A 57,671-nucleotide genomic window follows, 5' to 3' on the forward strand; every position below is an offset into this window, starting at 1 on the left:
AGAACTCTGACAAAGTGGTGTCCATCAATCGAAAGTGATGGACATCATTGTGCTGCGTACTGAGGTCACCCCCTACAACGGTCGAGACGAGCCGCTTACCTCAGCACTGGCCATGCTGTTGGAAAACCTTCTATGCGGGTCATCCGGGCAGGAGGAGCAAAGGCTGATCTGAGGAATCAAGCGACACTGAGACCAAAACGACGCGCGGAGCGGACGGCTACACCGAATCGCGTCCGAGCATCGCGTCAGAGAAGCTGATTCGCGCGCTGCTGTTGCAAGTGCTGTATTCGATTCGAAGCGAACGCATTCTGATGGAGCAAATCTTCTATGACATGCTGTTTCGCTGGTTCATGGCAAAGCATCGCTCCGGTGCCGCGACTCTACAGTTTCGCCTGAGCGTCGGTGCTGATTCATGCGTATCGTTGCTACGTTTCTTGCAATACCAGTTCTCTTGAGAACTGCCGCCACCATCAGCCGACGAGTCGTTATCCGATCCGCTCCGATCCGGTCCTGGGCACCAAGCTCTTGTGCCCAACCCAAGCCTGAACGAGTGTGTCATCGACACCGAAATGCTCTCCCGACAGATGACCGCGCACGCGTGTGGTCTCCACCGTCACGTTAAGCAGACTGGCCGTATCGAGGTCTGAAGCGCGTCGACCAATGCTTTGTGTTGACTCAGGCACCCTACAACCTGACGCGTATGCGAACGCTGGCTGCTCGGGCGGTATGAAAGCAGACTCGGAGAGCAATGCGAGATCAGCAGCACCTGAATCAACAAAGTTCGGCGTCGTTTTCAGTTGGGGCTCTACGTCGCTGCCTCGTTCGAATGAGCGGGCGCGCGTTCAAAAAAAGAGATCTTTGAACAGCCCGCCCAGCCTTTCAGTTTTGCCTGTACCAAGCTTGTTCGTTATCTGAATACCGCCTTTGCGCAGGCGGCGCAAGACGGCTGAAGGGATAGTCCCGCACAAGCCGCAAAAACAAACACGCCGGGCGATCGGCTCGAAAGCCAATCGCCCGGCGCGCCATTTCAAAGCTTGCCGCGTCTTAATGAAACAGCTTGACGGCCTGCGTCAGGGTATTCGTCACGCCCCATGCAAGCGGGATCAGTACATAAGCCCAGAACAGCACCAGCAGTCCCGTGTTCGACGAACTGCCTTGCTGGATATCGTTACGCGAATTCATTGCGAATCTCCTTTCTTCAGTCAGTTCGCGGTCTGCGCCGACGTGTTCATGTGATGCTTTTCGTGCACGCGCGTCACGAGCAGGTTGCAGACGAAACCGATCACGAGCAGGACGGCCATGATGTGCAGCGTCATCGTGTAGGCATCCGCGCCGGTGACGCCGTGGGCGACCTGATAGGCACGGACATAGTTGACCAGCACCGGACCGGCGATGCCCGCCGCCGCCCACGCAGTGAGCAAACGTCCATGAATGCCGCCGACGAACGCTGTACCGAACATGTCCGCGAGATAAGCGGGGATGGTCGCGAAGCCGCCGCCGTACATCGACAGGATGATGCCGTAGGCGAGCACGAACAGGGCGATGTTGCCGGCGGTGGCGAACCGCGGCACGAGGAAGTACAGCACGGCGCCCAGCACGAAGAACACGAAGTAGGTGTTCTTGCGGCCGATCCAGTCGGACGCCGACGCCCACACGAAGCGCCCGCCCATGTTGAACAGCGACAGCAGCCCGACGAAGCCGGCCGCCGCGCCTGCGGTGATCGACGTCTTGAAGCTCTCCTGGATCATCACCGAAGCCTGGCCGAGCACGCCAATACCCGCCGTGACGTTGAGGAACAGCACGAGCCACAGCAGATAGAACTGCGGCGTCTTGAGCGCCTGGTCGATATGCACGTGGTTCTTCGTGATCATCTTGCTGGCGGTGACGGGCGGCGTCCAGCCGGCCGGCTTCCAGTCCGCCGGCGGAATGCGGATGGCGAGCGCGCCGATCGTCATCGAGATGAAATAGAGCACGCCGAGCACGAGGAAGGTTTCCGCCACGCCCGCGCTGGTGGCGCTCTTGAAGTAGTTCATCAGCGCGACGGAGCCGGGGGCGGCGATCATCGCGCCGCCGCCGAAGCCCATGATCGCCATGCCCGTGGCCATGCCGCGGCGGTCCGGAAACCAGCGGATCAAGGTGGAGACCGGCGACACATAACCGAGCCCCAGTCCGATGCCGCCAATCACGCCATAGCCGAGATACAGCAGCGCGATCTGATGCAGATAGACGCCGAGCGCCGAGACGAGGAAGCCGCCGCCAAAGCAGCAGGCCGCCGTGAACATGGTGCGGCGCGGGCCGACCTTTTCGAGCCACTTGCCGGCGAAGGCCGCCGAGAGGCCGAGGAACACGATGGCGAGCGAGAAGATCCAGCCGAGCGTGGTCAGCGTCCAGTCATCCGGCGCCGACTTGGTGATGCCGATGATCTTCGTGAGCGGGGCGTTGAACACTGAGAATGCATAGGCCTGACCGATGCACAAGTGAACAGCGAGCGCGGCGGGCGGCACCATCCAGCGCGAGAATCCGGGCCGGGCGATGGTCGCCTCCTTGGAGAAGAAAGGTGTCGGGCCGTGGGCGGCCCCTTGATTGATTGTGCTGTTCATGGTGGTCTCCGTGGCGCGTCATGCAAGCACGTGCGCGCGCATCGTTACTGAGGTGCGTGCGCCGGGGTCGCCGGTGCAGCAGCCCGCCGTGGTTCATGCAGGCGCGCGATGCGGTTTGCATCCTGCGGCTGCAAGGCCATTTCGCGTCACAAACATGCTGCAAGAGCACATATGCATGCGGCGCTTTGCCACGGCTGGGCATGAACATAGACAACTGTGAAAGGCTTTGCAATATGAACACTCGTGCCATAAGCGTTTGCCCTCAGCGCAGGACACTTTTTGCATGGGCCGATCAGCACCGGCCGGTGTGGCGCATCGCTACAGCCGGGCGCAGCTGTTCTGAATGTGAACAACGCCCGATCTCCCGTACAAACCCTGAGCACATCGTGCTGAGCCGCATGCCGATGCGGTCGGCGAACCCGCCATGCGTGCGGCGGGCTCATGGCACGGAACTCGCAAACCAGAGCGACCGGCGCCGGCCAAGGGCTGTGCCGGCTCGTTCACGTCGACATGCGAGGAGCACACAGAATGAATCACGCGGAGATGCAGTTCCTGAGCACGGAGTACCCGTACAAGAAGCAATACGGCAACTTCATCGGCGGCAAGTGGGTTGCGCCAGCGGGTGGCGAGTACTTCGACAACATCTCGCCGATCACAGGCGAGCCGTTCACGTCGATCCCGCGCTCGCGCGAGGCCGACATCGAAGCCGCGCTGGACGCGGCGCACGCCGCCAAGGTGGCATGGGGCAGGACGTCGGTCACGGACCGCTCGAACGTGCTGCTGAAGATCGCGGAACGCATGGAGCAGAACCTGCAGCGCCTCGCGGTGGCGGAATCCATCGACAACGGCAAGCCGCTGCGCGAGACCATGGCCGCCGACATTCCGCTGGCCATCGACCATTTGCGTTACTTCGCGGCGGCGGCGCGCGCGCAGGAAGGGGGCATTTCGGAGATCGATCACGATACGGTCGCGTATCACTTTCATGAGCCGCTGGGCGTCGTCGGACAGATCATTCCGTGGAACTTCCCGATCCTGATGGCGATCTGGAAACTTGCGCCCGCGCTGGCCGCAGGCAATTGCGTGGTGCTCAAGCCCGCCGAGCAAACGCCGGCTTCCATCCTCGTGCTGATGGAAACCATCCACGACCTGCTGCCGCCGGGCGTTCTCAATGTGGTCAACGGCTTCGGTCTGGAGGCCGGCAAGCCGCTCGCATCGAACAAGCGCATTGCGAAGATTGCCTTCACCGGTGAGACCACGACGGGCCGTCTCATCATGCAGTACGCGAGCCAGAACCTGATTCCGGTCACGCTGGAGCTGGGCGGCAAGAGCCCGAATATCTTCTTCGAGGACGTGCTGAACGCCGACGACAGTTTCTTCGACAAGGCGCTCGAGGGCTTCACGATGTTCGCGCTGAATCAGGGCGAGGTGTGTACGTGTCCGTCGCGCGCGCTGATTCAGGAGTCGGTTTATGAGCGCTTCATGGAACGCGCGCTGAAGCGTGTTGAGGCGATCTCGCAAGGCCATCCGCTCGATACGAAGACGATGATCGGCGCGCAGGCTTCGCAGGAGCAGCTGGAGAAGATTCTTTCGTATATCGATCTCGGCAAACAGGAAGGCGCCGAGTGCCTCTCCGGCGGCGAGCGCAGGAGCTTCGACGGCGAGCTGAAGAACGGCTACTACATCAAGCCGACCGTCTTCAAAGGCCATAACAAGATGCGCATCTTCCAGGAAGAGATCTTCGGACCGGTGTTGTCCGTGACGACCTTCAAGACCGAGGAAGAGGCGCTCGACATTGCCAACGACACGCTCTATGGACTGGGCGCCGGTGTATGGACGCGCGACGGTACGCGGGCCTATCGCTTCGGCCGTGCGATTCAGGCGGGACGCGTGTGGACCAATTGCTATCACGCCTATCCGGCGCATGCGGCGTTCGGCGGTTACAAGCAGTCGGGCATCGGGCGGGAAAATCACAAGATGATGCTCGATCACTATCAACAGACGAAGAACATGCTCGTCAGTTATAGCGACAAGCCGCTCGGCTTCTTCTAAAGCCTTTCCAGCAGTCTGTGAGGCCGCCGCTGATTCCAGCGGCGGCCGTTTTCAAGAACGGGGACATCATGAGCGAACAGGACGTGCAGCGCGTGACGGCGACAGCGGCCGCGATCGAGCTGATCGAGAGGCTCAAGGCCGAACATGGCGAGGTATTGTTTCATCAATCTGGCGGCTGCTGCGACGGCAGTGCGCCGATGTGCTTTCCGGTCAACGAATTCATGGTCGGAGGATCCGACGTGAAGCTCGGGGCGATCGGCGGCGTGCCGTTTTACATGACCGAATCGCAGTATGAGTACTGGCAGCATACGCAGCTCATCATCGATGCCGTGCCGGGGAATGGCGGGATGTTCTCGCTGGAGCGGCCTTCGGGATTGCGGTTTCTGACGCGCTCGCGCTTGTATAGCGATGACGAGAATGCGTGGCTCGAGAGACATCCGGTAGAAAAAGTGGAATAGACACGACGATGCGTATCGTCGTTTGTGCTTCAGCGCCGGAAGCGACTCCTCACAAAACGAACGCGCACGAAACAATTCCGCTTGCCAGCGATGCCTCGTCCGATTGAAAACTATCGGCTCGGGTTATCGCTTCCTGTTTGATGACTTCGCACTCAATGCTCTGCATCAATAAAGTCATATTCTGATGCAGGCTAACGGCATATAACTTCCCGACTTCACTATGGGCGTCAGGCGAACTCAGGCCCGCCAGGCGCGTGAAGCATCGCGCTTCTGGTGACGAAGTTCGCGTGCGAGGCTCCGCATTGCAGGCATGAACTTGCTCCCGGTGAGGTTCTTCTCGGGTCGAGACCTGTTTCATCTTCTACATCAAAGAACGAGATGTCGCAGGCGGTGCCGTCAAGGCTGGGCGTGTTGCGCCGAGCCTGCATTTCCCGAACAGGAGAGGGTTCATGGCTGTGACTACAAGCTTTCCCGGTGTCTATGTAACGGAAGATCAATCCCCGGCATTATCGGTCGGGACCGCTTCGACCACGGTTCCGCTGTTCAGCATGCACTATCAGTTTTCCGGCACGGCGGTAAGGTTCGAATACTGGCTCGATGTCGTCAATTATCTCGGAACCGGTATGGATCTTGAGGATGCCGCAACAGCGGGACTTCGGGCTTACTTCGATGCAGGCGGCGGGCCTTGTTATGCTGTCTCACACGACTACCTCGAAAGAGAGGCTGGCAAACTGTCCTCAACAGTCAATCTGATCGTCGAGAACAGTTTCGACATTCCCCCTGAATTCCAGGATCTGAAGCCAGACGATGGGATCTTCCTGATCCTGGATGGACCCAAGGACGAACTCACCACCGCAGACCGCCCGACGCGCTATGGCAAGAATGCACTGGCGGCCGTCTACTATCCCTGGATCAGAGCGAAGTGGACCAAGGCTGACATAGCGCCAAGTGCGGTCATGGCAGCGCTTTACTGCAAGAATGACAAGAACCGCGGAGTATGGAAAGCGCCCGCCAATATGCCATTGCCCGCAGGTTTCACACCGAAGTACAAAGTATCCGATGATCTCCAGGGGCAGTACATGTCAGCGCCGGCGATCAACATGATTCGTACATTTCATGATCAGAACCCGGTTGTCTGGGGCGCACGTACGCTGGATGAGACCGACGAATGGCGATATGTGCCGGTACGGCGTCTGTTCATCAGTGCCGAGCGCGATATTAGAGCCGCGATGAACGCCCTGATGTTCGAACCCAATATGCCTAACACCTGGGAGAAGGTGAGATCGGCTGTCACCAGTTATCTCCGCAGCCTCTGGCAGCAGGGTGGTTTGACGGGCGTCTCCGAGGAAGAAGCGTTTTTCGTGCAGATCGGCAAGAACGTCACGATGTCGCAGGACGAAATCGAGCAGGGAAAGATGATCGTCCGTGTCGGCATGGCAGCGACACGGCCTGCGGAATTCATCATCCTTGAGGTTACGCAGAACGTGCAAAGCGCTTAAGGCCTGCGTACAAAGCAGCTGTTCATTGCTTGCGGGCGGGCACGTACATGGAATGACGTCCCTTGGCACGCATGACGCTCGCCATTGACCGATGTGGAAAATGAAAGATGAATGAGACGACAACTTATCCCGGCATCTATGTCTGTGAGAGTGCTTCATCGACGGTCAGCGTGACTCGCTCGTCATCGACCATACCTCTGTTCTGCATGGGCAGCGACTTCTCGACTGAACCAGTTCGATTCGATAACTGGTTCGATGTCGTCAATTACCATGGCGGAAACATCAAGACGAACGATCAGAAATCATGGGCGCTTCGTGGCTATTTCGAATGCGGCGGCGGCCCTTGCTACGCGATCGAGCCTTTTCATGTGCTGGACGGAGTAAAAGCACTGAAAAGGAGAATCACCCTGATCGTTGCACTTGCCAATGACCTCACTTCGCAGATTCAAAGCATCCTCGATATCGATCCCACCCTCTTCATCATCCTTGACGGGCCCTATGAGGAGATCACTGCGGCAGGCTTTGACGCCGGCTATGCAGCCACGTCCCATGCCGCGATGTACTACCCTTATCTGCGCGCAAGCTGGACGACGAGCGATATTCCAGCGAGCGCGCTGGTTGCTGGTCTCTATTGCCGGAACGACGCTACCCGAGGAATTTGGAAATCACCTTCCAACCTCCCTCTGCCTCGGGGCTATACGCCAAAGTTCAAAGTCTCGGACGACATCCAGGGGCTATACAACCAGGGAAAGGCCATCAACATGATTCGTTCGTTCGGCGACGAGACGCCCCTCGTCTGGGGCGCGCGTACGCTCGACGATACGGACGCCTGGCGCTATGTGGCCGTACGCAGGCTGTTCAGCAGCGTCGAGCGCGACCTGCAGAATGCAATGGAGCAGATGCTGTTCGAGCCAAACACACCTCTGACCTGGGAGAAGGTCCGCTCGGCAGCCGTCAGTTATCTGCACGGATTGTGGAAACAAGGCGCACTGGCTGGCGCGTCGGAGGATGAAGCCTACTTCGTACAGATCGGCAAGGAGGTGACGATGCTGGATCCCGACATCGCGCAGGGCAAGATGATCATGAAAATCGGCCTGGCCGCCGTGCGGCCCGCCGAGTTCATCGTTATCCAGTTCACGCAGAGCATGCCGGGCGGCTGACACTCACTCCCAACACGGCGGCCGCTTTTCAATGAACGCCTGCATGCCTTCGAGCGTGACGTCGTCCATCATGTTGCACGCCCTCGTTTCCGATGCAAGCGCAGAGGCGTCCTCGATGTGCCGCTCGATCCGGTGGTGCGAACAATACGCCGCCCCGCCGTTTCGTGCTCGATTCTGTTCCTAACATAGTCATATTTTGATGTGGGCCGAAGGCACATATCGGCTTGCTGTCACTATAAGCGTCAGGCGAGTTGAAGCATGACAGTACTGCGGAGCGTGTTCTCCGTGCAAGAGCCCGTTTCATTTTTCACCTCAAGCTGCGAGAGGTGGCGGGTGGGACGTCGGTGCTCAGCGTACCGCGCTGAGCATACATTCACCAAGCAGGAGAGAGTCCAATGAGCGTCACTACAAGCTTTCCCGGTGTCTATATAGCAGAGAGCGATTCCCCGACATTTTCGGTCAGCACCGCTCCGACCGCGATTCCGCTATTCAGCATGAACGCTGATTTCTCAAGCACTGCGGTCAGGTTCGAATCCTATATGGAGGTCGCGAGATATTTCGGAGCGGACCTGGATGTTAAAAGACCCGCCATCGCGGGACTTCGCGCTTATTTCGAAGCCGGTGGTGGACCTTGCTATGCCGTCTCACACGACTACCTGGAACAGGAGGCAAGTTCTCTGGGTTCGACAATCAGTCTTGTAGTCGCGAATGCCTTCGACATTATTCCGGAATTCTCTAGCCTGGATGTGGCCGATGGACTCTTTTTCATTCTGGACGGTCCAGAGGAAGAACTCACCATTCAAAGCCGCCCGACCAATCTTGGCTCGAGCGCGCTGGCGGCAGCTTACTATCCTTGGCTCAAGGCGCGATGGACCGATGCTGATATTGCGCCAAGCGCGGTCGTTGCAGCACTCTACGGTCAGAACGATCGAACCCGGGGTGTATGGAAAGCACCCGCCAACATCGCGTTGCCTGCAAGTCTCAAACCCAAGTACCAGGTTACCGATGATCTCCAAGCCGAGTACATGTCAGCACCGGCGATCAACATGATCCGCACATTCCGGGATCAGAATCCGGTCATCTGGGGCGCGCGGACGCTGGATGAGAGTGACGACTGGCGCTATGTGTCGGTACGGCGTCTGTTCCTCAGCGTCGAGCGGGACATCCGGAAAGCAATGAACACGCTGATGTTTGAGTCAAACGTCCCACATACGTGGGAGAAAGCAAGATCCGCTGTGACGAGCTACTTGCGGAGCATATGGCAGCAGGGTGGTTTGATGGGCATCTCCGAGGAAGAAGCGTTTTTCGTGCAGATCGGCAAAGGTGTGACGATGTCGGACACGGACATTGCGCAAGGCAAGATGATCATGAAGATCGGACTGGCCGCTTCACGACCGGCGGAATTCATCATCCTGCAATTCACGCAGAACCTCGAAGGCGCATGAGTCCCCGCCTGGTGATTCAACCGCTCACTCCCAACGCGGCGGCCGCTTTTCAATGAACGCCTGCGTGCCTTCGAGGGTGACGTCTTCCATCATGTTGCACACCATCGTTTCCGATGCAAGCGCATACGCGTCCTCGATGCCGTTCTCGAGTTGCCGGTAGAACAAGCCCTTGCCGGCCGCAACCGCTTCACGCGGTTTCGCCGCGATGTTCGCGGCCAGCTTGCGGACGGCATCATCGAGATCGCCCGGCGGGGCCACGCGGTTCACGAGACCGCGTTCCCGCGCCGTGGCGGCATCGATGAAATCGCCGGTCACCAGCATCTCGAACGCTGCCTTGCGCGACAGGTTGCGCGACAGCGGCACGCTGGGCGTCGCGCAGAACAGCCCGAGGTTCACGCCCGATACCGCGAAACGCGCATCGCTCGACGCCACCGCCAGGTCGCACATGGCGACCAATTGACATCCCGCTGCCGTCGCAATGCCGTGCACGCGCGCGATGACCGGCTGCGGCATCTGCTGAATAGTCAGCATCATCCTGGTGCAGCGTGCGAAGAGGGCGCGGTAATACTCGCGCGAAGGCTCGGCACGCATCTCCTTCAAGTCATGCCCCGCGCAGAACGCGCGGCCTTCGCCGGCCAGCACGAGCACGCGCGCCTCCGACGAAGCCACTTCCCGCAACGCGTGTTCGAGCGCTTCGAGCATGGCCTCGGACAGCGCGTTGAAGGCTTCCGGCCGATTCATCGTGAGTGTGACGACGCCCTTGACGCCGTACGCGTCCTGTTCGATTCGCACCAGTTCGCTCATTGATCCGCTCCTTCAGAGATTGAGCGCCGCAACTGATCCGGCGCGCTTGCGCAGTTCGAACTTCTGGATCTTGCCGGTCGAAGTCTTCGGCAGCTCGCAGAATTCGATCGCGCGCGGCACCTTGAAGCTCGCAAGTTTCGACTTGCAATACGCAATCAGTTCCTCGGCACTGACCTGCGTGTCCGCCTTGAGCTCTACGAACGCGCAGGGCGTTTCGCCCCAGCGCTCGTCCGGTTTCGCGACGACGGCCACCGCCAGCACGGCCGGATGCCCGTACAGCGCGTCCTCCACCTCGATGCTCGAAATGTTCTCGCCGCCCGAGATGATAATGTCCTTGCTGCGATCCTTGATGCGCACATAGCCGTCCGGACAGGCGACTGCGAGATCGCCGGTGTGGAACCAGCCGCCCCGGAACGCTTCTTCGGTAGCGGCCGGGTTCTTCAGATAGCCCTTCATCGCGATGTTTCCGCGAAACATGATCTCGCCGATGGTCTCGCCGTCAGCGGGCACCTGTTCCATCGTGTGTGGATCGCGCACGGTCACGGCGTCCTGCAAGTGATAGCGCACGCCTTGCCGGGCATTGAGATGCGCGCGCTCGTGAACATCGAGCGCGCTCCACTCGGCTTGCTGCGCGCATACAGTGGCGGGGCCGTAGACCTCCGTGAGCCCATACACATGCGTCAGCTCGAAGCCCATGCGCTCCATGCCTTCAATCATCGCGGCAGGCGGCGCGGCGCCCGCAACCATCGCGTGCACGGTCTGGTCGATGCCGGCCTTCCATTCATCCGGCGCGTTAACGAGCAGGTTCTGCACGATCGGCGCGCCGCAGTAATGCGTGACGCCTTCGCTGCGGATCAGGTCGAGCACGCCTTTCGCATCGACGCGCCGCAGGCACACGTTCACGCCCGCGCGGGCGGCCACGGTCCATGGGAAGCACCAGCCGTTGCAATGGAACATCGGCAGGGTCCACAAATACACGGCGTGTTTCGGCATGTCCCATTCGAGGATGTTGCTGAGGGCATTCGTATACGCGCCCCGATGGTGATACACGACGCCCTTGGGGTTGCCGGTCGTGCCCGACGTGTAGTTCAGGCAGATGGCGTTCCATTCGTCCGGGGGCGGCGACCATTCGTATGCGGGATCGCCGCTATCGAGCAACGCCTCGTATTCAATTTCGCCGATGCGTTCGCCCGCGCCGGTGTACTGCGGATCGTCGACGTCGATGACGAGCACGCTCTGCGGCACGTCCTCGAGCGCACGGCGCATGACGTCGGAGAACTCGCGGTCGACGAGTACCGCCTTTGCTTCGCCATGCGTCAGCATGTAGCCCAGCGTGGCGGCGTCAAGGCGCGTATTGAGTGTGTTAAGCACGGCGCCCGACATCGGCACGCCGAAATGCGCTTCGACCATTTCGGGCGTGTTCGGCAGCAGCGCGGCCACGGTATCCCCGAAGCCGATGCCACCTGCCGCAAGCGCGGAGGCGAGCCTTCGCGTGCGCGCATAGGTCTCGGCCCAGGTGCGCCTGAGGTTGCCATGCACAACGGCGGGGCGTGCCGGATAGACCGACGCAGCGCGCTCGATGAACGAGAGCGGCGTGAGCGCCGCGAAGTTGGCGGCGGTTTTGGGCAAATGGTCTTCGTACATGCCGGTGGACATTGTCTTCTCCCTGTGCGCAATGGTGCGGGTGAGTCAGTGTCACCCTTCTTGATTAGCTGGTTGTTATCATGCCCGCGAGTGGCATTTTCCTGATGACCAGGTCGCTCATGGTTTGCCCTGATCAGGCGAGGTCATCCAGCTTCACGGCGAAGCCGCGCTGCACGCCCGGGCGCGCGAACAGGGCGTCGTACCAGCGCTTCACGTTGGGAAAGTCGCCGAGAGAAACCTCATGGCGCTCATGGCGCCAGGCCCAGCCGAGGATCGCGAAATCCGCGACGGACAAGGCGCCCGCGACGAACTCCACCTGGCCGAGACGGGTATCGAGCACACGATAGAGGCGGCGGGTTTCATCCGAATAGCGCTTCAGCCCGTAACGACGATCACTTTCCGGCTCGACGGCGCGAAAATGGTGCACTTGCCCAGGCATCGGGCCGAAGCCGCCCATCTGCCACATCAGCCATTCGAGCACCGGCACGCGATGGCGCAGGCTTGACGGAAGAAACTTGCCGGTCTTCTCGCCGAGATAGAGCAGGATGGCGCCGGATTCGAAGACGCTGATTGGCTTCTCTTCCGGACCGTCGGGATCGACGATCGCCGGGATGCGGTTGTTCGGGCTGATGCGCAGGAAGTCGGGCGCATGTTGTTCGCCCTTGCCGATGTTCACCGGCCTGACGACATACGGCAGCTCCATTTCTTCCAGTGCGACGCTGATCTTGCGTCCGTTCGGCGTGTTCCAGGTATGCAGTTCGATTGTCATGGCGTTAGTCCCGGGACAGGTTCAACTGAGGGCAGGCGCGACGTAACGCTGGAACCCCGCGCGCTGCGTGACGCCGATGTACCAGCGTTCGAGATCGGGTAGCGCCGGACGCACCAGTTCGGCGATACCGAACCAGCGGCGCGCATACGCGCCGATGACGATGTCCGCGAGTGTAAATGTGCCGCCTTCGAGATAGTCGCGACCCTTCAGATGGGTGTTGATCACCCGCCAGAGCTTCTCCACGTCGCTGGCCGTGACGGCGAGTTGCGCGGCGTTGCGCTCAGCGGCGGACGTGCGGATGTAACCCCAGAAGAGCGGGCGTTCGGCGGGCTGCAACGTCGAGAGCGTCCAGTCCAGCCAGCGGTCCGCGCTCGCGCGAGTCTTCGGATCGGCCGGACAGAGTGTGCTGTCCGGCCCGTATTGCATCGCCAGGTAGCGCAGGATCGAGTTGGATTCCCACAGCACGAAGTCACCGTCCACCAGCGTGGGCACGCGGCCGGTCGGATTCATCGCGAGATACGCGGCTTCGTCGTTGCGGCCGAACTGCATGCCGGCGTCGATGCGGTCAAACGGAATCTTCAGTTCCTCGCAACACCACAAGACCTTCTGCACGTTGACTGAATTGGCTCGGCCCCAGAGTGTGATCATCGGATGGATCTCTTTGAGTGGAGAAGTGTCGTTATCTTAGCTGCGTTCGGTTCCGGGCGTTTTATCAGCGCGGAAAGGGCGTTTTGACGATCGGTCCACCCCCGCAGCAGCGACCGGGCGATCGCATTCTTCATACGCGGTCTCCTCGCAAAAAGTTAGCCTTGTCTCTTTCATTTCCCGTGCTCTGAGCACGCCAGAAGCAATATGGGATGAGCGAAAGTGACACTTTCCTTTGCAGTGGAACCTTTAAGGAAACGATGCCTTTCTCCATCGGTTTATATCTATCTGAGCGCACCGGATAATCAATGTCATAACCCCTTGAAATTCAATTGGCTACCCCTTGGAAGTCACATTGTAATGAGCGTTAAGAACCTGCTGCGCCTGGATTCATTATTTGCCCGGTACCAACGATCACTCAGCAGAGTGTGAGGCGCGTCACGAAAACAGGAGCTTGAGCAAATGGCGACAACTTCGGCACAAATGGCTTCGTCGTATCCCATCCCGACTTATCGATTCATCGTGTCGGTCGGAAGCGAGGATATTCCCTTCAATAACGTATCCGGTCTCAACATCACGTACGAGACGATCGAATACAAAGACGGTCTCGGCAACTGGTACCGGATGCCTGGCCAGCTCCAGACGGTGGATATCACGTTAAGGAAAGGCGTGTTCCCCGGCGATTCGAGGCTGTACGAATGGATTAATCAGATCGCGCAGAACAAACTCGAAAAGATGGATCTGACGATCAGCTTGACCGACACGAGCGGCACGACTCCCCTCATGACATGGACGGTCGACAACGCTTTCCCGAAGTCGATGACGTCGCCTTCGCTGGACGCCACGAGCAACGAGATCGCGGTTGAGGAATTGTCTCTGATGGCGGATCGCGTGACGCTGAAGATGGCGTCCTGAGCAAGGAGCTTCCCATGACAGTTGTTACGAGTTATCCCGGCATCTATATCCAAGAAGACGCGTCGCCGGCGCTGTCGGTCAGTCAGCTTGCCACTGCGGTGCCGCTTTTCTGCATGAACGAGGACTTTGGCACAAGCGTCATCCGCTTCAGCAGTTATCTCGACATGGCGCAATTTTTCGACGGCAAGCCGAATTTCGAGGACGTGAGTGTCTCGGGCCTTCGCGCTTACTTCGAATCGGGAGGCGGCCCCTGCTATGCGGTGTCATTCGAGAGCGTTGTGCAAGCCGCGAACCTCTGGCGGGATTCCATTACGCTGGTCGTGGCCAATGGCCATGACATCAGCACTTCGGTGGGCAGTCTCACGGATCCTGCTGCTTCGCTGTTCGTGGTTCTGGACGGGCCGAGGACGGAGATCACCGATGAAAAGCAGGCCGACGGTTACACGGCCACGTCATACGCTGCCGTGTACTACCCTTGGCTGACCGTGGCATGGAGCAAGACGGACATTCCGCCAAGCGCGGTCATGGCCGGCCTCTATTGCAAGAACGACCGGTCCCGCGGCGTGTGGAAGGCGCCTGCCAATCTGGCCTTGCCAGGGGGCTACACGCCAAAGTTCATGGTGAATGATGATCTGCAAGGCATGTACAACACGGGCCGCGCGATCAACATGATCCGCACCTTCAACGATACGGAGTCGCTCGTCTGGGGCGCCCGAACGCTGGAGGATTCGGACTACTGGCGCTATGTGTCGGTGCGCCGGCTGTTCAACAGCGTCGAGCGGGACGTCAGAAGCTCGATGAACTCGATGGTCTTCGAGCCCAACACGCCGCCCACGTGGGAGAAGGTGCGTTCCGCCATCAACAGCTATCTGCATGGTCTGTGGCAGCAGGGCGGCCTTGCCGGTGCCTCGGATGAAGAAGCCTATGTGGTGCAGATTGGCGAGGGCGTCACGATGTCGAAGGACGAAATCAAGCAAGGAAAAATGAAGGTTCTCGTAGGACTGGCTGCGGCCAGGCCGGCGGAATTCATCATCCTGCAATTCACGCAGAACATGGCTTGAGCGCTGGGCATTCGCTGTAGCCGGATTCACGTTCATCGAGGGAAAGATTCCAATGACCGAAGTTGTCTCTTATCCAGGCGTATATATATCGGAGGATTCTTTCCCTTCGATCTCCGTGAATCATTCGGCTACTGCAGTGCCGGTTTTTGCCGGCAACGTGAAGAAGGCTGACGGCACCAATTTCAAGGAATTCGAATGCGTTCGCGTGAGCGCGTGGCTCGATTTCAGCTCCATCGCCAAGGTCAACGCCAGCACGAACGTGGCCTTGACCTCCACAGCCGACGCGACGCTCGCCGGCGCCGACTCGAATGACGACACCAGCCGGCGCTGCATCCCCGTGCGCCGCCTGTTCAACAGCGGCGAGGCGGACATCAGAAAGTCGATGCAGGCCATGATGTTCAGCCGAACACCGCGCCGACTTGAAAGAAGGTGCGCGGCGCCATCGACAGCTATCTGTTCTCGCTCTAGAGCAGCGGCGCACTGGCCGGCACCGCGCCGGAGGAGGCGTATTTCGTACAGACCGGCAAGGACGTCACGATGAGCGACGCCGATATCGCCGCCGGCAAGATGATTGTGAACGTCGGCATGGCAGCGGCCCGCCCGGCTAAATTCATCATCCTGCAGTTCACACAGGACATGCCGGCCTGAGCCACTGCAACGACGTGCGCGCATCTGAGGAGAGTGTTTCCATGAATGGCATCGAACAGCCCGGCGTGAGCTACAGCGCGGAAGTCCTGACCGGTGAGCCTCCGCCGGAGGACACCGCCGTCCCCGTCTTCATCGGGTACACCGAAAGCGGCCCGCAATGGTCGCTCACGGCGATCGATTCGCTCGCCGATTTTGAGGCGGCATACGGCGGCCCCACGCCCGAAGGCTTTGCGCTTTGTCACGCGGTCCGGCATTACTTCGACAATGGCGGAAGGACGGGCTACGCGCTCTCGCTCGGTCTGTACTCCAGCCTGACCGATTTGGGTCGCGACGCATTGCTCAACGCATTGTCGGATGAGCGCATTGTCCAGTGTGTCCTCAAGGAAAAGCGCATTACGCTGGTGTGCATGCCGGAAATGATGCGCCTGTCCGAAACCGACACGGATGGCTGGGCAGCGGCGTGGTCCGCGGTATCGGAGATCGTCCGGGTGCGTCGCGGCGTGTTCGGCATTCTGGACACACCGGAAGATCCGGCTGTGGCGCGTGCGTGCCTCGACCGCTTCGTCACGCAACAGGCGGATGCGGCGCAATGGACTGGCGCGTACTGGCCGCGCTTGCTGACAGACTACGTGGACGATGCGGGCGCCGCCATCACCGTTCCGGCCTCGGCCGCTGTCGCAGCAGTCATGGCGGCAGTGGACCAGGAATACGGCATCTGGTGTGCACCGGCCAACATCGCGCTGTCGCGTGTGGTGAAGCCGACGCGTCCGTGGCTGCAATCCTCTGGCTTGTTCCAGACGAACGGTGCGTCGATCAACCTGATTCGTAGCTTTCCCGGCGGCAGCGTCCGCATCTGGGGCTGCCGCACGCTGATCCAGGACGCCGGCCCGGCCTGGCTGTACGTTCACATCAGGCGAACCCTCTCATGGATCGAAGCGCAGGTCGCGCAGATCGTCAAACCGTTCGTGTTCGAACCGAACATCCTGCTCACCTGGATCCGCATGCGCGGCATGGTGCATATCTGGTTGCGGGAGTTGTGGCTCGACGGCGGACTGTATGGCGAAGAGGAGAGCGAGGCCTTCTTCATCCAGATCGGACTTGGGGAGACCATGAGTCAGGAAGATATCGACCAGGGGCGGATCGTCATGAATATCGGCGTGGCCGCCGCCTATCCGGCCGAGTTCATCGAGGTGAGCATCACGCTCGATACCCAGTCGTCGCTCGTTTCCTCACTGGAGAGCAACTGATGGAACAGCGCTATTTCGAACCGTCAACGGCGCATCATTTCTCGGTTCTTTTCGCACTCAACCGGATACCGATACCCGACGTCCTCGACATGAGGTTTCAGAAGGTCCATGGCCTGTCGCGCGAACTGAACGTCATGACGCACAACGAAGGCGGTGAAAATCTGCGCAACCAGTATTTCACCGAAAAGCTGTCGCACGGCTCGCTGGTGCTCGAGCGTGGCGTCATGGCGCTGACGCCCCTCACCGCCTTGCTGAGCGCTCAGTTCGCGAGCGGCAAGATCATGCATCTGAGCGCCGTCATCACGCTGTTGCATCCCGGCCTGATGCCGCTCACGAACTGGCTGGTGACCAAGGCAGTGCCGGTGCGCTGGCAGACTGGCGACCTCAACGCGCACGGCAACGAAGTGCTCATCAATACGTTCGAGCTGCGTTACCGCGACATGATTCCTCTGGGAGTGAAACTCTGATGCTCGAAATTCGCGAGTTGATCATTCAGGCCCGGGTCACGGCCGAGGAGCCTGGCAAGCCAGGCAGTGAGCAGTCGTGGCGCGATCCGAGCGAGCGCATGATCGAGGTCATTGCGCGCCGGGTCGTGGAATTGATGCGGGAACGTGAATTGGAGCGGCTGCAATGAGTTTTCTGTCGAGACGACCCGTCAAGCTCAAGCTCGAATCCTACGACAACCGGGACGCGCAGGGTCTGCCGCTGCAGTTTCAGGCGATGTACAACCCCGATTCAGTCAGCCTCGGCTATCACACGGACTTTGCAACGGACACCTTCATCAACACGAACTGGAAAAGCAACCGGTTCGTCCAGACCAAGCCCGGCGGGCTGTCCATCGAACTGCTGTTCGACGCGAAGATGCCCGGTAACCGGCAGGACATCGACGGGAAACTGCACAAGCTGCGCAAGCTTTGCTATGACGTCGATGAGACGCGTTGTGAACCGCGCTATATCAAGGTGATCTGGGGCAAGATGAAGTGGAGCGGCTCCGGCTATTTCTTCGGGCGCCTGCAAAGCCTCTCGGTGCGCTACACGCTCTTCGAAAAAGACGGCACGCCGCTGAGAGCCACGGCGACGCTGCAACTCGCCGAGGATCAGAGCCTGAGGAATCAGGCTGCGGAGGCACTGAAGAAGTCGCCTTCGAAAGCGGTCGCCATCGCGAAGGCTGCGTCCTCCCTGGCCTCGATAGCGAAGAACTTGAAGGGCAAGATGAAGAAGAGTCCCGGCTATCTGAAGATCGCCAAGGACAACAACCTCGACAGCATCGATGGCTTCAAGGCCGGCGACAAGTTGAAGGTCGAGTCAGGCAAGGGGAGCCACTGATGCGCGCGAGCCCTTCCGTTAGCGTTCTGGTCGGCACAGCGCGCCTGCCGCTCAACGGGCTCAGTCCCGAGCGCGTTGAGGTCCTGCATCGCATCAATAGCGTGCCCAGCGCGCGCGTGGTGCTGACGGTACAAGGCAATCCGCTCAGGGACATCTTCGAGGACGTCGAGGCGGAGGTTGCCCGGTGCGCGGCGGGTGAACCTGTCTCCCTGATGTTGCTGGACGCCCAGGAGCGCGAGCATCTGATCTTCAAGGGCGTGATCGAACAGCAGACCATGAAGGCTGACCGGGAGCGCACCGAATTGACGCTGAGGCTTCGGCACGACCTGGAGAAGCTGCGCAATTCCCACCGGTCGCAGGTCTTCCAGAACATGTCGGAGGCTACCGTGGTCGGCAGCCTGCTGGCCGCGCAGCAGATTCCCGCGACCATCGCCGATATGGACCTGCGGTGCGAGCAACTGGTTCAGTTCGGCTGCTCGGACTGGCGCTTCATCCGTGAGCGTCTGAGCGCCAGCGGCGTATGGGCATTTCCGTCGCCGGAGCGCGTCGTGATCGCAGCGCCGGGTATTGCCTTTCCCACGCTCATCATCCGGCAGCATGCCTTGTTCGACTCTGATCACGTGCTGATGGAGGACGCAAGCTGGAGTTTCAGTGAACGAGCCCAACCGGAGAAACTGAAGACGTCCACTTGGGACGATCACGAACAGCGTCTCGACACCGTCAGCGCCAAAGACGTGTCGCTCGGCACTGGCGCCTTCGACAGCGCGCGCGGCAACACCATCAACCGCGAGCCCTGGCAGTTCAGCCGTAGCGCGCCGCTCGGGCTGCAACGGACGACGGCGCTTTCGCACGGCCTGATGTTGAGCCTGCAAGCAGGACGGGCGAGCGGCGAGTTCAGGATCAACGGCACGGCTGAAGTAGACCTTGGCGATACGGTTTCAATCGAGGGATACGGCAAAGCTTTCGACGGCGATGGAATCGTCACCGCGGTCCGGCATCACATCGACAGAGAGGCAGGCTGGCGCACTACGCTGACGCTCGGATGCGACGACATGAGCAGCGAGGACGTGCCGCCCGCGCAGATCAATGGATTGCACATTGGCGTCGTCAGGAGCTTCAAGAAGGACACGGGCGGCATGAACCGGTTGCAGGTTCATCTTCCCGTCCTGGGCGACAACAGCGACCCCTTGTGGGCGCGCCTCGCCAAACCCTATGCAAGCGACATGAGCGGCTTCTGCTTCTATCCGGAACCAGGCGATGAAGTGATCGTTGGCTTTCTCGATGGCGATCCGAGTTTCCCTGTGATTATCGGCTCGATGCATAACCCGAAGAACCGTGCGCCGATCGATCTGGACGCGAAGAACGACGTTAAGGCGCTTATCGTCGGCAAGCAGGGCATGTCGTCGCAGCTGCTTTTCGATTCCGGCGAACAACGCGTTGACTTGAGTTCTCCGCAAGAGCAGCTTGTCTTCAAGAAAGGTTGCAAGCTGATGTCGGGAAGCGGGCTTGCACTGACGAGCAATCAGCTGAAGCTTTCGGGGGCGAGTTCAGTGTCCGTCGAGAGCATGTCCGTCAACTTCGACCAGAAGTCGACGCCGCCCAAGAAGTCCTAGTTATCCAGAGGTGATTTGCATGATTGACGACTCTGTACTGACCAGCATCTATGGTCGTGGCTGGGCGTTTCCGCCGGCGTTTTCGCTCGAGGAGGGCGTGGTCATGTCGGAAGGCGTCGAGGACGTCAGGCAAAGCCTGCGCATCCTTTTCGCCACGGAACCCGGCGAACGGATCATGCGGGAGGAATATGGATGCGCGCTGTATGACGTCATGTTCAGGAACATCGACAGCGAGCTGACCAGCGAGATCGAGCGGCGAGTAGCGGATGCCGTCCTGAGTTACGAGCCGCGCGCGAACCTCACGGACATTCTTGTCGTGCAGGCAGAGAGCAATCGAAGCGCCGTGGAAGTGGGCGTGACGTATCGGCTGCGCGGTAGCGAGATCGATGAAACCATGTCTGGAACGCTCGACCTGAATCAGGCCATGCGGGGAGACTTCCTGTGACGACGCCAATCGTTTGTGATGGAGATCAGCTGATGTTCGAGCCGATGTTCGGCCCGCGCCAGGTGGTGCTGTCGGCGCCGGCCTCGATTACGGGGACGGGCGTGGCCATGATCGGCAAGCGGCGCATCTGCGTAACCGGTGATGAAACGCGTGCGCAATGGACTGCGCAGTATTTCATGCCTGGCTATGCGCCCGGCACGGGCACGGTGCGGATCCTGATGCTGGATTCCAGCCAGAGCGCGCCGTTTATCAAAGGCCGCGCGCCCGTCATCCTCAAAGGGATGCAATTCACGGCGCAGTTCACGCCGACCGTGCCGGCCGTTCTCTCGTCGCCGCCCGGGACGCCGGATTCGACCGCGCCCAGCACTGGGCGTGGCGTTTTCATGCCGCGTCAATGGTTCGCGTGCGCGTGATGCAAACAGGGTGAAGCGGTAAAGAGCAAGGAGGATGTCATGGATAAGACGACGGTGAACGGGCTAAGGACAGGACATGTCGGACATTAGTCATCTGATGAACAAGCTTGTTCCATTTGGAGCAAGCGAACGCTTCCGTCTCGATGGACGAAGCGACGAGCGTGTGCTGCAGCAGTTGAAGGACTATGCGTCCCTGATTCCCTTCGATGCATCGCATAGCTGGGCGGATGTGCTGTTCACAGCAGGCGTGACGCCGGCATCGCTGGCTGAAATATTCAGCCAGCCAAAGAAAGCTGATGGCGAGTTGGGCCCGCAGCAGGCGTTTATCCTGGCGTTCATGCAGATGCTCAAGACGCCGCGCGCGCTGCTCAATGCATTGCCTTATGCGCATCGCGAGATGTACTACCGGGACTTGCTGGGTCTGACGGAAGCGTCGGCACGCGCCGATAGCGTGGCGCTCGGTTTCGCGCTCGCCAAGTCGGCTCGCGAATGTTTTCTGTCGGCGGGCACGCTGTTCGACGCCGGGGAGATCGATGGCGTGAAGCTGAGCTATGCCCTCGATCGCTCCTTGCTGGTCAATCCAGGCGTCTGGACGGACCTGCGCTGGAAGATTCCCGGCGACGGCAGCGCGGCGTTGACGTGCATTGCCTTCGACCAGACGCAGGGCGAATGGAACGCTGATGGCGTGCGGCTGTTCGACCCGGAAGCCACCCAGACGCCGATGTTCGAGGGCCGCCTCGTGGCGTCGGGCGCGCTGGCCGCGCCTGCGGGAAAGCGCACCTTCAAGGTTACGTTTGAGAAAGCCGTGGACGAGAAGGTTGTCGCGTCCGCCGAGGTCAGCGGCGAGAATGGATGGTTGCCCTTGAGCTTTTCCTCGCTCTCGTCCGACAAGCTGACGATGACATGGTGGCTGGGCGACGATCAACCGGCCATCGTCGCGCCGGAAGATCTCGATGGCCTGACCTTCGACACAGCGGTCCTCCGGCTCGGCAATGAGAGCGGCGCCCAGGTGCCGGCCGTGACGAAGCTGAGTTTGGTCGTGGAAGGCGACAGCGCGCTGGCTTACGGCACCGACAACGGCGCCGCTCCGCTCGATGGCGCGAGCTATCCGTTCGGTACGCTGCCGGTCACGGGCGCGGGTTTCAATCTTATTGCGCCGGACTGGTGCGGGCAGGCCGCGGCCGCGACGCTCACCGTCACGCCTCGGTGGGTGGGTTTGCCGGCGGCGGGTTTTGCTACGTGGTACACGGGCTACGATTCCCCGCCTGCAAGCAATACCGACTTCAAAGTGCAGGCTCTTCTGATGTCAGGCGTGCAGCGTGTCTTGCTCTCATCGAGTCCGAGCGATGCGACCAAGACCGCGCCGCAGTCATTGTTCACCGGTGCGGGCAATGTATTGCCGGTTGCGGCCGCGCTGACGGTCGCGGTGCCGGCAGAGCTGGCCGCGCTGAGTGAGGCTACATCCAATCCCACCGACTGGCCGCGCTGGATCCGCTTCGAATTGACCGGGCGCGATTTCGGTCATCAGGTCTATCAGAAGCTCGCGGGCAGCAAGACGCTCAACCCGCCTTACACGCCGCAGATGAACGGCGTCGCAATCGAGTGGAAGATGGACGTCACGGACTTTGCGCAGTACGTGCTGACGCCCTTCGGCTATGACGGTTCGCCGGACGCGGGCTCCAGGGAAGCGTCGCAGGCGTGTCTTTATCTCGGCTTCACGGACGGAACGCCCGGCGAGACCATTACCCTGTATTGGGAACTGGACAGTCCGCAGGCAGTCGAGCCGGAATGGCATTACCTGAATCAGCAGAACGACTGGGTGAGTCTGGCCGATACGCTCGTGGACGGCACGAACGGTCTGCGCGACAGCGGCATCATGAATGTGATCCTGCCGCACGATGCGTCGGATTCCGCCGCCCAGATGCCTCCGGGACGGTACTGGCTGCGTGCGCTGGTGGCTAAGCCGATGCTGGATATGAGCGGGGCGAAAGTCGAGGGGGATGCTGATCCCCTGACGGAGCCTGCTGTTCAAGCCTCAACGGACGCGGATACCGACTCAACTCCGAAGCACGAACCCGATTACGCCTACGTGTGGCTCAAAGGCATTCTGGCAAATGGCATGACCGCGTCGCTCCATTCGCCGGAGAGCGTACCCGCGAGCCACTTCCTTGCCCCGCTCGCGGCATCGACGATCACCCGGCCGGTGGAGCCTGTCGCTGAGCTGTCGCCGGTGGTGCAGCCTTGGCCTTCGAGCGGCGGCAAGGCAGCGGAGACGCCGGTGCAGTTCATGTCGCGCAGCGCGGAACGTCTGTTTCATCGCTCGCGCGCGCTGACGTGGCACGACATGGGTTCGCTCATCAAGGCCCGGTTCGACAACGTGTTCGAAGTCGCAATCCCGCCAGTGGACAACATCACCGACCTTCCCGCACCCGATCCCCTGAACCTGCTCATCGTGCCCATCACGGAGCGAAAGGATAACGACGATCCCTTGCGGCCGCGCCTGAGTCAGTCACATCTCAACGCGATTCAGGCCTATGTGCAAGGCATGGCTTCGACGTGGGCCAGGATCGCAGTCGTGAACCCGACTTACCGCGATGTGCTGATCACCTACGACATCTCTTTCAACGTCAATCCGGACTACGGCTATTGCCAGATCCAGGAGCAGCTCGAACGCCGTTACATGCCGTGGATGCAGGGCGGTCAATCCGGCCTCACGCTTGGCACGACGCTGGACTTCTACGGCATGGTTGCCTTTATCGAGGCGCAGCCGTTCGTGACGGAAGTGGTGAACATGACGCTCGACGGCGGCTGGGCGTCAATTCATGCCGCGACCAACGAAGTGCTGATCCTGACCTGGAAGAGCGCAACGCAAACCATGCCGGCGGTGGCGAACCATGGCAGGAGGAATAATGCAGTCGAAGCCTGATGTGTTTGAACTGGTGCAGGACGACATTCATTTTGATGCGCTCTGGGAGCAGGCGCAGCAGACCGTCGAGCAGTTCGGTGGTCAGGTCTGGACCGATACGGGCGATCATGACCCTGGTGTGACCTTCCTGCAGGGTTATGCCTACGGCGCGTCCGACCTCGGTTACCGGCATACCTTGCCGCTGGTTGATCTGCTTACGCCGCCGCTGGCCGAGCAGACCGAGGGCGGGGGCGTATTTCCGCTGGAGTTTGGTCCTCACCAGGCGCTGACCTGCGGGCCGATCACGCCGGAAGACTACCGCCGCGCGCTGCTGGATCTGACGGACAGCACCGGAAGCTACTTTCTGTTTCGCAACGTGCAGTTGCTTCCGCTCGATTCGGATGGTACTGATGCCCGGCAGCAGGACTATCGCTATTACTATTCGCCGCAAACGCTCGAGTTCAGCTTCAAGCAGCCGCAAGACAAGGCAGCCGTCAGGTACTGGCTTCGCGGAAATTATTCCTTGCGTTTTGAGCGGACACGCGAAGGGCTGCGCAATCCGAGTGAACCGAATAACCAGTTGAACGCGTTTTTGACTGACAACCGGAACTTGTGCGAAGCGGTTACGCACACCGTTGATCAAACATGGCAGAAAATCAATCCGGTAGCCGAGATAGAGCTTCAGAAACATGTGCAGGACTACGCGGCTGTCTTCGCGGAACTCTACCGCACGGGTGAAGATTATATTTCGCCGTGCGTGTCACATGAAACCGCCGAGACGCTGGAAGGCCGGGGCGCTTCAGCGGCTGAAATCTACAACGGTCCCGCTCTGTCCCATGGCTGGCAGAGCCGGCTGCCTCCGGCAACGGATTACACCGTCCCGATTTCAGTGAACCTTAGCGGTCTCGCAGCGCGCTGGACCCAGGTCGCGGGGGTCAAGAGCGTTCTGTCGATAAGAGAGGGGGCACACAGTGATCCCGGCTGGGGGTGGACGTCTAATGCAGGATCCTATCCGCTGCTCTGGGGCGACGACCCGCTGAGCGAGATCACGAGTTCCATCAAGCTGATCACCGCCGACGGCAAATACGTGACGGCAACGAAAGCCGAGATCGAGGCGAAGCTGACACCGACGCCGGTGGAAGACAACCCGCCGAAGGTGCTGCCCTACGGAAAGCCGCGCGACGTCGCGCAGTATCACCCCGTCACCGACAAGATGCCTGCCTGCTACAACCTGCAATTGCCGCCTGGCCTGGGCGGCCCTCAGGCGCTGTACCAGTTTCTGCTGCCCTTCGAGCAAGCGATGTCGGACAGTTGCCGCCTATTGGCCATGCTGCCGAACTTGCTCTCGTTTGTCCGAGAAGGCGAAACGACGTGGGGTGCGCAATGGCCCTACGCCGAGGGCAGCGCGGCCGATGTGGCGCACGCGTCATACAAGGCCGGCTTGGTCGAGCACAGCGCATCCATGGCGGTGGACGGTGCCCAGGAGCGAAAGCTGACCGATCATCTGCTTGGCTACTTCGGCACTGAAGCGGCATCGCGGATGCTCGACACGACCGAGAGCGAGTCTCTGACGATTCAGCAGTCCGCGTTGAGTCAGATCACCACGCTGGCCTATCAACGGGCGAACATACGAGTCGATCAGGTGTCCGCGTTGCAGAAGCGAATCGCCGCGCGCATGGGATGGGGGCAGGCACTGTTCGACGATGATGTCGACATGGGCGAACTGCCGTTCTATCTGGTCGAGCATCGCGCGCTTATGCCGCAGCTTCCACGGCCCATCTACGACAGTCCCATGAAGCCGAAGAAGCTCACGCTCTCCGCAGACAACCGGAAGCTGACTGTCGATTGTGGCAACGCCAAGCCTATTGATCAAATGGTGGTCGGACAACTGGTCGATTTCGCCTACCCCGACGCGAGCGGTACACACACGGTGCAGGGTGTGATCGTGGATAGCTACGATTGGCACGCTTATACCTTCACAGTGGATCTTGTGGATAACCCGCATCTGCGGGTCGTGCTCGAGCCTGTCCTGGCGGCACAGGACAAGCAGCAACTAACGTGGAAAAACGCGGCGTCGTGGCTGAAGGAGATCGTCTATCCGCTGCAATACGAACCCGGGACACCAGAGACTCCGGGCCAGGAAGTCCAGTTGACGATCCCGCCGGACTTCCCGTTTCCTGCCTGCCTCCAAAAGGGCAGCGCGTTCTCGATCGATTCGATTACCCAGTTAGGTCTGGAACCGTGGTCGATGAAAGCCGAGGTCGTGAGTGTGGACCGAATTGCCCGAACGCTGTCGATCAAGCCCGCAGCAGGCGAGAAACAAGTGCTGCCGGCTGTATCGAAGCAACAGGGCTATGCCTGGCATGCGCTCGACATCGGCGACCGCTTCTCGATGATCGTGAGCCTGGTGCTCAACCGCAACATGCTGCCGGAGAACGGCGATGTCCAGGCGACCGAAGCGTGGATCAAGCGCTGCGTCCAGGCTGAATTGCAGGCGCATATCAGACTCATGATTCACTGGCTCGATTCGGACGAGAGCAACCCGCAATCGTTCGGCAGCTTCGCGTTGAGCTATGCCGCGTGGCAGAACGGGAAAACCGTGGCCAGTACGTCCACTTTTCAACTTCTCTGGAAACTGGGCTTGGGACGGCCGCCTGCCAGCCTGAGCACCGGCATCGGCGCTGTGCGCATTGCTACCCCCGAGCAGAGAACTGCTGTGCTGGGACCCGATGGGGATCAATGGAATCTGGACGTGCTCTTGAGGCAAGCGCTGTTTTTTGTTCCAGACGACGTCTACCGCAAACGCAGTCAACTCAATTGAGGCTTAACGCACCATGGAAAACGAAACGAATCAATTGCCAGGCGATTCAGTCTCCGACAGCAACGGGACGACCACTGCCGAGCTGAAGGCCCGGTTTTCAGCCGGATCGGTACCCCTGGACACGGATTTCGCTGCACTGATAGACATGGCCGAGTGCGGGCGCAGGGCTATCGGTAAAAGTGCTGATCAGACGAACAATACGATTGGAGCAGGCTTGCAGATCGCCGCGGATAGCGATGCAGCCAACAAGGGCAAGCTGTCCGTGAAGCTTGGCGGAGGCCTTCAGTTCGACGCCGGCAGCATCAGAGTAGGCGCTGGAAGTGCGCTTTACCTCGGAGGCAACGAAGTCAACGTCAAGGTGGGTGTGGGTGCCGAAATTGTCAACGACTCCGTGAGCGTGAAGGCCGACAAGTACATCAAGGTCAGTTCGTCCGGCGTGAGGGTCGATACCGACGCATTGCTTCCGCGCGGCATGATCATGATGTTCTGTGGAAGCACGGCGCCAGAAGGATGGCACTTCTGCGACGGCTCCAAGGTAACTGCCGCCGATGGCACCCAGGTTCAGTTGCCGGACCTGCGGAAGCGCTTCGTGCTGGGGTCCCAGACGCTCGGTGATTCCGCTGGTTCGCATAAGGGTGGTGCAAGCTGGTCGGATTCAGGCTTTCAGGCGACAACGACCACTGATGCCTGCAACGTGGGCGTGAAAGATCATTTGCTCACGCAACATGAAATGCCTGTCCATAAACATGAGTTTATTGATAGCAATAAAATGCTTATGAGCGTAGTCAGATCCAACTCGGCGTGGGGTGGAGACAAGGAAGCGACGAGTCACGATTATGTCTATGCCTCCTATGACACCAGTAAAGGCGATTTCACAATGTCGACCGCAGGATGGAGTGAACCCATCAAGTTCGATGTCACCGACCCCAAGCACGGCCACACCGTCACGGTCAATCCGCCGTACTACCAACTCGCCTACATCATGAAGGTGTAGCGAACGAGCCATCAGCGGCCGATTAAACGGGGACATCATGCGTACCATCATCCAGAGCGTCTCGCTAATCGTGGACACACGCCACGATATCCACGCCACGGTGACGGACCATTGCGCGAAGCTGTTTCGCGGCTCGTTAAAAGAGGATATTTCCAACCTCGTGAATGAGTACTTTCATCGCGAGGCCGATATCCAGATCGCCGAGTTGCATCTGGATATCGGAACCATGCGGCGCGACGAGATTGACACGGTCATGCCGAAGCGGATTCTTGCGGAATTGCAGCGAGCGCTTGCGGAACATGTTATTGCGGAACAATCTCCTGCGGCCGAGTCCGTGGAATTTGACGAAATGACCATTGCCCCGGATGACGTCTTCGCTCGCGAAGGAGAGCAGCCTTCGCTAACCGAAGCCGAGCCAAGCGCGATCGATTCGCCACGGCCCGATGTCCTTGGGCAAAAGCGCACGTTGCAATCCCACTCGGTCACTTTGGCTTTGCTCGAACAACACCTTGCGTCGTTGGGCCAGGACGAGCCGTCCGAGCGCATCCTCACCTGGCTGGCTCCAGCGTGCCTGCATCGCGAATCGCGGCAGTTCCTGCTGGAACGCGCCAGGACGATGCCTGAAGCGGCTCATGCATTGGAAGTGCTGCGGGGCGAAACGGAGGCGACAGAGCTAGCTATCTTCCTCAAGGCTCTGATCTGGCTTGGAAACAATCCGTCCTTCGCTCATTCAAGCCAGATTCCTGAGTTACCGGACATTCATGAACTGAAGGGCGCGCGCTTAAGCGAAACACTCGCATTCATGGAAAAGTCCTCACACGCGGAAATACGCAGCTGGCAGGCCAAGCTATGGCGCCATGAAACCGTCCGCGCCAGCCTGCGAAAAAGTCTCACGCAAGCGGAAACGCGACGGCTGGAGCGCCTGGCGCGCGCCTATCCCGAACGCCGCATCGCACAGCGACCCGAAAACGAAAGCGCGACAACAAAAGTGCAGTCCGTAGCCGGCGCAGGCCTGATCGTCCTGTGGCCTTTGCTGCCCGATCTTCTTCGCAGTCTGCACCTCTGGGACGGCGAACGATTCGCAAGCACTGAAGCGCAGGAGCAGGCAGCCGCATGGCTCGACTGGCTCATCTGGCAAGACGCCGGACTCGCACTGCGCACGCATGGCTTTGCTCGCCGTCTGTGCGGCCTGGCAAGTCTCACCGATGAAGAAGACAACGACCCACCCGAGCCCCCGGAAGAACAGACCAGGACACTGCTCGAAAACTGGCTGTCCCAACTGCCGATGAAACTGCCCAATTGGAAATCCCTTCAGCCGGAAGACATCCGCGCGCTGTTCCTGCAGCGTCCAGGTCAACTGTCCACGCAAGGCCCCGTGCCCGTGCTGACGATAGAACCCCAACCCTTCGACCTCCTGTTGCGGGATCTGCCGTGGCCCTTGTCCACCGTCGTCCTGCCGTGGCTCCCGAAGCCGATTGAAGTGAACTGGCCGATACCGAACCTCGATACGAGGATGTTCTGATGACTTCACCGCTCATAGTCGACCCTGAGGAACGGCAGCGTTCCGACGATGCCTGGAATAGCCTGATGCACGAAGTCGAGCGCATCGACTTGTTGTTGCAGCGTGAATATCACGTGCGCATGGAGCGGATGTGGTCGGGCGACGTGTGTCTTTCGCGACAGGATATCGAGGCGCGACTCGACGCCCCGCGCGGCATTCCGTGCTGGATGGAAGCGGAAGATCTGGCAAGCGAACGCTCCTCCGGCGCGAGCGTGCCGTCCGAAGCTGACGCGCCGCTCGACCAGCTGGTGGCGCGCTTCGGTCTCGACCGGTTCGAACGCGAGATCATCCTGCTCGGCGTGCTGCCGCATCTGGACACGCGTTATCAGACCATGCTGGCGCTGCTGCAGGGAAAGGGGCGTCACTATCCCACCGTCGAACTCGCGCTGAACCTGTTCTGTTCATCGTGGGCCGAACGCCATGCCGCGCACCAGAGCTTTCTGCCGCAAGCGCCGCTGCATGAACATCAACTCCTGGTACCCGTTCATCCCGGCGATGCCGCGCGCGATGGCTGGGGCCGCACGCCGCTCTGCACGTCGCTGGAGGTGTTTCACTTCCTGCAAGGCAATCGTTTGCAACCGACGGACCTGCAATTGTTCTGTCGATGGGAACAAGCGCTCTCCGCGCAAGCCGGCGATGCACGCATCACCGCGCTGATCGACGTCCTGCGCAACGCGATCTTCGACAGTTCGTCGCCGGCCGTGGTGACGCTGCGCGATGCCGCCGAGAGCGAGGTAGTCAGTGCACTCGCTGCATACCGGTGCGGCGCGCTCATCATCGATGTGCAGCGCCTGCCGACGGAAGAGGAGCCCGCGTCTTTCCGCTTCGCTCAGGCCCTGCGCAACGCGCGCCTGCATGATCGTGCAGCGGTCATTTGCGGTCTTGAAGGCGCGGCGGCAGCGGTGCGCGACACGCTGCTGGCGCAGCTCGCGGCCTGCGCGCGCGGCGCGGTGGTGCCGATTCTATGTCTGGAGGACCGTCGCGCAAGCGTGCTGCGTCTGGCGGGCGTTCCACACGTCACCTTCGACATGCCGCCGCGCACGGCACAGGAACGGGCCGCGGCGTTCGTCGTGCAAGTGGGCGACGCAGCGATCGACGCACTGGCTCTCAGCCGCCGCTTTGCCTTCCAGCCGGACGAACTCGCGCAGATCGGCTGGGAAGCATCGTTCTATCGAAGCCGGCGCGCGCCGGATGCAGAAACCAGCCAGGGCGACTGGACCGAAGCACTCCGCCATCGCGCGCGGCAGAACTTCGGCAACCTGGCGACGCGCGTCGAGCCCCAGCGTACTCCCGCTGATCTCGTCGTCACAGCCGACATGCGTCTTCAGCTTGGCCAGATCGTCGCGGCGGTACGGCATCGTGAAGCCTTGCTCGAGCGAGGCTTCCTCGAAAAGATTCACTACGGCACCGGCATCAGCGCGCTGTTCCATGGTCCCTCCGGAACCGGCAAGACGATGGCCGCGGAAATCCTCGCCGGACAGCTTTGCACGGACCTCATCAAGGTGGATCTGTCGAGCGTGGTGAACAAGTACATCGGCGAAACGGAAAAGAATCTCTCGCGCATCTTCGATATGGCCGAGGCCGACGCAGGCGTGCTGTTCTTCGACGAAGCCGACGCACTGTTCGGCAAGCGCAGTCAGGTCAAGGACGCACACGACCGCCACGCCAACATCGAGGTGTCGTATCTGCTGCAACGCCTCGAAGCCTTCCCCGGTCTCGTGATTCTCGCGACCAACAATCGCGGCCATCTGGATGAAGCCTTTATCCGGCGCTTCACCTTTGTGACACGTTTCGTCTATCCGGACCCGGCGCTGCGGGAAGTGATGTGGCGCGCCATCTGGCCGGCGCAGATGAAAGTGGATGAGAGCATCGATTTCGCGGATCTGGCCAGACGCATCGACGTCACCGGCGCAAGCATCCGCAACATTGCCCTGCTGGCGGGATGGCTCTCGATGTCCGAGGACTCGCCGGTAGTCAGGAAACATCACATCGAGCAGGCCAGCCTGCGTGAACTCGCCAAATCAGGGCGCTTGAAGATATAAGGAGCATGCACATGGCAGACATCATCGCGTCCGATACAACCATCCTCAACCTCAATCAGGCTATCTATGATGCGCTGGTCGAGTATGTGCCCATCGACCTGGATTCAGGCGTGTCGATCATCTTCGATCTTCCGAATGCCGACAATCCGCCGTCGGAGCCCACGCTGAGCGTATTCCTCTATCAGATCTCCGAAGACCTTCAGATGCGCACGTCGCCGGGACGCATGACTTCCTACAATGCGGAGACGAAGCAGTCCACCGTCGCGCCGGGATGGGTCAATGTGTGCTGCAACTACATCATCACTTACTGGGATATCGGTCAGACCGAGAAGATCAGCCCCGGCAGTCCCGGCAGCGCGCCCGACAACCCGTCACTCAAGGTGATGAATCAGGTCGTCAACGCGCTCATCAACAATCAGGAGATCGGCGGCATGCCCGGCGCCTATGCGCGCATGATTCCGCCCAAAGCCGAGTTGAACAGTCTCGGCAACTTCTGGCAGTCGCTCGGCAACAAGCCGCGCCTTTCGCTGAATCTCTCGGTGACGGTGCCCGTCGTTCTGACTGACAAGCAGAAGACGGTCGCAAGCGTGCAAGAGACGGAAGTCAAATCGCAGCAGCCGCCGTTCGACGAGGCGGTCTGACGGCAGAAGGACGTTCGGCGATGAGCGTCGCGTTCATGGATCCAGCGGAGGCTACCGATGCTCGCTTCAGAAGCAAACGTACTGCGCAATCGCAGGCCGTCAGGGCAAACCCGATCCTCGAATGCGTGGATCATCGAACACGGGGAAGAGGACGCATGCGAGCCCGTGGCGGCGGGCGCCAGCGAGAAGCCTGAAGCTGCGCTGGCGGGCATGCTGGAACGCTTGCTCGTCCCCACGGTGATAAAACTTGCGGGAGGGGTATTCCGGCAGGCGTTCGTCGCCAATCGCACGCTGGAGCAACTGGCGGAAATCAGGAAGAGCAACGCGCCGTGGGATCAGCAGCTGCTTCAAGCCGCGCGGCTCTCGGCGTCATTCGACGAATGGCTGCCGCCTTCCATCGGGCCGCGCATGAAAGGCATGATGCAGAGCCTGGAAGATGCTGTGCATCTCTGGCAAGCCTCCCGGCGGGTGCTGGCCGCCCTGCAAGCGCTCGATGATCCACGACGCCCCTGGATGCAAAGGGCCGAAGACTGCATCGACGTGCTCGACCTCCATGCGCACCGGTTGCCTTCCGCTGTTCAGCGCAGGCTCGGCACGTTAAGACGTGTGGTTCAGTATGGAAAGGCCGTCCGTGAATTGCGCCGTCTGTTGCAGTCGACGCCCGAGCAGGTCTTGCACGAGGCGGGCGGCTCGCGCCTCGGACTCGATGCGGTCTGCGATGAACTGGCCGGGCAGTTGCCTCCCGTCCTTGCACGTCGGCTCAACGCGCGCCGTGAGGGCAGCGACGCGCTGACGTTCTGCCGGACGGAGACGGAGCGCGCGTATCTCGCCTTCGAGCAGGTCAGTCAAAGCAGGAGCTGGCAGGAGATTTTCGCGGCGGTCGGCGGCTGGCTGGAGAGTAACGCGTCCGATGACGTCGACGCGCTCACCACGATCAAGCAGCAACTCGATGCCTTCCGCGTGGGCTATGACAAGGTTTGCGCGATCTTGTCTGACTCGACGAACTTCGAGTTGCGTTTGATATGTCTGGCCGACTATATCGCCCGCGTGGATGACCGCGTCTTGCGGGCGTTCCTGGCAGAGCGGTTCCATCCGGCCATCGACGCATTGACTGGCGTGTTGCGGACAGGCGCAGCCGCGAGCGAGTTTTTTCGGGCGTTCTCGGCCATCTACCGCAATGACCTCCCCTGGCAAGGCAAACTGCAAGCCCTGCGCTGCCTCATGGAGGAGTTCGCGTGCAGCGGTCTGGCCGGCTGTCCTGTTTCGGTGCAGGAAGTCTTCAAGCGCCTGACTGAAGTGATGGACGTCGTGGCGGAGCTTGCGTCTCCCACACAAGCGTCCGGTCTACGCGAGGTGACAGGGCGCGTTGCATCCGTCGTGCACCGGATCGAACGGCTTTTGCCCGCCTTGGAATCTTCATTGCCCGACGGCGCGATGGCGCAAGTGGACGGCATTGTCCGCGCCGTCGGATGGTTGACTCGACAAATCCAGACGCTGACCGAGCTTCCCGGGGACGCGACCTTGTCCGACTACCTGGGGCGAGCGTTCCGGGAGGGCGATGCGCCGCCGTGGCTGCCGCCCTTCATGGAACCGCTGTCGGCGCTCGGGCGCCAGCTTGGCGACGTGCTGCGGGCCAGCGAGGACGCGCACTGCCCGGCTTTCCCGCGTGCGGGGCCGTTGAGCGAACAACTGAACTGGATTTTCACGGCGCTTCAAAGCGACCGGCTCACCGATTCGGCGTTGAAGCTTCTGCCCGCTCGCCTCACGCCGGTGGTGAGCCTGAGCCGGGCGTTGCTGCTGCGCGTGAACGCGTTTCCGGCTGAAGCCTCAGTGGTCGAACGCGCCAGCTGGCTTGTCTCGGAGCTTTCCGGACCGGATGTCCGGGCGCTGCTGAACGCCCCGGAATTTTTGCGGGCCGGGTTGTTGGGCGAGATCATCGCGGATGAAGATTTCCAGAAGTGGCTCGACATCCTGCACCGAATCATGAAGGGAGGGTCGCAAGCGCGCTGGTCAGGCGGCTTGATGGCGGCAATGCGGGAGCACTGGCGAACCATCGGCTCCGCGCTGTCTTCGGTTGCCTTGTGTTACGTTCCGGGCGGCCCGTTCATCAAGCAGGTAAGTTCATGGGTACACCGGGTCCGGCCGCAAGAGGACTGGATGGCGACCGCGGATGACTTCATCAGGATCGTCGCAAGCGATATCAACGAGGATGTGTCAAGCGGCCGTTTTGCGATGCTCCGTCTCCTTCCCGGAGCGACGGCCGAAGGTCTGGGTCATGCCGCCATGGCGGTCCGGCATTTCTCGCTGTATTCGGAACAGTGGGACTGGACGGCCCTGTTGCAGGACTATTGCAAGGACTCCGCCCAGCGATCGCTCTTCGATGCGTTCTTGCTGGTACGCCTGACCTGGTCGCTGCATCGGCTGGCGACTTCGGAGCCGCCGGGCCGGGATGCATCCCTCCGGAGTCTGCAGCGCGACGTCGAACATCTTCGTTTGCTGGGCTGGCGCGGCATGACTTCGCTTGCGCAACTGCTGCCGCTGGTTCCCGACCTCTGCGCCGTGCGCGCACGGATTCATGTCGAACCATCGAAGGCCCGCAACTGGTTCGATTGGGCCGCCGCCGTGTGCGGCGCCCTTGCCGACGATGACACGCCGTCGATACGGCGGCTCAGGCAGAAGCTTGAAGAAGGCACGGAAGCCTTGCTGGCGAATGCGCTCCAACAGACCCTCGCATCGTTGTCAGGCGAAGTGTTCGTGGAACCTTCCGCGGGCAATGACGATGCCATGCGTTTGTCGGTCATTCCTCCGCAACTGGCACAGCGGTGTGCAATCGCGGGAGAGGAGGATCAGGACGGCTTTGTGATGAGCGGGGCACACCGTTATGTCGTCGACGATGGCCGGCTTTTTCTCGTGCACTGGGACAGCGACGAGCGTGCCTATGCGGTCGTGTCCGGAGAGCGTGTCAATGATCGCGCGGCAGGTCCTCCACTGGTGCGGGTCATGGGCCGATGGTGGGTGAGGCCGCGCCTCGCCAAGCTGCCAGGCGGAGGGCTGTTGTCCCGCTGGTTCTCGACCACGCTGACAGCGAACCCGACAGCGGCCCCGCTGCCGACCGAAGCGGCCGACGCCGTTCTGGACATCAACGCAGATCATCACGATTCTCCCGACGCATTCATATCCAACAACCTCGAATACTGGACTGAAGACGGGCAGATCAGGCTGCGCGATTTCGTCATCGCGTCCGGTGAGAGGGCGCAGTCGGGCGGCAGGTTGGGCTGGGCGGTCGGCCTCTCGGGCGCATTCCTGCTGCTCCTGACCTCCGTCTATGTCTGGAGGGCGTTTCGCAGGGGCGCGGTGCCTGAGCCGTCACGCCGGGCCAATGACGGCAGCGCCAGCGGACAGGCCGAAAGCGAAGCGCTGGTGATGGAAGGCGCGCCGGCGTCAGAGAGGGTTGAGGGGGTCGGGAAGCAGACCGCGGTGGACATCGAACAGCCCATGCTCGACCCCGAACCCATTCCGGATGCCGTCCCCGATGCTGTACGCGACGAACACGCGGGTTGGCGTCCGACGCGTGGCGAACTGACGGCGCTCGCGGTGCTCGGCAGTGCGTCGCTCGGCATGATTGGCTGGGCCTCGTTCAGCGCGTGGCAGAGCCGTCGCCCGGAGGCGTTGGTGGCCCCGGACGACCTGGATGCGGGACGTCTGCTGACGGAGCGCGACTTTGAGATCGTCGTGGATGCGCCATTCGCCATGCAGGCCGTCGAACTCGCCGGACGCGGACGGCGAAGCGCGCCCCCCGCGCGCGGCAAATCCTCGATCCCGCCATGGCCGCTGCCGAGGAATGCGAAGATCGATCCCGATTTGAGTGCGGAAGTATCGCTGCGCTTCGATGCTAAAGACAGCTATATGCCACGCAGAGGAGACTTCGGCGCCATGCATATGGACGGTGTGTATTGGGACGCTGCGGGAGTGAGGGCCTATCTGTTCGTGTCGGGTCGTTACTGGCCCTACACTTATGACGGCAAGCAAGGCGCCTATCACGAAGCGACGATCCATCCCGTGAACAAACCGGAGACATTCCTCGACATCAGGAGGCTCGACGGCGGCGCATGGTTTCTCGCGCTTGGCGCCACATTCGCGCAAGCCGCTGTCGTTCCACCAGGCACAAGCCGTCTCGGTAAAGATGTTGGCGCCACGCTCAGGCGATGGGACGCTGAAGAATCCTTCAAATATGCCGAGCAAGCCGCCGGTTGGGAGGGCCAGGTCTATACAGACTGGGACGGCACCTATCTCTATGCAAACGGCAGTTTCTGGCCGGCCGTGGTGCTGCACGAGAACCTGCTTCGAGTGACGCAGGAGAAGCAGACGGCGGGACCGTTCCTGTATCTCAAGCGCGAGGAGCCGGGCAGCTTGTGGAGGTTTGCGAGGGTCGTCAAGCCGGAGCATCTGCCGGCCAAGCTTGCGTTCTCTCCGGACCTCGTTGCGCGAGCGCAGGCCACGCTCGCTGGAGAGCCGTGGACGTCGGCATGGGTGGCCGACGAACCCCCGGGCATGTATCGCAAAGCAGGCTCAGAAGCAAAGTACCTGCGGATCGACGACAGCCTGTATCGATGCAGTGAAGTCGGAACCGAGCGGGTCAACTATTTCCCGGAGGAAATTCTGACCCTCGTATGGCGGCTCGACGTTGACCTGGCGACCGCGACGTCGGCTCCGTTGCTTGCCGGTCAGGACACAAGCGGAGCCTGGCATTCGATATTGAACAATGGGGTTGACGGGTACTGGGCAGAAGAGCGCGTCGGGGCGTCAAGGGCGCTCGGGCTACTGTTGGCGGCCGCATCCGCCGCGCCGCAAACGCCCGATCTCTCGCAATTGGCGCCGGTATCTCCGGGTCTCTATGCCATGCTGGACTGGGGGCGGTATCTGCGTGTCGGAGGCAGACTGCATCGGTGCTGGAGAGTCGATCTCGATCCGAGGGCATTCGCGGATGGGGCTCCCGAGACGGTGATGCGGGTCGCGGATTCCAATATTGCAGGTTATGTCGCGGGTCGGGGCTGGGGGCTCTTCAGCACGGGAGCCAGCGGCAAACTTGAGCTCGTTCGGGACAAGGAAGATATCGCTTCAGGCTTTGGCGCGCTCCCTTCGGTCAGTGGCGAACTGACGCGGATCATCGACACGTTCGATACGGCGCATGCGCTTCATCACGATGGCGTTGGCATGGGTCGTGAAGGCGTCGTGTATGCAGAGTCGGGACAGCTTTCTATCAGCGTGAATGGTCGCTATTGGCTGTTCATGCTGCTGTCGCCGCAGATGGGGATCATCTTCGGCGATTCATCGGGGCGCGCGTCCTGTGTCGTGATCATCTCGGACGGCCAATGGCAGCTCTATGGCGGCAGTGTAGCTTCCCTCGGCCTGCAGGATCTTCTCGAAGTCGGCACGTTCCATGGATTCAGTGCATCGCTGGAAGTCGCCGTCGGCGGCATTGGACCGCATACCTGGTCGCAGACAATCGAACTGCTCGATAACGCGGCGGATCATGCGTTCCATGGCAGTTACCTGAAGCCCGCGAGCGGCGAATTCCGTCGGGCACTCGGTTTGAAATACCAGGTTGCCTACCTCAAGTCGATCTCGGACTCCTCAGGCAGCTTGAGAACGACCGTGCCCGCCCCCGACATGAGCAAACTCAAACAGACGTGGGATGCCGAGACCATCAAACGCTACTGGCCGCTCTTCCAGGCAGATCAGGATGCGCTTTCCGATCCCGATTTCACCGAGTCCTGCGCCGTGCGCGGCCTGACGCCTGAACAAGTCAGTGAGCAAGCAGAGAGATTGCGCGTCGCGAAGGCGGATCTGGCCGCGCAGAAAAAGACGGTGGATGCGCAATTCGGGTCGGCTGAGTGGGAAGAGACGATGGCCGCCATCGGGATCGAGATGGCCATAGGCAGCATAATGAGAGCGACCGCGGTCAACAACTGGAACAAGAAGAAAGTCACGCGCATTTATTGGCAGAAGGAACAAGCGCGTGTCAACGCGCTTCACGACGAGATCGAAAAGCTTGTGCTCGACCAGGATGCACTGACCGATCTTTATTCCGAGAACCGCTTCGTCGAAGGCGTTGCGCTTGGCTTCGAAAGAGAAAGGGTAGCGCTCGAAGCACTGAAATCCCAGCCGCCGACAGGCCGTCACTGGCGGTATGGGCTCATGTACAGCGATCTGATAGCGGAACTCACGTACGAGATGATCCTTGAGTTCTCGCAAAACAGCGAGAGCGAACAGTTGCACGTCATCGACGCTGCCCGTCTCTATCTCCAGCAGCAGTTCTCCAGCATGGACGAATATGCGGCCTTGATAGGAAAGCTGTCGTCGGTGCCTTCCGGGCAGCGCACTTTTACCTGGCGCGGGGACTATCGCGACATCGTCGCCGCGCAAGAACTGGCCGACAAACTGATCAATACCTGCATGAAGGATGTCGAAGACGAAGAGCGCGCGGAAGGCACACGCGCCATAGCCGCGACGCTCTACCATCTTGTGAAGACGGGGGACGAGCCCGCTTCCATCGATGTCATGCTGGTGGGAGCGATTCTCGATGAGTTCGAAGCGGCATCGAGAAAGTTCAATCCGCTGTACGTTCCCAAGCGTCCGGAAGAATTCTTCTCGCTGTCGCAGATCAAGCCGAATACATTGACAAACGGAGATGCCGCCTATTATCAGCAGTTCGTCGAATATGAGAAAAGCGGTTCGCTCGACTACGAGGCCGCATGGATCGCGAATTTCACGCTGCTGAAAGTGCCATTGCAGATCGACGACTTTTATTCGATCAGGCAATCCTATTTCGTTGATAACGCCGTCGAAGGCACAAGCGACCTCCTGATCAAGCTGAAGAGCGGCAAGTGGATGCTGACGCGTTACCATGGCGACGGGCTGGGTGATCCGCGTGACACCTGCGAGCTTCAAACCTACGAAGAGATGGCGATGCTTCCATACTGGTACGAACTTCCGTATATCGGCGACGGGTACGGATGTTCAGCAAGCTGGGCAGTATGGGACATCGGCATCGACATACCCGAGAACCAGCTGGAAGCTGGGAGCGCTGTGCCGTTGCGTGCAGAAACGGGGCTGGTGCCGGAGTTGGTTCGGCTTACCCGTAAACATCTCGTTACGTTGAAACAGGGTTTGAAAGCGTCGTTTTACGCACCGGAACTGTGGCAGCTTTATGCCAGTCTTGTGCCTTTTTGGGACACCGGGCATGGCTTGGCGCTTGATCCGGAGCACAGCGTCAGGGTTGAACAAGTATTGTCAGACGTCATGGCAGTCGCCATTGCGGTTATTCCCTGGGGGGCAGGGATGGTCAGCGCAGGAGCGAAAGTCGGCTTCGAAAAGGTGGTCCTGCAAGGCTTGCGATACGGTTTGAGAGGCCGGGGGCTTTACAACTATGTCGCCCTCAAGGTATCCCCGACGCTTCCTGAATTTTTCCGGACCTCGTTTCTCCTGCTAACCCGGATGTTGATTGAAGCCTTCAGCCCCGTTCCGCTTCCAACATTTTCTTCGTCCTTCCGCGTCAAACCCGTGAAGTGGAGCAACGTCGCAGGACCAGGAAATCTCGCTTTCGTTCGCAATCCGGGTGCGCTTGTTCCCGCGGCGGCAAACAGCCTCGCTTTCACTCCATTGAGCGACGCTTTCCAGCTGTCGTTGAAGCAGGTTCCAGCAGGCGAGTATCTGCGAGCGGATCTGCGTGGCAACCGGTTGGGGGCGGACCTCGCGGCGGGTCCGTCGCGCGGCCAGCTTGCTCCAGATGCGGACGTGGGCCTTTCCATCGTCAGGGAGCAAATCGATCAGGTTGCTCCGTGGAAGTATGTTATGAAATCCGGTGGGAAGAAATATGGATTTGTCTTCGATCAAAAGCTGAAACAGTTTCGCCTCGTTTATCCAGACGACTGGACCCGGCCCGGGCCTCTCGTCTCCTACACCGCCGATGGATGGCGGCAGGCGCCGATGCTTGGCGCGGCGCGTGACGCCTCCGAAAGCAAGGCTATCCTGCTGACGGAGCGAGGCTTGAGCCAGGTGCGTGCGCGCGTGCTCAGAGGCAACGTGCGCGCCGGACGAAAGTCGGCACGGGAATCGCTGACCGTTGGCCTGAAAGTCCTCCGGGACCCGGCTGAGCGCGCTTCGGTGGACAGACTCCTGGACATGTTCATGGGACAGCATTCGCCCGCATTGAAGACTGAACTGGAATCGAGAATGCAGAACTCCCTTGCTGCGCTCAGGCGCTTGCGAAGCTCGAAGGACGTTTTTTACAGGATCAAAGATGAAGAGGTTAGCGCATCGGTCATGTCGGTCCCGGCTGGCGAAGGCTACACAGCGCCGCAAGTTGTCCGTATCTCGTGGTACGGCAAAAGAACTACAAGTTCCGCAATCGATTTCGGAGAGCGTCAGCCTTATATGATGAATGTCTATTCCGACGGAGTGCAGCTGTTGCAGGACCATCATCATCAAGCGTATCCACAAGCTTTTGCGCGAACCATGCTTCATGAGAGCTTCCATATGGTGAACGATACCCACATTGACATGTATGTTCAGACCGGCAGTCGCGGTTATCATCTTGAGCGATTGGTCAGCAACGCAGCGGGCTTTCTGAGAACCAGCGATGCCGCTGGGAACATGGTCGACCTGCCGCTCGATCAGGTGGCGACGCTGCCGAAATACGATGGAATGGTGAGGTGGATGCTTCCGTACGCCGCCGAGAGCTTCGCGCCCTTTGCGGTCACGTACAAGTTCAAGGACGCCGGCGGCCGCCTGGACGTGGCGAGGGTGCAAGAGGCCTATGGCGACAAGTCTGAAGTGGAAGATGTCCTGCGTCACGTGAGAGATTCGATTTCGCCCGCGATGAAGGACAATCCCGATAGTTACAGCTTTGTCGTGCTCGGGCTTGAAAAGATCCGCAAGCGGCCCGTTGACTTCCGGAACTTGCTGGACGACCTGGATTACGTTCTGGAACATGGGCCGAGCCGGGAGAACGCGCTTATATGGCCCTGGTGACAGGTCGCGACCCCGCCATGAATCCGGATTTGCTGCATCGCAAAACCAGATCGCCCGCGTGGCGCCTCATTTGTGCGCGCTTCCCTCTTCCTCGTTATCACTGATTCATTCGCTGCACTTCACGGTGTTACTGTTCATCGGCAAATCCTTGATTGCTGTAGGTGTCTGGCTTGCGTCGCTCCACAAATCGAAAACAACGCGCTTCGCGCGGCAACCGGCATCGTCCGCGATTCCGGTCGACAGGAGGCTGATGATGTCCACGATCAAGACGTGGCGGGGATCCCGTGCCGCAGCTGCCATGAGCGCATTGATTGGAGCGGGCCTGGGCATGTCGCCGGGCGCGCATGCAGCGGGGGAGCCGATCAGGATCGGCGTCATCAGCGAGGAGTCCGCGGTCGCGGGCGCTTCCATCAGCAAGGCCGCGCAGCTCGCGGCGGAAGAGATCAATGCCCATGGCGGCGTGGACGGCAGGCAGATCCAGATCATTGCCTACGATGACCACTCGTCGGCCTCGGACGGCGTGCGTGCCTTTCAGCGCGCGGCCAGTCAGGACAAAGTGGTGGCGATCATCGGCAGCTATATCAGCGAAGTGGCGCTCGCGATGGAGCCGTGGTCCGCGCGCCTGAAGATGCCCTTCATCACGCCGGGCGCCGCGAGCAACGAGATCTCGAAACGCGTCCACGATGATTACAACAATTACAAGTACACCTTCCACGGCTGGATGACGTCGGCATTCATCGCGCAGTCCATCTGCGATTTCTCGCACGATGTGCTGGTGGGCGAGTTCAAGATGAAGACGACGGTGGTGATGAGCGAAGACGCGGCCTGGACCAAACCGCTCGACGAACGCTTCCTCGAATGCCTGCCGAAAGCCGGGCTCAAGGTGCTGGACCATATCCGCTTCAATCCGGACACCTCGGACTTCACGCCGATCTTCAACCAGATCGAAGCGAAGCATCCCGACACGATCACCACGGGCATCAGTCACGTGGGCGTGCAGCCTACCGTGCAATGGCATGACCAGCAGGTGCCGATCCCGATGACCGGACAAAGCTCGCAAGCTACCACGACGAGCTTCTGGAAGGACACCAATGGCGCGACGGAAGGCGTGATTACCGCATCAGCGGCGGCGCCGGGCGTCGCCATGACGCCGAAGACCGTTCCCTTCGTGGACTCGTACCAGAAGCATTTCGGCGGCGTGTCGCCGGCTTATGACGGCTTCACGAGCTATGACCTCGTGTACATCATCGCTGATGCCATTCACCGCAATCAAGGTTCGACGGACCCGGACAAGATGGTCGATGCACTTGAGAAGACCGACTATGTGGGCACAATCGGACGCTGGCAGTTCTATGGCAAGAACGATCAGTTCACGCACGCGCTGAAGTACGGCGAAGGGTATATCACCGGCATCAACCTGCAATGGCAGAACGGCAAGCAGGTCGCGATCTGGCCGAAGTCGGTAGCGAACGCCAAGGTCAAGTTCCCTGCCTTCGTCAAGGTGCAGGCAGCAGCGAACTGACGTCCTCCCGAGCGGGCGGGCACGAGCATGCACGTCCGCTTTTTTGGGTCTTTCGCGGGGACCGGTTCCACCTGAACATCGATCCGACAAGGACCGCCTATGCTTGCGCTGCAGATCCTCATCGACGGTTTCGCGATCAGTTCGCTCTATGCACTCGGCGCGCTCGGCTTCACGCTGATCTTCGGCGTCTCGGGCGTGCTGAATCTCGCGCACGGCGGCGTCATGCTCATCTCCGCGCTGCTCGGCTGGGCGCTGGCGGGCGAGGCCGGCCTCGGCACGTATCTCGGCACGCTGCTGGGCGTGCTTTGCGGGATGATTGCCGCCTACATCACATACTTCATGGTGGTGCGGCCCATTCAGCGCTCCAGCGCGATTCCGCGCGAGGAGAAGGAAATCTTCGTGCTTACCGGCACGCTGCTGTGGGGCATCATGATTCAGCAAGGCATGGCCTGGCTGTTCTCCGACAACCCCGTCACGATGCGCCCGCTGATTCCCGGCGTCGCGAGTCTGGCGGGCGTGCGCGTGCCCTATAACGAGATCATGATCGCCGTGGTGTGCTGGGTCGTGATCGGTCTGCTGTGGCTTTTCGTGAACCGCACGAAGGGGGGCAAGGCGCTGCTCGCGGCGTCGATGAATCCGCGCGGGCTCACGCTGCTCGGCTTCGAACTGTCGCGCATCTATCTGCTGGCCTGGACGCTGTATGGCGTGCTCGCGGGCGTGGCCGGCGTGCTGCTGGCGTCCTTTCTCGGCGTCAGCACGAACAACGCCGGGCAACTCACGGCGAGCGCGTTTTCCATCGTCGTGCTGGGCGGCCTCGGCAGTGTGTCCGGCTCGTTGCTGGCGGCTTATGTCGTCGGTTATCTGGAGACCGTGACCGCGTATCTGATCGCGCCGACATTGCGTCCCTTGCCCGCGCTGCTGTTGCTCGTGCTGGTCGTGTACGTGCGGCCGCAGGGCTTTCTCGGGCGACGCTGATCATGAAGATTTTCGGAGGCTCGCGTCTGATTGTCGTCGCCGTTGTGCTTGCGGTGATCGCCGCGACGCTGCCGTGGTGGCTCACCGGTTATATCCTCGGCGTGCTGACGGTGGCGTACTACTTCGGCGTCTTCGCGATGTCATGGGACCTGTTGTTCGGCTTTGCGGGCGAAGTCAACTTCGGACCAACTTTCCTGATCGGCCTCGGCGCCTATTCAGCGGCGATCCTCAACGCGCATGTCGCAGCGCCCATTGCCATCTGCGTGATCGCCGGCGGTCTCGTTGCACTGATTGGCGGTCTGCTTCTAGCCGTGCCCGCGCTGCGCCTGCGCGGTCCGTACTTCGGTCTCGTCACTCTGGTGGCGGTGCTCCTGCTGCAAAACGCCATCGTGATCTTCGCGGGCATCACAGGCGGTGAGATCGGCATGATGGTGCCGGACGTAATGTCCGTCGATGCCAGCACTAACTACTGGATCGCGCTCGCCTTCCTGATCGTCTGCGCGATCATCCTGTTCGGACTGTCGCGCTCGGCCATCGGGCTGATCCTGCAGGCAAGCGGTCAGGACACGGTCGGCGCGCAGGCGCTCGGTTTCAACGTCGTCAAGCACAAGCTCGCAGCCTTCTGCATCAGCGCGGTGTTCTCGGGCGTCGCGGGCGCGATGCTCGTGTTCTATCAGGGCACGGCTTCGGTCAGCACCGTGGTCGATATCGGCATTGGCGTGCAGATCATCATCGCGGCCGTGCTCGGCGGCAGGCGCACCATTCTCGGCGCGGTGCTGGGCTCGATCTTCCTGATCGTCGCGGGCGAGTTCCTGAGGCCACTCGGCCAGATCAATACGTTCGTGGTCGCGGCCGTGGCGCTGGCGGTCATCCTGTTCTTTCCCGATGGCCTGCTCGGCAACCTCCTGCGCGTGAGGGAACGCGAATGATCGACGACGAGAACCGCGCGCCTCTGCTTGCCGTGCACGGACTGACCAAGCGCTTCGGCGGTCTGGTCGCGGTAAAGGACATCAGCTTCGAAATCCGGCCGGGGGAGATTCTTGGCCTGATTGGACCGAACGGCTCCGGCAAGTCGACGGTCATGAAGCTCATCATGGGCATCGAGCGACCCAATGCGGGCTCCATCAAGGTCAATGGTGTGGAGATGGCCGGCTGGCTGCCGCATCGCATTGCGCGCGCGGGCGTGGGCATCGTGTTCCAGCATTCGCGGCCGTTGCATCGCCAGACCGTGCTGGAACATATCAAGCTGGCGCTGTTGCCCGATTCGCTCGTGAAGCTTGCGGCCGATCCGCATGTCAACCGATGCGCGCGCGAGATTGCTGAACGCGTGGGCCTCGGCGGCGTAATGCATCGGCATCCGGCTACCTTGCCGTTCGCGGATCTGCGGCGCATGGAAATGGCGAAGGCGATCGCACGCGATCCGCGAGTCGTGCTCGTCGACGAACCCTTTGCCGGTCTCACTGCCGCCGAGTCCGAAACGTTTTCTGAACTGATTCGCGGCTTCCGCGCGGAGGGGCGCGCGGTGTTGCTGGTCGATCACAACGTAAAGAGTCTGGCGGCGCTCGCGGACCGGGTACTCGCGATGTATCTCGGCGAATACGTGGCCGAAGGCACGGCGGACGAGGTGATGCGCAACGAGACGGTGCGGCGCGTCTATCTCGGCGGCAAGATCGAGGCACGCGAGCGCGTCACGCAGGTGGCGAACAGCAGGCCCGAGATTCTTCGGGTGGAGAATGTGGGCGTGCTATACGGCAAGGCGCGCGCCCTCGACAGCGTGAACTTGCATGTGCGCGAGGGCGAGTTCGTCTCAGTAGTTGGATTGAACGGCGCGGGCAAGACAACCTTGTTCAATGCCATCTCGGGACTGGTGCCGTACCAGGGAACGATACGCTATGGCACGCAGGACCTGAAAGGCATGAGCGGCGCGGCGATCGCGCGTGCTGGCATTGTCCAGTGTCCTGAAACACGTGAGTTATTCGGCGACATGACGGTGCGCGAAAACCTTGATCTTGGCGGTTATCATCTCGCCGACAAGGTACGCGCGGATCAGCTCGAATGGCTATTCGAACTGTTTCCCATACTGCGGGCGCGTCAGGCTCAGACCGCGCGTACGCTGTCGGGTGGCGAACAGCAGATGCTCGCCATCGCGCGCGCGCTGATGATGCAGCCCAGACTTCTTGTTCTCGACGAACCCACGCTTGGCCTCGCACCGGTGATACTCGAGCAGTTGTCGAAAGCGATGGAGTTATTGCAGAAGACAACGCCGATTACCGTGCTGCTCGGCGAGCAGAACGTCACGTTTGCATTGCCGCACGCGGACCGTGTCTATGTGCTCGAACACGCGTCCATTATCTGGGAAGGCAGCCCCGCTCGCTTCGAGAAGGAGATGGGGCACGGCTTTCTCGAAGCTATTCCTTCCAGCATTGCGCCTGGCGTGCGAGCGAAGGCTTGATGCGTCGCGCATCTTCAACGTCATGACCTCCTCTCCCTCCGCAGTTTAAATTTGACGCGCAGTCCCCTCCGTTCCTTTGCAAACAGAAGGCCATCAGACGCTTAAGTCTGAATCGTCGCATTGTTATATGCGTTAAGCAATCTCGATGATCCCATTCATCATGCACGGTGCGCGTCATGTGGAAAAGTTATCCGCATCCGGATTCGAACCACTCGGCTGAGCGCGTTTCATTGCAAGTGCGGGAGCATGGGTGGATCTGTATTTCGAAGATGAAGGTTTGAGGAATCGCCGGGCGTCATTATTCGACCGGCGCGTTCAACGTACGGGGTGGAGGGTCGAGCACGCCGGGCCGGATGTGATCGAAGAGTCCGAACAGGTTTCGCGAGGCGGGCAGGCCGGCCTCCAGCAGATGTTCGAACAAGTACTGGTTCGCGCCGTGCTGCAAGTGGCGGGGAGCGCCTTTCATCATGCGCTCGCTGCCAGACAGGCTTATGAGGATCTGGAAGCCATCTGGTCGAGTGCCGCACCGTGGGACGAGCAATTGATCCAGCTGGCCGATATGCTGCCGCGCTATGCGGAGTGGCTTCCCGGGTGCATGCAGTCGCGCATTACCGCGACTGCCGATAACCTCAAGGGTGCGATCGGCATCTGGCGATGCGCGAAGAATATCGGCGAGTCTCTGCGTCGCGTGGATGAGCGCGGCGGTTCATGGATGGACAAGCTGGACAGCTCTCTGCGTGCGCTGACAAGCTTCGAACGTCGTCTGCCGGCGCGGATGCAGCCCATGCTGGCCAGCCTGAAAAGGATCATGCGTCACGCGGATGCCGTGCGCGAGTTATACGGGCGACTTCGCTCCGAAGAAGCCAACTCGAGCGGCAATCATGACGGGCACGGGCACGGGCACGGGCGTGGCTGGGTCGGGCGGCTCGCACGCAGTCTTCCCTCCGAACTCTCGCGCATGCTTCTCGAAGACGCGGACTCGTCGGCGCTCATGCGCGAGGTCGCGCGGGCCTATGAGGCGTTCGAGGCGGCGCGTCGCGGTGCCTCCGTGAAAGAAGTCGTGGAGGCGCTGAAAGACTGGGCGGGCGCGAGACCAAGAGAGACGCTGGATTACCTCGATACCATCAGGCGTCACATCACTGCGTACGTTCGTGCATATGAAGCGATGAGCGCAATCATGAGCCGTCCCACGAGTTTGCGCGCGCGGCTGGAAGGATGCGCCGCCTATATCGCGGAAGAATGCTCTCCGGAGCTGAAGCATTTGCTTCCCGAGCGCGCGTTCCCGGCTATCGATCTTTTCGTTGGCTTGGCGCGGGGCTATGCCGCGGCGCGTGGCTTTCATGCATCGGCGATGGCCATTATCAAAGCCGACAGTCCCCTGGATGCAAAGCTGAATGGATTGATGCAAGCGATCGATCGATTTTCGGCGGCTGATCTGAAGCTACTTCCTCAAAGCGCGCGAGAGCTGATTCTGCAGGTGTCGCAAGTATTGCGCGTGACATCCGCGGGAGTTGCCGTCGGCCGCTCAGCGAATGCTCAGGAGACGATTCCGCGTTTGCGTGCGATTGTCGAGCAACTCAGGGCCTCGCTGCCGCATCTGCTCGACGTGCTTCCCGAAAGGTCCGGAGACTCGACCGAGTCCGTGGTGCGTGCACTGGACGTGATGGTACGACAGTTCGAAGCGCTTTCGCGTCTGCCTGCAAGCCCCGGATTCGAGGATGTCATGCAATCGTTTCTTCAGGATCAGGGCGCGACTTCCTGGCTGCCTGAATTCATGCAACCGCTGCTGCAAGTGGCGCGTCAATTGAGCGGACTGCTGCCGGCATGGAAAAGCTATCCGGATTCCGGATCGCTTGCCGACCAGCTGAGCTGGACGCTGGAAACGCTGCAGAGCGAGCATCTTACTGACGAGACCCTTGGACGGCTTCCTGTCGGCGTCGCCGGGATTGTTCGGCCCGGTCGCGTCGTGTTTCTTCGCATGACGCGCTTTCCCGTCTCGGCGCCACCGGTCGAGCAAGCGCAGTGGCTGATGTGGCAGCTTTCGGAGCCCGAACTGGGGCATCTGCTGGAGGCCGGCGGCCTGCCGGTGACGGAGTGGCGGAGGGCGTTCATCAGCGACGAACATGTGGGCGCCTGGTTCGACGCATTGCTCGAGCTCACACAGTGCAAGTCGTGGACGGCCGCGGCGAACACTGTGTTCAATCTTGCATTGCTGAGTCATCTTCCGGCGGCAGCGCTCTCGACCCTGGAAGGTGCGCTGGCCTATGTCCCCTTTGGCACGCAGGCGAAGCAAATCCTGCACTGGGTGAAGAGCACTCAGATCGCAACGACCTGGAAGCAAACGGCGCGCAACTTCTTCAAAACCGTCGAGAAGGACGTCATGCACGATCCCGCTGCGGCATTCCGATGTCTTCCCGGCGCGACGTCCGCCGATCTCGCGCGAACCATGACGCTGGCGCAACGCCTGTCGATCTACGCCGATCACTGGGACTGGGCGGGCGTGCTGTGCGATCTCCGCGAGTCCTCGGAGTCGAAGGTGCTGTGCGATGCCTTGTTTGCCATGCGGCTTGCGTGGTCCTTCCAGGCGCTGGCCCGCGCGGATGTGGAGGAACGAAGCGAGCGACTGGAACAGCTCGAAACCGATGTGCGCAAGTTGCACATGCTGGGCTGGACCGGCATGAACACGCTAGTCCATCTGTTGCCACTATTGCCTGCGCTATGGGAACTGCGCGGACAGGTCCGGATTGAAACATCCGGAGCGCGGAACTGGTTCGACTGGACCGCTGCGATGATGCGTTCACTCGCGGACAGTGACACACCCGCCGTTCAGCGGCTGAGGACAAGAATCGAAGAGCAGACGGAGGCATGGGTTGCCGGTGCGCTTCAGGACGCCATCACATCGGTATTGGGCAAGGCCTGCGCCACGACCATCAGCGGTGAATCCAGTGGGGCAGTGCTGACGCCTCTTGCGGCGTGCTTTGCGCGTGATGTATCGCTTGCAGGCGTGGAGGAAGACAGCCAAGGCATCTTCCGGGTGGATGGACGCTGCTACGTTCAGTCCGACGGACACGCGTTCCCGGTGAAATGGGATTCGGAAGAGCGCGCGTTCTGCCTGATCGTGAACGAGCGAGCGGTGAATGAACATGGACGGCGGCCGCTTGCAAGGATGATGGATCGATGGTGGACAAGGCGTCGTGTGCGAGGGGGCAAGGGCGGCGGACCGGTTCTGATCCCGCAACTGGCCGAAGCGGACATCGACGCCTTGCAAGTGCCTGCGGATCCGGAAGACATCCTCGAGGCGCGCGGGATCGAATACTGGAATGAGGACAACCAGGTCAGGCTGCATGACTTCGTCATTGCGTCCGATGAACAGGACTTGTGCGCGCGCTGGAAACCCATCGTGGCGGGGGTGGCGGGCGGTTTGGGGCTGTTGGGCGTGATCGGGTACTTCTGTCATATGGCGATCGGCCGGAGGCGCTCAACGGTGTCCGGCGATCAGGACAAGGAGGTCAATGAACCCTTGGCCGAACCGGCGATACCGCTCCAGGATCTGACGGAAGTACGCCCAAGTGAGGCGTCGCAGGAATCGAGCGAGTTGCTCGACAAGCCGGCGGCAACGCAGATAGTACCGGGCGATGTTGTAGCGGCTTCACCCGGCGTTCAGGTTGAGCGATGGCGGCCGACGAAAGCCGAGTTGATCGTGGGCGGGCTGATAGGGAGCATGTCGCTGGCTGCGGTGGGATGGGCGTCCCGTCAGGCGTGGCTCAGATATAGCCGGTCCGCCGGCGTTGTGGATGATGCGGTTCTGAGCGTCGCTCATCAGGCTGCTGCGCGTCAGATGGACATCGTCATCGATGTGCCGTTCGATGCCAGCGCGCTTCATTCGGGTCATGTGGTTTCCAGGCGGCAGGCAGCCCCTCTTGGAGCAGCCGCTCAGGAAGGTTCCATGGAATTTTGGGCCTTGCCGCGCTATTCAGAGGTGAGTGATCACCTGACGGCCATGGTCCTGGAACGTTTCACCCAGTCGGCCCACTACAAACCCAGGCAGGGTGACTTCGCGACGAAGGAGGAAGACGGCATATATTGCAATGCGCAGCGAAGCCGCGCGTATATCTTCATTGCAGGTCGCTACTGGAGAATTCATCTCCAGACAGCTGAAGCTTCCAAGTATCTGGGCTTCGACTTTATCATCGGCAAAGTTTTCTCTTTGAATGACGCCGACAGAAACATTTTCGTCAAGAGAGAGAATAAAAAATGGACCCCGTTGCATGCTCCCACGAAGCCGGTGCCCGCCGTTGCGACAGAGAGCTATCTCGATCCATCGGTGTCGAGAGCAATCAGGCGATGGTCCGTCGAAGAGGTGTTTCACTATCCCGATGAGGCTGCAGGCGTTGAAGGACGGCTATATACGCATTGGGGCGGCGCCTGTTACATTGCAATAGACGGAAAATATCGCTCCGCTACGGTGTTTCACCCCAATCTGTTGTGCGTCTTCGGCGGCGCAGGTGTTTCCACTGAACGGCTGTATCTTAAACGGAACCCGGCCAGCAAGATCTGGGAGATTGCAACGGTCGTCAGGCCGCAGCCCATGCCCAGAAAGTTCTCCGACGATCTGATAGCCCGAGCAAAGGCATTCCTGATCGGCAAACCTTCGGTGCCCAATCTGGTGCAGGACGAATCACCGGGCATGTATTACACCGTCGGTTCTCCAGATCAGAAGTTTCTGCTTCTTGACGGTCTTTACTACAAGTGCAAGAGAGTCGAGAAAGACTTGTTGAAGTATCCAGGAGGCAGCTATCGCGAGATATGGGAGATTCATGACATCGACGAGGCTCCCTATCGGGATCCAATTCATGCAGCACTGGACGAAAAAATGAATTGGCGGTCATTGATCCATAACGATCGTAATGAATTCTGGCTGGAGGATATCGAATACGTGTCCATCGCTTTGGCGGATCGTGTGACGGCTCAAGTCATGCCTGTAAGCATCAACTATCCGGCCGCTGCGTGGGCTCTTCTTCCAGGAAAATTCGAGTCCAAAAGTCGAGCCCCATTGTTGAGAATCAGGGGAAAACTCTACATCTGCGAGGCAGTCACGATTCCGTCCGAAGGCTTTTCCGAAAAAACCCTCCGTGAAACGGTCAAGATCGGCGATCAATACGCCAGTTTCAATAGCGCTTCTTGGGTGCCGCTGCAGAAAGACAAGCAGGGAAAATGGGTTCTGGAAGAGAGCAGTACAGCGGCATCCACGGCCGACAGCGGCTTCTTCTCGGTCAGCAAAGATGTGCGGGGCATCGTGGATTCATTCGACCCCGCCTATGCGTTCGCGGACGAAAAAACGGGCGCTGGCGTGGATGGAATGGTGTACGTCCACAATGATCAACTGTTTCTGAGCATGGATGGAATGTATTGGCCGTTTTCGCTTCTGGCACCTCACTTGGGCATCCTGTTTGGTGATGCCGAGCGAATCAGGATGTGCACGTTGGTCAAGTCCGGAGGAGAATGGACTTCGGTCTCCAGTGCTCCGCTGTTCGCAGCGTTGAGCGAGCTGTTCAAGACAGGCTCGTTCCAGGGACTGAATAGCTCTTTGAGTGGGCTACTGGGAAGAGACGGCTTTTCGACCTGGTCTCAGGTGCTCGATGCGCTTGACAATTCGGCAGATCACGAGATTCATGAAAGTTATCAAAACCCGGAAAGTGAGAACTTCAGGAAAGCACTGAAACTTAAATTTCAGACGGTATTTTTGAAGAGCATAACGGAACAGAAAAATAGCGGATTGAATTCGTCCAGATCCGCAGCCAGCGTCGACGCCAGCCGGCTATGGAACGAGAAGGGTATCAGCCAATATTGGACGCTCATCTCGCAAGAGCGAGAGGCGTTCGACGACATCGATTTCCGTCAAGCTTATCTGGTCCGCGGGTCGTCGACTGAAAAGCAAGCAGATCTCGAGAAAACGCGAGGGCAAAGAAATACGGTGGCGGTCCAGCTGAAGGCCGCCATCAAGGCGAAAGAACGTGCGGACGAGATGATGAAATACTTCCCGGACGGAAGGGCGCCATTGGAAGACATTTACTGGCAGAAAGAAGTCACAAGGCTTCAGGCGCGGCGCGACGGGTTCGACATCACTATCCTCGAACTCGAGGAGTGGCTGACCAGTTTCAAGGAGAATGTTTTTGCGGCTGGAGTCGCGATGGGGTGGGCGCGAGAGACTGCTGCATTAAAGACTCTGGAAGGTGCGACTGCGAGTTCCAGTCATTGGCTATACGGGTTGATGTATAGCGGCTTGTTGTCCGACCTGGTTTGGGAAATCGCTGCTCAGAGCAGCACTCATACAGCAGCACCGCAATTGGCGTTGCTCCAGGGCGCTCGTCTTTACCTCGAAACACAGTGGAGCATTCATCACAATTTCTCGGAGCTGGTGGCAAAGCTGGCCCGCTTTCCTGAGAGCAGATACTGGTTCAAGGCGAAGGGGGATTATCGCGACGTCTTGTCGGCGCAGAACTCGGTCAAGGCCCTGGCTGGCGATCTGCTCCCCACCAATGATGGTGTTGAGTCGGTCGCAAGCGCCCAGGTTCTGGCCGCTTTGGTCTATCACCTCGTCACTTCGAACAAGCGTGCGTCTTCAGTCAGTGCCGGCGCGATGGAAGGGATTGTTCTGAGATTCGAGCAGGCGAAGCGGGACATGAATTTTTGGCAGACCATTGGGCCCGCGCCCGAGCATTTCTTTTCGTTGTCGCAAATCAAGCCGAGTGCGCTGTGTGTCAGCGATACTGCTTACTACAACCAGTTCGCAGACTATGAGGACCTGGGCTTCCTGAAATACGAGGCTGCGTGGATCACCTCGTTGAAGATCATCGAGGCCAAAATGACCGTCGAAGAGATGTACGATGTGAAGCAGGTCTATCTGATATATGATCCGTTCCTTTATCTTCGTGAGGCCTATATAAAGCTGAGTAGTTCGGAGTGGATGGTGGTCAGGCTCTACGTTCCCTTCGGTTCGAGCGGGAAGGTTGAATTCTGTGAAAAGATCCCTCAAGAGCAATTAAAGACAAGAACTCTATGGTGGAAATACCTGCCCGTAAAAGTTAACGACGGAGAGTTCTGGTCCGGGGAAACGTTGCGTCTTCCGCCTCATCGGGGTGACACGAAGTGGTATTTCGGTGCGAAAAGGGAGAGAAAGCAACTAGCACCGGGAACGACAGTCTTCTCCGCGCTATTGACGATGGTTTGCGACACGCTCTCCGATACGGTAGACGTGCTGAAGGAAGACCTGTACACCATGTCAAAGGCGAAGGCGTCCGTGCCTCCCCTTCCGTTTTTCGAAGAAATCTACATGTGGTTAGTGGACCGTCATTATCGGCCTTCGTTCTTGCAGCTCGGCGTTGATGCGGTGATGACGGTGCTGGCACTCGTGCCCGGACTTGAGGAGCTGTTCGACGCGGGAGCCGAAGCGGCCGTCAAGATTGTGTCGCAAGGTGTTCGAAACGGCCTGACTGGTGCGGAGCTTCTCAGATACGCGGTGTATGAGGCAGGCGACGCAGCAGTGGACGGCGTCATCCAGGCGGGCAAGGCCCTCGGTATGATGATTCTCGACTTCCACAGCCCGGTCCCGTGGCGTACGTTACGTCCTGGGCCCGCTTTCAAAGCGGGTAATTTCGGTCGGGCAACAGTCTTGAAAGATCAGGAGCCGTTCTTCGGCGCGAGCGTCTACCTGCCCCAGGATACAGTCGATATCGTCTTCAAGAAAATAGACGACGAATTCAAGCTCACGGAGAGTCAACTTCCCGCAGGCAAGCTCGAAAGGGTTCATGCCGTGTACAACGGTTCTCAGGCGGAGCCCGTCGCCAGTGCCTCGACGAGCGCTGCGGCAGGCGTGTCTGCAAGCGCATCGACAAGCGCGGATACGAAACTCTGGAAGGTCGTGGGCAATGAGAACCTGAAGAATCTCTATCTGCTCGAGCAGAGTGGCAACCGCTATCTGCTGACATTCGACGGCGCGCGCAATCAATACCGTCTGGTGAACCCTGCTGCCCCGACGGAAGCCAGTGAATATCTCTATCACACGGATCGTGGATGGAGACAATCTCCGCCAAAAGCGCTCAAGGGATTTCCATACGAAACCAAGCCGATCCTGCATTTCGATACCCGCTTGACCAAGGAGCGCGGCAACGAAATGCGCGCCCTGATCCGCTCGAGCCGCGACGAAGGCCGCAGGGTACTCACGAGCGGGCTGGAAACATTGCACTCGCAGGAATCGGACGTCGACAAGGTACTCGATATCTTCATGGGCGGCCATTCACCTGAACTGAAGAAGGAGCTGACGACCAGAATCAACGCGTCGGTCATCGCGCTCGAACAGCTGAGACCGTCTACCGACGTCTCCTACGACCTCGGTGATCTGAGGGACAGCACCGCCGTCATGGGAACGGTCGCCGGGCCCAACCGGGTGCCGCCGCGAGACATCGTCACGACGTCGTCGCAGTCAGTGAGACTCACGCCGGCGAAGAACGTCGGCGGCGAATCCGTCGTGCTGATGGTGGCGTACTCGACTGGCATGAAGATTTTCGAGAACCACTTGGCCGAGAGCTTCTCGGAGGGCATGGCGCTGACCATGGTTCATGAGAGTTTCCACGTGCACAGCAAGTGCCCCTTCGACTGGTATGCGAAGCTGGAGCAGGGTGGCATGGATGTGAACAACCTGATTTCCTATGCTGGCGGCCACCTGAAAGAGGCGGGAGCAGACGGGCAATTGAAGAATCTCAGCATCGATACCTTGCTGTCGGACCACCGCTACGACAGCCGAGTCAAATTCACGCTCGCCTATGCACGCAATCCGCCGAACGTGAAAGACTCGGTCTACCGCTTCAAGACGGCTCAGGACGTGGAGAAGGCGTTCGAAAACAAGGAACTGGTTCGGGGCATTCTCAATGACACGTTGATGAACCTGTCGCCCAAGATGGCCTCGAATCCGGATAGCTTTGCCCTGACAATGTACGCGCTGAAAAACCTTCGTTCCGATCCAATCAAGATGAAGGAGTTCATTCGAAGGTACGAGAGCTTGTTCAACACGGACAAGGCGGAATTCGAGTCCTTGAGCTGGCCTTTCATCCAGCGCCCCGTTTAGCGCACGCGCAAGGTATAGCGCGTGCGCTGGCGAAAGCTTTCACCGGGCCGGAGCACGGCGTCGCTTCTTGCCGGACCGTCCATATTGATGCCATCGGGAAACCCGCCGGCTTCGAGACACAATCCCGCATGTTTTCGGTAGCGCGCTCCGCCGCGCGCCGCTTCGCCTTCAAGATGATTGCCGGTATAGAACTGCAATCCGCGCGCGTCCGTCGCGACCAGCAATTCGCGGCCGCTCGATGCGTCATACACCGTGGCCGCATCGCGGAGATCCTGCGACTTGCCGTCGTGCAGCACGTAGCAATGGTCGAAACCTCCGGCGAGTTTCACTTGCTCATTGGATTCATCGAGTCGCGCGCGAATCGACTGCGGCTGACGCCAATCAAACGCCGTGCCCGCCACGTCTTCGCGGGCAATCGGTATCGAGCCTGCGTCGATCGCGAAGTATGCGTCCGAAGCTATCGTGATCTCGTGATCGCGAATGTCGGCCTCCGGCGCCACGCTGCCGCTCAGATTGAAGTAAGCGTGATTCGTCAGATTGAGCGCGGTGGGCGCGTCGGTGCGCGCTTCGTAGTCGATGGATAACGTGCCGTGTGCATCGAGCGCATAGCGCACGCTCACGTCGAGATTGCCCGGAAAGCCCGCTGCCCCGGCGTCCGGATGCAAGCTCAGGATCAGTGCGGCGCCGTCGATGCGCGCCTGCCACATCTGCCGATGAAACCCCGCCGAGCCGCCATGCAGGTGATTCGCGCCTTCGTTGCGCTCGACCTGATAAGCGACACCGTCGATAACAAACCGCCCGTCGCGAATCCGGTTCGCCCATCGCCCGACGATCGCGCCCATGAAGGCCGTGCTGTTCAGGTAATCGTCGGGCGCATCGTGGCTGAGCAGCACATCGGCGAAATGGCCGTCGCGGTCGGGCGCGCGCCACGAGACCAGGGTCGCGCCGAGATCGCTGATGTCGATCTGCATGCCGCTTTCGTTACGCAACGTATAGAGCTGCACATCGCCCCAGGGGCGCATCGTGATGGAAGTCGAATGTGTCATGCAGCATGGACCTCAGGGACGCGCGGCGACTTCATCGAGATGCAGCAGCAGATCGGCGGGATCTTCATAGACGCGCAGAGCGCCCGAGCGTTCCAGTTCGTCGCTGCCATATCCGCCCGACAGCAAGCCCACGCCCAGCGAGCGGCAGCGACGCGCGGCGAGCATGTCCCAGATGCTGTCGCCGACCACGACGGTATTCTCGATCGGCACGTTCAGGCGCGCGGCCGCGGCGAGAAACAGATCCGGGTCCGGCTTCGCGTACTTCACCTGATCGCGCGTGACGACGACCTGCTTGGACGGATCCACGCCCAGCGCTTCGAGGTTGAGCTGGGCGGTTTCCATGCGTCCGCTCGTCGCGATGGCCCAGCGCGTGCCGGCCTGCGTCAGCGCATCGAGCAGTTCGCGCGCCCCCGGCAGCGGGCAGACCTGCGCGCGCAGCCGCTGGTAAGCCGCCGCATGCAGTTGACGCAGCCGCTCGACTCGGTCCGGACTGATCGTGCCATGAGTCTCGCGCAATAGCTGGTTCGTGAACAACCCGCCGCTCATGCCGATCTTGCGATGAATGCGCCACACCGACAACTCGATGCCTTCCGCATCGAGCGCTTCCTTCCACGCCAGCACATGCTGATAGACGCTGTCGACCAGCGTGCCGTCCAGATCGAACAGGAAAGAGGTTTCGATACGCATGTTCTGCTCCTTGTGAATGGATCCGTTCTTGCCATCATACGCATTGTTGCAGGACGGACCGCGCGACAGGCCTGGCGTGGATGCGATAATGGATGTTTGCGCCGCAAGGCCACCCCCGCGCGGATTCTTCGCGTGAGATACCGGTTTTTTGCATTGATAACGCATGACGGAGCCCATCTTGACCCGCATCGACAATCCCTCCCGCGATCAGGAGGCAGGCGTGGCCGACTCCACGCAAGACACCACCCGCATCGATGACACGCGCATCGGCGCCGTGCGTCCGCTGATTTCCCCCGCGTTGCTGCTCGACGAACTGCCCGTGACGCCCGGCGTGCAGACGCTGGTGGAAGAATGCCGCGCGGGGATCGCCCGGATTCTCCACGGCCAGGACGACAGGCTCGTGGTCGTCGTCGGGCCGTGTTCCATTCACGATCACGATCAGGCCATGGAATACGCGCGTCGCCTGAAGACGGTCGCCGGGAAGCTGCGCGACGATCTGCTCATCGTGATGCGGGTGTACTTCGAAAAGCCGCGCACCACGGTGGGCTGGAAAGGCTATATCAACGATCCGCGCCTCGACGGCAGCTTCCGCATCAACGAAGGCCTGCGCCGCGCGCGTGAACTTCTGCTCGACATCAGCGAGCTCGGCCTGCCCACCGCAACCGAGTTCCTCGACTTGCTCAGCCCGCAGTACATCGCGGATCTGATCGCGTGGGGCGCCATCGGCGCACGTACGACGGAATCGCAAAGTCATCGGCAACTGGCGTCGGGTTTGAGCTGTCCCATCGGCTTCAAGAACGGCACCGACGGCGGCGTGCAGGTGGCGGCGGACGCCATCGTCGCGGCGCGCGCCAGTCACGCGTTCATGGGCATGACCAAGATGGGCATGGCCGCGATCTTCGAAACGCGCGGCAACGACGACTGCCACGTGATCCTGCGCGGCGGCAAGAACGGCCCGAACTACGACGCGCAAGGCGTCGGCGAAGCGTGCGCGTCGCTGGCGAAGCTGGGTCAGCGCGAGCAGGTCATGATCGACTGCTCGCATGCCAACTCGAACAAGTCGCATCTGCGCCAGGTGGATGTCGCGCAGGACATCGCGCGCCAGCTCGAAGCGGGCGAGCGGCGCA

General features: G+C 60.3%; 37 protein-coding genes and 2 pseudogenes (1 of these 39 only partly in view). 28 read left to right on the forward strand and 11 right to left on the reverse strand.

Annotated elements, in window-relative coordinates; all coding sequences use genetic code 11:
• Nucleotides 1-230: 230 nt before the first annotated feature.
• Nucleotides 231-353: pseudogene (locus tag QCE62_RS22710) on the forward strand (transposase); the annotation flags it as partial.
• Here the strand turns inward: QCE62_RS22710 and QCE62_RS22715 are convergent.
• From QCE62_RS22715 to QCE62_RS22725, 3 genes and pseudogenes are all read right to left on the reverse strand, one after another.
• Nucleotides 312-629: pseudogene (locus QCE62_RS22715) on the reverse strand (IS5/IS1182 family transposase); the annotation flags it as partial. The pseudogenes QCE62_RS22710 and QCE62_RS22715 overlap by 42 nt on opposite strands.
• A 415-nt stretch (nucleotides 630-1,044) precedes the next feature.
• Nucleotides 1,045-1,182, reverse strand: coding sequence for an oxalate:formate antiporter (locus QCE62_RS22720; protein ID WP_309923418.1), 138 nt, complete (start codon nucleotides 1,180-1,182; stop codon nucleotides 1,045-1,047).
• Nucleotides 1,183-1,202: 20 nt separating this feature from the next.
• Entirely contained in the window at nucleotides 1,203-2,600 is a 1,398-nt protein-coding gene (locus QCE62_RS22725; RefSeq protein WP_309923420.1) for an OFA family MFS transporter, read from the reverse strand.
• Nucleotides 2,601-3,128: 528 nt separating this feature from the next.
• Here QCE62_RS22725 and adh point away from each other — a divergent pair.
• The 5 genes from adh to QCE62_RS22750 all read left to right on the forward strand — a co-directional run bounded on the left by adh (nucleotide 3,129) and on the right by QCE62_RS22750 (nucleotide 9,211).
• The gene (gene adh / locus QCE62_RS22730; RefSeq protein WP_309923422.1) at nucleotides 3,129-4,649 is read left to right on the forward strand and encodes an aldehyde dehydrogenase; all 1,521 of its coding nucleotides are present in this window, start codon (nucleotides 3,129-3,131) and stop codon (nucleotides 4,647-4,649) included.
• Between the two features lie 68 nt (nucleotides 4,650-4,717).
• Entirely contained in the window at nucleotides 4,718-5,107 is a 390-nt protein-coding gene (locus QCE62_RS22735; protein ID WP_309923424.1) for a DUF779 domain-containing protein, read from the forward strand.
• 449 nt (nucleotides 5,108-5,556) lie between these two features.
• Nucleotides 5,557-6,606, forward strand: a complete 1,050-nt coding sequence (locus QCE62_RS22740; RefSeq protein WP_309923425.1) for a phage tail sheath C-terminal domain-containing protein — start codon at nucleotides 5,557-5,559, stop codon at nucleotides 6,604-6,606.
• Between the two features lie 107 nt (nucleotides 6,607-6,713).
• A complete protein-coding gene (locus tag QCE62_RS22745; RefSeq protein WP_309923427.1) occupies nucleotides 6,714-7,766 on the forward strand; it encodes a phage tail sheath C-terminal domain-containing protein in 1,053 nt (350 codons plus the stop codon).
• A gap of 395 nt (nucleotides 7,767-8,161) precedes the next feature.
• The gene (locus QCE62_RS22750) at nucleotides 8,162-9,211 is read left to right on the forward strand and encodes a phage tail sheath C-terminal domain-containing protein (RefSeq protein WP_309923429.1); all 1,050 of its coding nucleotides are present in this window, start codon (nucleotides 8,162-8,164) and stop codon (nucleotides 9,209-9,211) included.
• Between the two features lie 24 nt (nucleotides 9,212-9,235).
• Here the strand turns inward: QCE62_RS22750 and QCE62_RS22755 are convergent, their stop codons facing one another.
• From QCE62_RS22755 to QCE62_RS22770, 4 genes are all read right to left on the reverse strand, one after another.
• Nucleotides 9,236-10,015: an enoyl-CoA hydratase gene (locus QCE62_RS22755; RefSeq protein WP_309923431.1), complete on the reverse strand. Its 780-nt coding sequence runs from the start codon at nucleotides 10,013-10,015 to the stop codon at nucleotides 9,236-9,238.
• A 12-nt stretch (nucleotides 10,016-10,027) separates the two neighbouring features.
• On the reverse strand, nucleotides 10,028-11,671 hold the full coding sequence (locus QCE62_RS22760; protein WP_309923433.1) for an acyl-CoA synthetase: 1,644 nt from the start codon (nucleotides 11,669-11,671) through the stop codon (nucleotides 10,028-10,030).
• A 121-nt stretch (nucleotides 11,672-11,792) separates the two neighbouring features.
• The gene (locus QCE62_RS22765; protein WP_309923435.1) at nucleotides 11,793-12,428 is read right to left on the reverse strand and encodes a glutathione S-transferase family protein; all 636 of its coding nucleotides are present in this window, start codon (nucleotides 12,426-12,428) and stop codon (nucleotides 11,793-11,795) included.
• Nucleotides 12,429-12,449: 21 nt separating this feature from the next.
• On the reverse strand, nucleotides 12,450-13,076 hold the full coding sequence (locus QCE62_RS22770; protein ID WP_309923436.1) for a glutathione S-transferase N-terminal domain-containing protein: 627 nt from the start codon (nucleotides 13,074-13,076) through the stop codon (nucleotides 12,450-12,452).
• A 459-nt stretch (nucleotides 13,077-13,535) separates the two neighbouring features.
• Between QCE62_RS22770 and QCE62_RS22775 the strand changes: the two genes are divergently transcribed.
• On the forward strand, nucleotides 13,536-13,988 hold the full coding sequence (locus QCE62_RS22775) for a phage tail protein (RefSeq protein ID WP_309923438.1): 453 nt from the start codon (nucleotides 13,536-13,538) through the stop codon (nucleotides 13,986-13,988).
• 14 nt (nucleotides 13,989-14,002) lie between these two features.
• Nucleotides 14,003-15,049: a phage tail sheath C-terminal domain-containing protein gene (locus QCE62_RS22780; protein WP_309923440.1), complete on the forward strand. Its 1,047-nt coding sequence runs from the start codon at nucleotides 14,003-14,005 to the stop codon at nucleotides 15,047-15,049.
• A 120-nt stretch (nucleotides 15,050-15,169) separates the two neighbouring features.
• Here QCE62_RS22780 and QCE62_RS22785 read toward each other — a convergent pair whose 3' ends face one another.
• Entirely contained in the window at nucleotides 15,170-15,442 is a 273-nt protein-coding gene (locus QCE62_RS22785; RefSeq protein ID WP_309923442.1) for a hypothetical protein, read from the reverse strand.
• Between the two features lie 296 nt (nucleotides 15,443-15,738).
• Here QCE62_RS22785 and QCE62_RS22790 point away from each other — a divergent pair, with 296 nt between their 5' ends.
• From QCE62_RS22790 to QCE62_RS22855, 14 genes are all read left to right on the forward strand, one after another.
• The gene (locus QCE62_RS22790; protein ID WP_309923444.1) at nucleotides 15,739-16,944 is read left to right on the forward strand and encodes a phage tail sheath subtilisin-like domain-containing protein; all 1,206 of its coding nucleotides are present in this window, start codon (nucleotides 15,739-15,741) and stop codon (nucleotides 16,942-16,944) included.
• The gene (locus QCE62_RS22795; RefSeq protein WP_309923446.1) at nucleotides 16,944-17,411 is read left to right on the forward strand and encodes a phage tail protein; all 468 of its coding nucleotides are present in this window, start codon (nucleotides 16,944-16,946) and stop codon (nucleotides 17,409-17,411) included. Before QCE62_RS22790 ends, QCE62_RS22795 begins: the two co-directional genes overlap by 1 nt.
• On the forward strand, nucleotides 17,411-17,578 hold the full coding sequence (locus QCE62_RS22800) for a DUF5908 family protein (RefSeq protein WP_309923448.1): 168 nt from the start codon (nucleotides 17,411-17,413) through the stop codon (nucleotides 17,576-17,578). The genes QCE62_RS22795 and QCE62_RS22800 overlap by 1 nt, the downstream gene beginning before the upstream one ends.
• Nucleotides 17,575-18,270 (forward strand): hypothetical protein, encoded by a 696-nt coding sequence (locus tag QCE62_RS22805; RefSeq protein ID WP_309923450.1) that lies wholly within the window; start codon nucleotides 17,575-17,577, stop codon nucleotides 18,268-18,270. The genes QCE62_RS22800 and QCE62_RS22805 overlap by 4 nt, the downstream gene beginning before the upstream one ends.
• On the forward strand, nucleotides 18,270-19,883 hold the full coding sequence (locus tag QCE62_RS22810) for a phage baseplate assembly protein V (protein ID WP_309923452.1): 1,614 nt from the start codon (nucleotides 18,270-18,272) through the stop codon (nucleotides 19,881-19,883). Before QCE62_RS22805 ends, QCE62_RS22810 begins: the two co-directional genes overlap by 1 nt.
• Nucleotides 19,884-19,902: 19 nt before the next feature.
• The gene (locus tag QCE62_RS22815; RefSeq protein WP_309923454.1) at nucleotides 19,903-20,328 is read left to right on the forward strand and encodes a GPW/gp25 family protein; all 426 of its coding nucleotides are present in this window, start codon (nucleotides 19,903-19,905) and stop codon (nucleotides 20,326-20,328) included.
• Nucleotides 20,325-20,741 carry a hypothetical protein gene (locus QCE62_RS22820; RefSeq protein WP_309923456.1) on the forward strand — a complete coding sequence of 139 codons (417 nt, stop codon included), beginning with the start codon at nucleotides 20,325-20,327 and terminating at the stop codon, nucleotides 20,739-20,741. Before QCE62_RS22815 ends, QCE62_RS22820 begins: the two co-directional genes overlap by 4 nt.
• A gap of 76 nt (nucleotides 20,742-20,817) precedes the next feature.
• The gene (locus QCE62_RS22825; RefSeq protein ID WP_309923458.1) at nucleotides 20,818-23,667 is read left to right on the forward strand and encodes a hypothetical protein; all 2,850 of its coding nucleotides are present in this window, start codon (nucleotides 20,818-20,820) and stop codon (nucleotides 23,665-23,667) included.
• A complete protein-coding gene (locus tag QCE62_RS22830; RefSeq protein WP_309923460.1) occupies nucleotides 23,651-26,467 on the forward strand; it encodes a hypothetical protein in 2,817 nt (938 codons plus the stop codon). Before QCE62_RS22825 ends, QCE62_RS22830 begins: the two co-directional genes overlap by 17 nt.
• 13 nt (nucleotides 26,468-26,480) lie before the next feature.
• Complete coding sequence (locus tag QCE62_RS22835; RefSeq protein WP_309923462.1) at nucleotides 26,481-27,461, forward strand: tail fiber protein; 981 nt, start codon at nucleotides 26,481-26,483, stop codon at nucleotides 27,459-27,461.
• Between the two features lie 37 nt (nucleotides 27,462-27,498).
• Nucleotides 27,499-28,983, forward strand: a complete 1,485-nt coding sequence (locus QCE62_RS22840) for a contractile injection system tape measure protein (RefSeq protein ID WP_309923464.1) — start codon at nucleotides 27,499-27,501, stop codon at nucleotides 28,981-28,983.
• Nucleotides 28,983-31,064 (forward strand): ATP-binding protein, encoded by a 2,082-nt coding sequence (locus tag QCE62_RS22845; RefSeq protein ID WP_309923466.1) that lies wholly within the window; start codon nucleotides 28,983-28,985, stop codon nucleotides 31,062-31,064. The genes QCE62_RS22840 and QCE62_RS22845 overlap by 1 nt, the downstream gene beginning before the upstream one ends.
• An 11-nt stretch (nucleotides 31,065-31,075) precedes the next feature.
• The gene (locus tag QCE62_RS22850) at nucleotides 31,076-31,705 is read left to right on the forward strand and encodes a DUF4255 domain-containing protein (protein ID WP_309923469.1); all 630 of its coding nucleotides are present in this window, start codon (nucleotides 31,076-31,078) and stop codon (nucleotides 31,703-31,705) included.
• Nucleotides 31,706-31,762: 57 nt separating this feature from the next.
• Nucleotides 31,763-40,738 (forward strand): hypothetical protein, encoded by an 8,976-nt coding sequence (locus QCE62_RS22855; RefSeq protein ID WP_309923471.1) that lies wholly within the window; start codon nucleotides 31,763-31,765, stop codon nucleotides 40,736-40,738.
• A 105-nt stretch (nucleotides 40,739-40,843) separates the two neighbouring features.
• Here the strand turns inward: QCE62_RS22855 and QCE62_RS22860 are convergent, their stop codons facing one another.
• The gene (locus QCE62_RS22860) at nucleotides 40,844-40,999 is read right to left on the reverse strand and encodes a hypothetical protein (protein WP_309923473.1); all 156 of its coding nucleotides are present in this window, start codon (nucleotides 40,997-40,999) and stop codon (nucleotides 40,844-40,846) included.
• Nucleotides 41,000-41,036: 37 nt separating this feature from the next.
• Between QCE62_RS22860 and QCE62_RS22865 the strand changes: the two genes are divergently transcribed.
• From QCE62_RS22865 to QCE62_RS22885, 5 genes are all read left to right on the forward strand, one after another.
• Nucleotides 41,037-42,260, forward strand: a complete 1,224-nt coding sequence (locus QCE62_RS22865) for an ABC transporter substrate-binding protein (protein ID WP_309923475.1) — start codon at nucleotides 41,037-41,039, stop codon at nucleotides 42,258-42,260.
• A 99-nt stretch (nucleotides 42,261-42,359) separates the two neighbouring features.
• Nucleotides 42,360-43,235 carry a branched-chain amino acid ABC transporter permease gene (locus QCE62_RS22870; RefSeq protein ID WP_309923477.1) on the forward strand — a complete coding sequence of 292 codons (876 nt, stop codon included), beginning with the start codon at nucleotides 42,360-42,362 and terminating at the stop codon, nucleotides 43,233-43,235.
• A gap of 2 nt (nucleotides 43,236-43,237) precedes the next feature.
• On the forward strand, nucleotides 43,238-44,164 hold the full coding sequence (locus QCE62_RS22875) for a branched-chain amino acid ABC transporter permease (RefSeq protein WP_309923480.1): 927 nt from the start codon (nucleotides 43,238-43,240) through the stop codon (nucleotides 44,162-44,164).
• Nucleotides 44,161-45,687, forward strand: a complete 1,527-nt coding sequence (locus tag QCE62_RS22880) for an ATP-binding cassette domain-containing protein (RefSeq protein WP_309923482.1) — start codon at nucleotides 44,161-44,163, stop codon at nucleotides 45,685-45,687. The genes QCE62_RS22875 and QCE62_RS22880 overlap by 4 nt, the downstream gene beginning before the upstream one ends.
• A gap of 250 nt (nucleotides 45,688-45,937) precedes the next feature.
• Complete coding sequence (locus QCE62_RS22885) at nucleotides 45,938-54,811, forward strand: hypothetical protein (protein ID WP_309923484.1); 8,874 nt, start codon at nucleotides 45,938-45,940, stop codon at nucleotides 54,809-54,811.
• Here the strand turns inward: QCE62_RS22885 and QCE62_RS22890 are convergent.
• The gene (locus QCE62_RS22890; protein ID WP_309923486.1) at nucleotides 54,808-55,857 is read right to left on the reverse strand and encodes an aldose epimerase family protein; all 1,050 of its coding nucleotides are present in this window, start codon (nucleotides 55,855-55,857) and stop codon (nucleotides 54,808-54,810) included. The genes QCE62_RS22885 and QCE62_RS22890 overlap by 4 nt on opposite strands.
• A 12-nt stretch (nucleotides 55,858-55,869) precedes the next feature.
• Nucleotides 55,870-56,544, reverse strand: a complete 675-nt coding sequence (locus tag QCE62_RS22895) for an HAD family hydrolase (RefSeq protein ID WP_309923487.1) — start codon at nucleotides 56,542-56,544, stop codon at nucleotides 55,870-55,872.
• A 178-nt stretch (nucleotides 56,545-56,722) separates the two neighbouring features.
• On the opposite strand from QCE62_RS22895, the gene QCE62_RS22900 reads away from it, so the two are divergent.
• A protein-coding gene (locus QCE62_RS22900) for a 3-deoxy-7-phosphoheptulonate synthase (RefSeq protein WP_309923489.1) crosses the window boundary here: on the forward strand, nucleotides 56,723-57,671 show its 5' portion. Its footprint extends 170 nt past the window's final position; 949 of the gene's 1,119 nt are visible here — the first part of the coding sequence; the start codon lies at nucleotides 56,723-56,725; the stop codon falls past the right edge of the window.

It is taken from the genome of Caballeronia sp. LZ033 (assembly GCF_031451265.1).
Classification (GTDB): domain Bacteria; phylum Pseudomonadota; class Gammaproteobacteria; order Burkholderiales; family Burkholderiaceae; genus Caballeronia.

Excerpts from the sequence above, each read along its gene's own strand:
- QCE62_RS22895 (WP_309923487.1), bottom strand. The coding sequence starts at position 56,544 with ATGCGTATCGAAACCTCTTTCCTGTTCGATCTGGACGGCACGCTGGTC.
- QCE62_RS22765 (WP_309923435.1), bottom strand. The coding sequence starts at position 12,428 with ATGACAATCGAACTGCATACCTGGAACACGCCGAACGGACGCAAGATC.
- QCE62_RS22740 (WP_309923425.1), top strand. The coding sequence starts at position 5,557 with ATGGCTGTGACTACAAGCTTTCCCGGTGTCTATGTAACGGAAGATCAA.
- QCE62_RS22790 (WP_309923444.1), top strand. The coding sequence starts at position 15,739 with ATGAATGGCATCGAACAGCCCGGCGTGAGCTACAGCGCGGAAGTCCTG.
- QCE62_RS22760 (WP_309923433.1), bottom strand. The coding sequence starts at position 11,671 with ATGTCCACCGGCATGTACGAAGACCATTTGCCCAAAACCGCCGCCAAC.
- QCE62_RS22785 (WP_309923442.1), bottom strand. The coding sequence starts at position 15,442 with ATGGCCTGCATCGACTTTCTGATGTCCGCCTCGCCGCTGTTGAACAGG.
- QCE62_RS22750 (WP_309923429.1), top strand. The coding sequence starts at position 8,162 with ATGAGCGTCACTACAAGCTTTCCCGGTGTCTATATAGCAGAGAGCGAT.
- QCE62_RS22890 (WP_309923486.1), bottom strand. The coding sequence starts at position 55,857 with ATGACACATTCGACTTCCATCACGATGCGCCCCTGGGGCGATGTGCAG.
- QCE62_RS22840 (WP_309923464.1), top strand. The coding sequence starts at position 27,499 with ATGCGTACCATCATCCAGAGCGTCTCGCTAATCGTGGACACACGCCAC.
- QCE62_RS22775 (WP_309923438.1), top strand. The coding sequence starts at position 13,536 with ATGGCGACAACTTCGGCACAAATGGCTTCGTCGTATCCCATCCCGACT.
- QCE62_RS22875 (WP_309923480.1), top strand. The coding sequence starts at position 43,238 with ATGAAGATTTTCGGAGGCTCGCGTCTGATTGTCGTCGCCGTTGTGCTT.
- QCE62_RS22755 (WP_309923431.1), bottom strand. The coding sequence starts at position 10,015 with ATGAGCGAACTGGTGCGAATCGAACAGGACGCGTACGGCGTCAAGGGC.
- QCE62_RS22830 (WP_309923460.1), top strand. The coding sequence starts at position 23,651 with ATGCAGTCGAAGCCTGATGTGTTTGAACTGGTGCAGGACGACATTCAT.
- QCE62_RS22845 (WP_309923466.1), top strand. The coding sequence starts at position 28,983 with ATGACTTCACCGCTCATAGTCGACCCTGAGGAACGGCAGCGTTCCGAC.
- adh (WP_309923422.1), top strand. The coding sequence starts at position 3,129 with ATGAATCACGCGGAGATGCAGTTCCTGAGCACGGAGTACCCGTACAAG.
- QCE62_RS22880 (WP_309923482.1), top strand. The coding sequence starts at position 44,161 with ATGATCGACGACGAGAACCGCGCGCCTCTGCTTGCCGTGCACGGACTG.
- QCE62_RS22835 (WP_309923462.1), top strand. The coding sequence starts at position 26,481 with ATGGAAAACGAAACGAATCAATTGCCAGGCGATTCAGTCTCCGACAGC.
- QCE62_RS22850 (WP_309923469.1), top strand. The coding sequence starts at position 31,076 with ATGGCAGACATCATCGCGTCCGATACAACCATCCTCAACCTCAATCAG.
- QCE62_RS22780 (WP_309923440.1), top strand. The coding sequence starts at position 14,003 with ATGACAGTTGTTACGAGTTATCCCGGCATCTATATCCAAGAAGACGCG.
- QCE62_RS22855 (WP_309923471.1), top strand. The coding sequence starts at position 31,763 with ATGCTCGCTTCAGAAGCAAACGTACTGCGCAATCGCAGGCCGTCAGGG.
- QCE62_RS22800 (WP_309923448.1), top strand. The coding sequence starts at position 17,411 with ATGCTCGAAATTCGCGAGTTGATCATTCAGGCCCGGGTCACGGCCGAG.
- QCE62_RS22735 (WP_309923424.1), top strand. The coding sequence starts at position 4,718 with ATGAGCGAACAGGACGTGCAGCGCGTGACGGCGACAGCGGCCGCGATC.
- QCE62_RS22825 (WP_309923458.1), top strand. The coding sequence starts at position 20,818 with ATGTCGGACATTAGTCATCTGATGAACAAGCTTGTTCCATTTGGAGCA.
- QCE62_RS22745 (WP_309923427.1), top strand. The coding sequence starts at position 6,714 with ATGAATGAGACGACAACTTATCCCGGCATCTATGTCTGTGAGAGTGCT.
- QCE62_RS22805 (WP_309923450.1), top strand. The coding sequence starts at position 17,575 with ATGAGTTTTCTGTCGAGACGACCCGTCAAGCTCAAGCTCGAATCCTAC.
- QCE62_RS22810 (WP_309923452.1), top strand. The coding sequence starts at position 18,270 with ATGCGCGCGAGCCCTTCCGTTAGCGTTCTGGTCGGCACAGCGCGCCTG.
- QCE62_RS22795 (WP_309923446.1), top strand. The coding sequence starts at position 16,944 with ATGGAACAGCGCTATTTCGAACCGTCAACGGCGCATCATTTCTCGGTT.
- QCE62_RS22870 (WP_309923477.1), top strand. The coding sequence starts at position 42,360 with ATGCTTGCGCTGCAGATCCTCATCGACGGTTTCGCGATCAGTTCGCTC.
- QCE62_RS22770 (WP_309923436.1), bottom strand. The coding sequence starts at position 13,076 with ATGATCACACTCTGGGGCCGAGCCAATTCAGTCAACGTGCAGAAGGTC.
- QCE62_RS22720 (WP_309923418.1), bottom strand. The coding sequence starts at position 1,182 with ATGAATTCGCGTAACGATATCCAGCAAGGCAGTTCGTCGAACACGGGA.
- QCE62_RS22865 (WP_309923475.1), top strand. The coding sequence starts at position 41,037 with ATGAGCGCATTGATTGGAGCGGGCCTGGGCATGTCGCCGGGCGCGCAT.
- QCE62_RS22725 (WP_309923420.1), bottom strand. The coding sequence starts at position 2,600 with ATGAACAGCACAATCAATCAAGGGGCCGCCCACGGCCCGACACCTTTC.
- QCE62_RS22815 (WP_309923454.1), top strand. The coding sequence starts at position 19,903 with ATGATTGACGACTCTGTACTGACCAGCATCTATGGTCGTGGCTGGGCG.